Raw genomic sequence first — 55,741 nt, 5'->3', positions numbered from 1 at the left:
ATATGCCGTCGAAGAAGCCAAGGCGATCCGCGAAGGCGTTGGCCTGATCGACGCATCGGCCTTCACCAAGCACGTCGTCAAAGGCCCCGGTGCGACCCAGTTCCTGGATTGGTTCACCTGCAACAAGCTGCCCAAGGTTGGTCGTATCAACCTGACCTACGCGCTGACATCGCACGGCACCACCCGCACCGAATACACCATCGTCCGCAATGGCGAGAACAACTATTACCTCGTCTCTGCCGGTGCCTGGACCGAGTACGACGCCGATTATCTGCGCAAGGCGGCCGAGGACAAGATGGAGGAGTTCGGATATATCGAGATCCAGGACGTGACCACGCAATGGGGTGTTTTCGCCATCGCCGGACCCAAGTCGCGTGACGTTCTGAAAGAGGTCATCAAAGATGCCGATCCGGAAACCGCACTGTCCAACAAGCGCTTCCCTTGGCTTTCGGCGCGCCAGATCGAACTGGGCATGTGCCCGGTCAACGCGATCCGCGTGGCCTATACCGGTGAGCTGGGCTGGGAACTGCACCACCCGATCGAGATGCAGAACTACCTGTTCGACCTGCTTGAAAAAGCCGGCGAGAAGCATGGCATGAAGCTGGTCGGTGCGCGAGCCCAGAACTGGCTGCGTCAGGAGAAATCCTATCGCGCATTCGGCACCGAACTGGGCCGCGACGCGACACCGCTGGAAGCCGACCTGCCGCGTTTTGTCGACCTGTCCAAGGACTTCTACGGTAAGGCCAAGCTGGAAGAGACCGGCGTGCGCGTCAAATGCTGCACCCTGCTGATCGACGGACCGGACGATGCCGATCCGTGGGGCCGCGAGGCGCTGTACACACCGGAAGGTGAGCGCGTGGGTCGATTGACCTCGGGCGGCTACTCGGTGGCGTTCGAGAAATCCATTGGCATGGGTTACGTGAAGCCCGAAATGGCGGTCGAAGGCACCAAGCTGCAGGTCAAAATTCAGGACAAGCTGTGGGATGCGGTCGTCACCTGCGACAGCCCCTACGATCCGAAAAACGAAACCATCCGCAAGGACGGTTGATCGAAGAAAGGCCCCGGAAACCTTCGGGGCCTTTTCTTTTTGTCATCCAGACAGTTCGTCGAAGCATTCCAGCGCCTTGGCCGCGTACATCATGGCTGGGCCGCCGCCCATCTGGATCGCCATGGCCAACACGTCGGACACTTCTTCCCGTGTCGCACCGGCCTTGATCAAAGCTTCGGTGTGCAGGGTGATGCAGGGTTCGCATCGCAGGGTGACTGACATGCCCAACGCAATGAATTCCTTGGTCTTGTAGTCGAGCGTCCCGCCCTCTTTGACGGCTTTGCCAAGCGCTCCGAATGCGCGTGACGTATCGGGAATGGATCCGTTCAGGTTTCGCAAACTCTTTCGTGTTGCCGAGAGTTTTTCTTGCCATGCCATTGCTGAGTGCCCTTCTTCATATCTAGCAACTGGAATATGAATTGGGTTGCGGCTGTTTGACTTTGATCTCGATCAGACGTCAGGGCGTTCGGCAATGAACGCTAGATTGTTGGCAGGCATTTCGACCGGTGCCAACGCGAGCAGGCCGACGTTTTCGAACAAATTCAGAATGTCCACGTCGTTTTTATAGCCGATTTCCGGGTCTTGCTGAATCAAAGCCTTATGAAAGCGGACATCCCCGTCACTGGTGAGTTGGCCCGAGCGTTTGAACGGGCCGTACAAGATAAACCGCCCCTTTGGTGACAGGGATTGTGCGACTTCTGAAATGATGGTTCTGGTTTCCTGCCAACTGATCAAGTGAATCAAGTTTATCAAAACGATCAGATCCTGGCCGAAAAACCGCCTGTGCCAGCCTGATGTCGCTGCATCCAGTTCTGCGACCCGCGCGACATTGGGCAGGTTGCGGGTATAGGCATCGATGCTCACGCGCCGCTCAGGGTCAACTTCCGAAGGCTGCCAGGTCAGCCAGGTCAGCACTTCGGCGAAGGCCCTGACATGCTGACCAGTCCCGCTTGCGATTTCCAATGCGTGGCCCTGGGGCGGGCCCCATTCTTGCAACACAGCACACAGGGCGTCCGTGTTCCGGGATGCTGCCGGGGCCACCAGCTTGCCATCTTCAGACGCATTGGCGACGCTTGCAGACGAGGGGAGGCTGCGTTTGATCATCGTTCCAGCCTGTCAGGGGTCAACATGCCTATTATGTCAGGTTCTAGCTCGGGTGTGTTTCCGACAACAAGATCGCACAGCAGTTGCGAGGCCGCCGGTGAGGTTTGAAAACCATACCCGCCCTGGCCGCCACACCAGACAAACGAAGGGTCCAGCGGGTCGCGCCCAAGCACCAAGGTCCCGTCTGGGGCAAAACTGCGCAATCCTGCCCAATTCGTTTCAACTCTTGTGACAGGCTCGGTCATCAGTTCCTCATACCGTGCCAGACCTTCTGCCAGCACCATATCATCGGCATAAGCATCCTGTGGCGGAACTGGATCGGCTTCGGATGGTGAAACCAGCAACTTGCCCGCATCCGGTTTGGCGTACCATGTTTCGCCGGCGCCCAGCATCATCGGCCAGATGGAAACGTCATGCCCTCCGGGGGCGGGAAGACGCGCCATCGACCGACGGCGAGGTGTGAGGCCGATACCGGGCAGCCCCGCAAGCTGTGCAACCTCATCCACCCAGGCCCCTGCTGCGTTGATCAGAGTGCGGGCTTCAAAGATCTCACCGGCCTCAACCACCCAGTGCTTTTCTTTTCGAATGCCGGTGACTCTGCTTTTCGTCGAAACCGTTCCATCGTTTTGCCGGATGGTCCGGGCGAAATCCTGCAACAGGCGATCCGTATCGATGTCAAAGGCCGCTTCGCTGATGGCTGCAAACCCGACCTTGTCCGGATCCAGAATCGGAACGCGCGATATCGCCTGATCCATCGGTATTTTCACCATGTTCAGATCGGCGCAATCGGCTTCGAACATGTCGGGCTGGTCAATTGCCCCGACCAGCATCAATCCGCGCGGGGTCAGGTAACCGCCATTCTGCGTATGAAGAAAGGCAGCCCCCGCTTTGTTCAATGCGACGACCGAAGGCGGTCCATAGCTTTCTTCGAACAACGCCGCTGACCGGCCCGAGGCGTGATAGCCCAGGGCATCTTCCGCTTCCAGAACCATCACGGTTCCGTGCTGCGACAGGCGCGCACCGGCGCTCAGCCCGGCGATGCCGCCTCCGATTATCAGGAAATCAATCATGACTTGCGATCCATCCTGTACAGAGACGCTACAGGTTCCTTGAGTTTCATGCTGACGCCAAAGCTCCTCATTCGCCACGCGTTTGGTTTTCCGGACTATAAGCAGCCTTGAAATTGTGCTTCAACCCGGTCAAAGAAGTATCAAAATAAACAGGAGGGTAAGGTGACCGCAGCAGACGTTCATCCAATGGCCACAGGGCATATTCCAGGATATGTTGTCGCAGCTGACGGAAGCGATTACCTTTTCTCCGCCATGGTCGTTTTTTTCGTCGTTCTCGTGGTGCTGATCGGTGTCGGATACCTGACGCTGCATTCGGTTCCTGAAAAAATGGCCCACGAAAACAATCACCCGCAATTTCAGTTGGTGGGTATTCTGGCGCTGCTGGCGCTATTTACCCATAATGGGCTTTTCTGGGTTGCTGCAATATTGGTCGCAGGGTTTCAGTTTCCGGATTTTGCCACCCCGCTTCGAAACATTGCCGATGCCATTCGTTCTCTGGGTCGGTCACCTGTTCTGGAACCAGTGCCTGAAACAACGGTGCCGGCATCGTCAGAATCCGAACCCAGCGACGCGCAGGAGCAAGCCACATGATCGAGACCATGCTCTGCGCCCTGATAACGGTGCTGCCCGACTATCTGTTCCGCCGTTTTGTACAGGGCAAGCGGATCGGTCACGAGATTACCTTGTTCACCATGTGGTACGAACTGCGCTGGGGTTTGACCACCTGTGCCATTCTGGCGCTGACCGTCATTACCACACTGTTTTATTTTCATCCGGCCAGCAAAACCGCGGCATCCTATTTCCGAACGGTGACCATTCTGCCGCAATTGGGCGGTCGTGTTTCCGAGGTTTTCGTCAAGAACAACGAACTGGTTACCGCAGGACAACCGATTTTCCGGATCGAGGATTTCAGCCAGACTGCTCAGGTTCAGGCGGCAAATGCGCAGATTGCACAGGTGCAGGCCTCGCTTAAGGTTGCGGAAACCGATTTGGCCGAGGCGGAAGCTGGAATTGCAGGTGCCAAGGCAGCGCTTGCGCAGTCTCTGGAGGATCTTGAGCGCAACACAACCTTGCGAGATGAGGGTTCAAGCGCCGTAAGACTGGCCGAGATTGAGAGGCTGGAAAACCTTGTCGCCGAGCGAGAGGCCCAGGTTCTTGCAGCGGAATCCAAACGTGCTGCGGTTGAGCAGCAGATCGAAGAACTGATCCCCGCGCAGCTGGCCAGTGCCATTGCGCAACTGGATGCTGCGCAGACCGAGTTGGACAAGACGGTGATCACCGCGGGCGTCACAGGGCGGGTCGAACAGTTCGGCCTTCAGGTCGGTGACTACGTAAGCCCATTGTTGCGCCCCGCGGGCATTCTTGTGCCATCGCACACAGGGCATGATCGTTTTCAGGCCGCTTTCAACCAGCTCTCTGCCCAGGTTATCAAGCCGGGCATGATTGGTGAATTGGGCTGCATGACAAAGCCATTCACCGTGATCCCCACCGTGGTGGTCGAGGTGCAGGATGTCATCCCGTCCGGCCAGATCCGCCCATCGGACGAACTGCGGGACGTGCAGACCAACAACAATCCGGGCTCGATTCTGGTCTATATGGAGCCGCTATACAAAGGTATGGCCGATGACATTCCGCCGGGCAGCAATTGTCTGGCCAATGTCTACACAGACAACCACGAGCGGCTGGAGCACGAGGATCTGGGCTTTTGGGAGGCGGCCTTTCTGCACGTGGTCGACACGATCGGCGTGGTACATGCCGCGGGTCTGCGCCTGCGTTTGATCCTGATGCCGGTGAACACTCTGGTTTTGACCGGGCATTGATCTGATCTTGGCAATCCGAACGCGAAGGGCCCGGCAAGTTTTGCCGGGCCTTTTGGTTTCTTAAAGCGCTGCTTTGAACAGCTGCGTCAGGTTGTCTTTCGTCAACTCAATCGGGTTGCCGCCGCATGACGGATCGATGATCGCCCCTTCGACAAGCTCTGGGATAGAAGCTTCGGTCACACCCAATTCGGACAATGTGCGGGGGATGCCAAGGCTGTCGTTGAAATTCTGCACGAAGGCGCGGAAACCATCGAAGCCGCCGTCGATGCCCAGATATGCCGCAGCTTGCTGGAACCGGTCTGCAATGGCCGGGGCGTTGAAGTCCAGCACAGCGGGCATGCAGACGGCGTTCGTGGTGCCGTGATGGGTGTTGAATACCGCACCTATTGGGTGGCTCATCGCGTGGATCGCGCCAAGGCCCTTCTGGAAAGCCGTTGCGCCCATGGCAGCGGCGCTCATCATCTGGGCGCGGGCCTCGATATCGGTGCCGTCTGCATAGGCACGGGGCAAATACTCCTTCACCAGTCGCATACCCTCCAGCGCGATGCCCTGGCTCATCGGGTGATAATGCGGGCTCGAGAAGGCTTCGACACAATGCGCGAAGGCGTCCAGGCCAGTTCCTGCCGTGATGAACTTGGGCATCCCGACGGTCAGCTCCGGGTCGCAAATCACCACGGTCGGCAGAACCTTGGGATGAAAGATGATCTTCTTGGCATGGGTCTCGGAATTGGTGATGACGCTCGCGCGGCCCACTTCCGATCCTGTCCCTGCGGTGGTCGGAACGGCAATGATTGGCGCGATCACGTCGGCATCGGCTCGTGTCCACCAGTCGCCGATATCCTCGAAATCCCAAACGGGGCGCGTCTGACCGGCCATGAAGGCGACCATCTTGCCCAGATCCAGACCAGAGCCGCCGCCAAAGGCGATCACCCCGTCATGACCACCTGCGTTATAGGCCGCAACTCCGGCTTCAAGGTTCTTCTCATTCGGGTTGGGGTCCACATCGCTGAACAGGCCGCAGCCCAGTCCCGCGGCTTCCATGATGTCCAGTGTCGCGCTGGTGATGGGCAGATCGGCCAGCCCCTTGTCCGTGACCAGCAATGGTTTCTTCATTCCGGCGGCGGCGCAGGCTTCGGGCAATTCCCTGATGCGCCCGGCTCCGAATTTGATGGCGGTCGGATAGGACCAGTTTCCAACAAGTGTCATGTCAGGTTTCCTTTGCAAAATAAGGCCTGCTTCGGCGAGGGGGTGGGTCCGAAGCAGGCCGTCGTCCTTAGCCCGTTACCTTTTTGAGGTGGTAGGATTTGGGACGTGTCAGGTTGTGATATCCGATGACGGACAAACCGCCGCCGCGCCCGGTATTCTTGCAGCCCGTCCAGCACAGGCCGGGGTCCAGATAATCGGCGCGGTTCATGAACACGGTCCCGGTTTCGATCCGGTCACCTACCCGCGCTGCACGATCCACATCGCGGGTCCACAGGCTGGCAGTCAGGCCAAACTCACTGTCATTCATCAAGGCGATGGCCTCCTCATCCGAGGACACTTTCATGATGCCCACCACGGGCCCAAAGCTTTCGTCCCGCATCACGCGCATGTCATGAGTGACATTGGTCAGGATTTGCGGTGTCAGGTACGCGCCACCATCGTCTTCTGCGAAGGTGTCGATATGCGCGACCGCACCGGCTGCAACCGCCTCGGCGATCTGGGCTCGCACCTCATCGGCAAACCGCACATTGGCCATCGGGCCAATCGTTGTCTCGGCATCCAGCGGATTGCCCAGCTTGTAACCCTTCACAATGTCCACGGCCTTGGCGACGAAGTCATCATAAAGGGTTTCGTGGACGTAAATCCGCTCGATTCCGCAGCAACACTGGCCCGAATTGAACATCGCACCGTCAATCAGCGTGTCGACCGCCGCATCTAGGTCGGCGTCGTCCATGACATAGCCGGGATCCTTGCCGCCCAGTTCCGTGCCGACGCCGGTAAATGTGCCCGCCGCGGCACGTTCCATCGACCGACCGCCGCCGACTGATCCGGTGAAGTTCACGAAATCAAATGCATTGCCCGCGATCAGGTCGTTGGTCACGTCATGGCTCAGGAACACATTCTGGAACACGTCCTCGGGCACACCTGCCGAATGGAATGCCTTCGCCATACGCTCGCCCACCAGCAACGTCTGTGTCGCGTGTTTCAGGACGACCGTATTGCCCGCGATCAGCGCCGGTGCGACCGTGTTGATCGCCGTCATATAGGGATAGTTCCAGGGCGCCACCACAAAGACCACCCCATGAGGAATGCGCTTGATGTAGCGTTTGAACGTTTCGTCTTCGCCGACGGCGATATCTGCCATGGACGTCTCGGCAATCTCCGCCATATGGCTGGCGCGTTCGTTGAATCCACCGAACTCGCCGCCATAACGCACCGGGCGTCCCATCATATGGGCCAGTTCCGGCACGATCTCATCGTTCATGGCGCCAACGGCGGCCACACCCGCCATCACAAGTTCGATCCGCTCCTGAAACGGACGGGCTGCCCATTCCGCCTGAGCAGCCCGAGCACGCGCCGCGGCCCCGAACGCGGCCTCTCGCGACAACACTTCACGTTCGGCAAAAACCGATCCGTCGATCGGCGAGACACATTTCAACATCTGCCCCATTTTCACTCCATTTCCGAAAGAAACAGGATCCCTGCTTCATCTGGCCCAAAATATCCCGGGGGTCTGGGGGCAGAGCCCCCAGCGTGACCCGACCTCACGCCCGCTCGAACCCGCGGGCAATTTCCCAATCCGTGACCACGCGTTCGAACTCCTCGATCTCGACCTCTGCGGCACGGGTATAGTGGTCGACGACGTCATCGCCCATGGCCGCGCGCAACATGACCGATCCGTGCAGCGCATCCCGCGCCGCACGAAGGTTGCCCGGGATCATGGCAGTCTCACCCTGATAAACGTCGCCCTTGGTCGGCGGTTGCAGATCCAGCCCTTCCTCGATGCCCGCGATCCCTGCCGCCAGCATGCCAGCCATCGCCAGATAGGGGTTCATATCTGAGCCCGGAATTCTGCACTCGACGCGTACGGCCTTGGTGCCGTCACCGCACAGGCGGAACCCGGCGGTGCGGTTGTCCACAGACCAGATGATCCGCGTTGGCGCGAAGGTGCCTTTCATGAAGCGTTTGTAACTGTTGATGTAAGGTGCCATGAAATAAGTGTAATCAGGGGCATATTTCAGCAGCCCAGCCATATAGCTTTTCATCAGCGCCGACATGCCCAGATCGTCCCCGGCGTCATAGAAGGCAGGCTGTCCATCCGCCCACAGTGACTGGTGCACGTGGGATGAACTGCCGACTTTCTCGTGGTGCCATTTCGGCAGGAACGTCGCTGCGTGACCATGTTGCCACGCGATCTCTTTCACAGCGTTCTTGGCGATCGAATGATACTCGGCCGTTTCCATCGCGGGCGCGTATTTGATGTTCAGCTCTTCCTGTCCGGTCTCGGCCTCACCTTTGGAGTTCTCAACCGGAATGCCCGCATCCCACAGATGGTTGCGGATCGGACGCATCACATGCTCTTCCTTGGTGGTCTGAAGGATGTGATAGTCTTCGTTATAGCCCGAGATCGGCTCCAGATCCCGAAATCCTTCCTTGCGGATCTGGTCAAAGCTTTTCTCGAACAGGAAAAACTCAAGCTCGGTCGCCGTCATGGCGTCATAACCCATTGCTTTCAAACGGCTGACCTGTTTTTTCAGGATTGAACGCGGCGCGTGCGGCACTTCCTCGTGCGTGTGATGATCCAGCACGTCACACATCACCATCACCGTGCCTTCAAGCCACGGCACCGGGCGCAGGGTGCTGAGGTCCGGTTTCATGACATAATCGCCATAGCCCCGTTCCCAACTGGTCGAGGCGTAGCCATCGGGTGTCGCCATCTCCAGATCGGTGGCCAGAAGGTAGTTGCAGCAATGGGTCTCTTCCCATGCGCCAGCCACGAAATGGCCCGCGTGAAAACGCTTGCCCATCAACCGGCCCTGCATGTCCACCATGCAGACCAAAACCGTATCAACCGAACCTTCGGATACCTGCGTTTTCAGATGTTCGAACGTGAGCATGTGCCACCTTTGTCTTTGCCGAAATCCTTCATCGGCCATTCGTTCTGTCAGACCCGCCCCCATGCAAGGGGCGGGTCGCTTGGCCAATTCTTAGCCGTAGCGGTAGGGCCGTCCAGCCTTGAGCATGTCGGCGTTGTACTGTTTGAAGATTTCAACAACCTTCGCCTTGGTTTCGGATTCGGCTGCGATCTCGTCCCAGAAGGCAACGGCAGCGGCTTCGACGGTTGCCCATTCTTCGTCCGGAATCGACGTCAGCTGCATCTTGTCTCCGTTGACGCGCAGGCTGGCTTCGCCGCCCCAGTACCACCACTGACGATAATAGTGTGACTGATCGGTGCAGACGCGGAACAGGGTCTGCAAATCTTCGGGCAGCTCGTTCCAGCGATCCATGTTGGCAAAGAACGAACCGGCCCAGGCGCCCGAGATGTTGTTGGTCAGGAAGTAGTTGGTCACATCCGCCCAGCCGACTGTGTAGTCTTCGGTGATGCCGGACCACGCGATGCCGTCCAGCTCTCCGGTTTGAACCGCGACTTCGATGTCTTCCCAGGGCAGGGTGACCGGCACAACGCCGAACTGAGACAGGAAGCGGCCCGCGGTCGGGAAGGTAAATACACGTTTGCCCTGAAGGTCTGCCAGGCTGTTGATCGGGTCCTTCGTTGCAAAGTGGCACGGGTCCCAGGCACCGGCCGAGATGTGCTTGACGCCGACTTTCGAGTATTCCTCGTCCCAGATCTCGTTCAGCCCGTACTGGTTGAACAGAACCGGCACGTCCAGCGAGTAGCGCGAGGCAAAGGGGAAATAGCCGCCGAACACGGTGACCTCGGTGGGCGACGCCATCGAGTCATCATCCGACTGCACGGCATCAATCGTGCCGCGCTGCATGGCACGGAACAGCTCGCCCGTCGGAACCAGCTGGTCGGCATAGAACAGCTCGATCTGCATCCGGTCTCCGGCGATCGTGTTGAACATCTTGATGGCCGGGTCGATCACGTGTTCGGCCAGCGCCGGGCCGGCATAGGTCTGCATCCGCCATCTGATGGTCGATTGCGCCAGTGCAGGCGTCGCCAGAGCAGCGGCGGGAGCGGCCGCAGCACCTTTCAGAAATGTACGTCTGTTCGTCATTCTCTCTCTCCGTTGGTCAGTTTCGATTGTGCGGGGATTGCCCGCGAAGCCCCGGTTTGATCCGGGATCATTTGTTGTAGATGTATTCAGGCAGCCACAGCGCGATCTGCGGGAATGTCATGATGATCGCCAGCGCCAGCGTCATCACCATCACGAAGGGCAGGATCGAACCGTAGATGTCGCGCAGCGATATCTCTGGCGGCGCCATCGCGCGCATCAGGAACAGGTTGTAGCCGAAGGGCGGCGTCATATAGGCGATCTGGGTGGTGATCGTGTACAGAACCCCATACCAGATCAGGTCGAACCCCAATGCACCCACGAGCGGCACGTACAAAGGCGCGACGATCACCAGCATGGCCGTATCGTCCAGAAACGTGCCCATCAGAATAAAGCTGAGCTGCATCAAGATCAGGATCACCCACGGGTTGAGGCCCAGCCGTTCGGTAAACAGGTTCTCGATTGCCCGAACGGCGCCCAAACCGTCGAAAACAGCGCCAAAGGCAAGCGCAGCCAGAATGATCCACATGAACATACAGGTGATGCCCAGCGTTGACCGTACAGACGTCTCGAAAACCTCACGTGTCATACGGCCCTTGAGGATGGCCGCGGCGAACGCCGTCAACGCACCGATGGCCGAGCTTTCAACAAGCGAGGTCCAGCCGTTGACGAAGGGCACCATCATTGCGGCAAAAATACCCAGGGGCAGCAGGCCCGCGCGCAACAGGCGCAGTTTCTCTGCCATGGGCACGTCGCGCTCCTCGGCTGACAAGGCGGGCCCTAACGCCGGGTTGATGCGGCAGCGGATCACGATGTAAAGGATGAACATTGCGGCCATCATCAGCCCGGGAAGCAGCCCTGCAAGCCAGAGCTGCCCGACAGGCTGGCGCGCGATCATCGCGTAAAGAACCAGCACGACGGAGGGTGGCACAAGAATACCTAATGACGATCCGGCTTGTATCACCCCGGTCACCATTTTCTTGTCATAGCCGCGTTTCAGAAGTTCCGGCAGCGCAATGGTCGCGCCGATGGCCATGCCTGCGACACTCAACCCGTTCATGGCCGAGATCAGCACCATAAGACCGATCGTGCCAATCGCGAGCCCACCGTTCAGGCCCCCCATCCAGACGTGGAACATCTTGTACAGATCGTCTGCAATTTTGGATTCGGCCAGAACATAGCCCATGAAGATGAACATCGGCAGGGTCAGCAGCGGGTACCATTTCATCAGCTTCATGGCGGCCGAAAAGCCAATGTCATAGCCGCCGCGATCCCCCCACAGAAACAGGGCGGCCATCACGGCGACAAATCCAATCGCGCCAAAAACGCGCTGACCGGTCAGCAGCATCAACATCATGGTCGAAAACATCAGGATGGCGATCAATTCGTAAGACATCAGATCACCTCGCGCGGGATGTCATCGCCCCTGAGGCGCAGAATATCTTTGAACAGTTCCGAGATTGCCTGAAGCAGCATCAGGAACAGACCCACGACCATGATGACCTTGATTGGCCACAGATAGGGACGCCACGCGGTCGGGCTGCGTTCACCATATTGCAGCGAATAGCTCAGCGAGTCGTATCCGCCGTAGATCATCACGCCCAGGTAGATGATCAGGAAAAGGACGGTGATCGCATCCGTCCACGCTCGACGGCGGTCGGACCATTCGCCGTACAGCAGGTCCATGCGGACGTTGGACCCCATCTGGATCGAATAAGGGCCGCCCAGAATGTAGTAGGCGACCATTGCGAACTGGGCCATTTCCAGGGTCCATAGCGATGGCAGAAAGAACGTTTTCGAGATCGAGGACCAGAGCAGGATGCCCATCATGACGAATATTCCGTACATGACAACGCGCCCGATCCAGCGGTTCGTGCGGTCAATGACCGCCACATATCCCCGCATGAAATTCATCTCGATACCTCTGTTTTCATGGTTTCGCCTCTGCGTGCGATATGTCTTTGATGACCGAATGCAGAATTGGCGTCAGCAATCCCGCAATGCGGTTCACGCCGTCTGCTGTGTCGATCAGATCGTTTCGAACTTCGATCATGACATTTGGAAGCCCGCGCCGGACCGCGTGTTCGCGCAGCGTGTGCGTGACGCCATCCGTGGCCGAGTAGGGCTCATTCAGAGCCACGCGTAGTCCTGAGCCTTCCGCGTGGCTCAGCATCAGCTGTGCGGCGCGGTCGTCTGCGTCATGAAGAATTCCCAGCTCTACCGTTCGGGGGGTTCCCTTGTAGACAGGCGTGAAGCTGTGGATCGTGATGACAACCGGAGGTTCGGGCCGTTCGTCCAAAGTGGACGAAACCAGCGTTTTGAAAGGTTCATAGACATCGCGAACTCGCTGGGCGCGCTGAGCATCTGTCAGGTTCATGTTTCCGGGAACGGAAAACACTTCGCTGACCTGCGGCATGGCATCTTCGCGTTCGGGCGGTCGGTTGCAGTCATAAACCAGCCGGCTGACGCGCGAGTGGACCAGCGGCGCATCCAAAGCGCCCATCAGCTCCACCGACAGGTCCAGCGCGCCGATGTCCCAGGCCGCATGAGAGCTGGCCGCCGCCTCATTCAGCCCCAGTCCATCCAGCGCGGCAGGAATAAACCGGCTTGCATGTTCGCATATCAGTACAGCAGGCGCGCGACCGTGCGCATTGAGCACGCGGGCTGCCGGGGCTTCCGCCGGCAAAAGCAATGATGACTCGGTCTCGTGACGCATAGGTAGCATTTGTTACAGCAACTTCTCACCTGTCAAGAAAATTTCTGTAGACAAAATTTCAAACGAACATATTCTGTAACAAATTCAAGAAACGAGGGCGCCGATGGCCACCGTTGCCAAACTTGTCAAACAGCGGATTCAGGATGAACTGGACGATCTGACACGGTCTGAACGTCAGTTGGCCTCGGTCCTGTTGCAGGATTATCCGATGGCCGGTTTGCAATCGATCACCAAGCTGGCCGCCGCGGCGCAGGTTTCGACCCCGACCGTCATTCGCATGGCGCGCAAGCTTGGGTTTGACGGGTTCCCCGACTTGCAGGATGCGCTGCGCGAAGAGGTTGCGGCGCAGATAAAAAAGCCGATCTCGAAACGGGACGCCTGGGTTGTGGATGATGAGGCAGAACATCCGACAACGCGCTTTGCCCAGGCCGTATGGACCAACATGCGCCACACGCTGGAACGTTTGGACAAAGAGATGTTCGATGCCGTCGCGCGTCTTTTGGCCGAGACAGAGCGCCATCTTTATGTCGTTGGTGGCCGCATCACGCGGTCAAATGCGGATTATCTGTTCAATCACATGCAGATCATCCGGCCCAACGTGACGATGCTGGGCAATTCGGCGAATGTCTGGCCGCAATACCTTTTGGATATGGATAAATCATCCGTTCTGGTGATCTTCGACATCCGCCGCTACGAGGCGCATCTGGAGAAGCTGGCACAGGTTGCCTCGGGCCGCGGCGTCACCGTTGTTCTGTTTACGGACCAATGGGGATCGCCGATCGGAAAGACCGCCAATTATTCCTTCCACGCATTGGTCGAGGCGCCTTCCAGTTGGGATTCGACCATTGCCTTGCAGTTGATCTCGGAAACGCTGATTGCCGAAGTGCAGGAGGCGCGTTGGGAAGAAAGCAAGGAGCGGATCGAAGAACTGGAACGGTTCTTTTCCTCGACCCGGATATTTCGCAATCAGGACTGACGGGCCGAGCCGTGTCGGAAAAATTGCGCCACTAAATTTGCCACTTCCGGCTTGACGATCCCGAAAGCATGACTTAACCAGCGCAAACCATTTGCGGGTATAGCTTAATGGTAAAGCCCCTGCCTTCCAAGCAGGCTATGTCGGTTCGATTCCGTCTACCCGCTCCACGCCTTCCCTGAAATTCTGCGTCAAATGGCCCTTTCGACCTGCCGATTGCGGTTGTGATGCTTGACCATACCTGCCGCTACCTCCAAGAAAGCGGTCACTCAGTACGGTTCAGGACACAAGGGCCAGACATGGCAAGACAAGCCGCCAGCAAGCCAACGCATACCGCCGCGCCCGGAGCTTCCGAGGAACGCGCCCGTTCAAAGAAGATTGGGGTTCTGGCCTCGCTTTGGCCGTTCATGAAACCCTACAAATTCCTGATGATCGGCGCGACGCTGGCGTTGATTCTGACGGCCAGCATGACCCTCACGCTGCCATTGGCGGTGCGGCGCGTGGTCGACAATTTCCGAATTCAGGATGGAGAGCTTCTGGATTGGTATTTTCTGGCCGCGCTGGTCATCGCTGCCGTTCTGGCCGTGGGCACCGGTATTCGGTATGCGCTTGTGACCCGTCTGGGCGAACGGGTGGTGGCCGATATCCGCAAGGCGGTGTTTGATCGGGTCATCGGTATGAGCCCGGAATTCTATGAGCGAATCATGACCGGAGAGGTGCTGAGCCGGATCACCACTGACACGACGCTGATCCAATCTGTTCTCGGCTCGTCCGTGTCCATTGCCCTGCGAAACATGCTGATGTTCATTGGCGGACTGGTTTTGATGCTGCTGACATCCGCCAAGCTGACCGGGCTGGTGTTGTTGCTGATCCCAGTGGTCATCGTGCCGATCCTTGTACTTGGTCGCCGTCTGCGCGTGATCAGCCGCGAGAATCAGGACTGGATCGCGGCCTCGTCCGGCAACGCGGGTGAGGCATTGGGCGCGGTACAGACCGTTCAGGCATTTTCTCATGAACTGGCCAGCCGCCAGCAGTTCAGCGAGATGACCGAGACATCTTACGCCGTCTCGCTGCGCCGTATTCAAACCCGCGCGGTGCTGACCGTCATCGTAATTTTTCTGGTCTTTTCCGGCATTGTCGGCGTTCTGTGGATGGGTGCCAATGACGTACGCAATGGCGTGATGACCGAAGGTGTTCTGATCCAGTTCGTCATCTATTCGATCATCATGGCGGGTTCGGTCGCCGCCCTGTCCGAAATCTGGAGCGAACTTCAGCGTGCGGCGGGGGCCACCGAACGTCTGGTCGAGCTACTGCATGCAGAAGATACCGTGACCGACCCTGCCAATCCCAAAGCGCTTCCCAAGAACATTCAGGGCGAAATCCGGTTTGAAGATGTCAGCTTCCGCTATCCCGCGCGGCCCGATACGGTTGCACTGGATCATCTGTCGCTTCTGGTGAAACCTGGCGAGACGGTCGCATTCGTCGGGCCATCCGGGGCGGGAAAAACAACCGTGATCCAACTGATCCAACGGTTCTATGATCCGAACTCGGGCCGCGTGACGCTGGACGGTCTTGATCTGCGCGACATCAACCGGTCTGATTTCCGCCGCCACATGGCTCTGGTGCCTCAGGATCCTGTGATCTTTGCCGCATCCGCGCGGGAAAACATCCGCTTTGGCCGTCTGGACGCCTCGGATGCAGAAGTTGAGGCCGCCGCGCGGGCCGCTGCCGCGCATGATTTTATCGCGGCCTTGCCGCAAGGATATGACAGCTTTGTCGGCGAACGCGGTGTCATGCTGTCTGGGGGGCAGAAGCAGCGTATTGCCATTGCCCGCGCAATCCTGCGCGACGCGCCGGTTCTACTGCTGGACGAGGCGACTTCGGCGCTGGATGCGGAAAGCGAACGCGCAGTGCAGGGCGCGGTGGACAAGATGCGCGCCGGCCGCACGACCCTAATCGTCGCGCACAGATTGGCGACCGTTAAGAAAGCCGACCGCATCGTCGTGCTGGAGGAAGGCCGCATCGTGGCACAAGGCCGCCATGAGGATCTGGTGTCTCAGGACGGGCTGTATGCACGCCTTGCCCGGTTGCAGTTCACCGATGGTGTCGCCGCAGAATAAGAGTGACGCTCCGGCACTTGCGAATTCGCCGTAGCGTCATTCTACATTTTACTCCCCTTGAAGGCTAAGGCCTCGCTTGCGCGAGGTTCGTTTTGCTTCCATCTTGGTTGCGAACAACAAGCCCGCGCAAAACTCGGGAGAATAATACGGGAGGAACCACATGGCCTTTGTGGGTTTGGAAGACAAGAAGCGCATGGAACAGGAAATGCCGTGGGAGGATCGGGATTTGCCTGTCACCTTCCACCAGCTTTTGTCGCGCACCGCAGGGAAGTTCCCCAACCACAATGCCATGAGCTTCCAACTGTTCTCGGGCCCGAAGGACAAGGCCGAGACCCTGACCTGGTCGCAACTTCTGGCTCAGGTCAACCAGGCGGCGAACCTGTTCCGCTCGCTGGGTGTGGGTGAAAAGGACGTGGTCGCCTATGTGCTGCCCAACTGCAACGAGACACTGGTCACGATGATGGGCGGCGCGGTTGCGGGGATCGTGAACCCGATCAACCCCTTGCTTGAACCGGAACAGATTGCCGCGATCCTGCGCGAGACCGGCGCCAAGGTCGTGGTGACGCTGAAATCTTTCCCGAAAACAGATGTCGCGCAGAAGGTCGAAGAGGCGGTGCGCCACGCACCCAAGGTCAATACCATTCTGGAAATCGACCTGAACCGGTATCTGACCCCGCCCAAATCATGGCTGGTGCCGTTTCTGCGCCCCAAGATGGGCGACAAGGAAAAGCTTGCCCATGCGGATTACAAGAACTTCCACACGGAACTGGCCAAGCAACCGACGAAGCTGACCTTTGAAGACAGCAAGGAAGATCGTGTCGCCTGTTATTTCCATACCGGCGGTACCACGGGTATGCCGAAGGTGGCGCAGCACAAGTATTCCGGCCTGATCTACAACGGCTGGTTAGGGAACACGCTTCTGTTTGACGAAAACGACGTCATCATGTGCCCGCTGCCCATGTTCCACGTTTTTGCGGTGCATGTGATTGTGATGGCGGCCGTATCATCCGGTGCCCATGTGGTTTTCCCGACGCCACAGGGATATCGCGGCGACGGGGTGTTCGACAATTTCTGGAAGCTGATCGAGCGTTGGAAGGTGAGCTTCATCATCACCGTGCCAACCGCGATTTCAGCCAAGATGCAGCGCCCGGTCGATGCCGATATCTCAAGCGTAAAAACGGCCTTCTCGGGCTCGGCTCCGCTGCCCGTGGAACTGTTCCGCCGCTTTGAAGAAGCGACCGGCGTCACCATTGTCGAAGGGTACGGTCTGACAGAGGCCACGTGTCTGGTTTCGTGCAACCCGGTGGATGGTGAGAAAAAGATCGGATCGATCGGTATTCCGTTCCCCTATACAGACGTCAAGATCTTGCAGGATGGGCCAGATGGACCGACCGAGTGCGACACTGATCAAATCGGTGAGATCTGCATCTCGAACCCAGGTGTTTATGCGGGCAATACTTACACTGAGGCCGACAAGAACGTTAACCTGTATCACTTCGACAAGTACCTGCGCACGGGCGATCTGGGGCGCTTCGACGAAGATGGATATCTCTGGATCACCGGTCGCGCCAAGGACCTGATCATTCGTGGCGGTCACAACATCGACCCTGCCGAGATCGAAGAGGCTTTGCTGGGTCACGAGGCCGTTGCTTTTGCCGGTGCCATCGGCCAGCCGGATGCGCATTCCGGTGAAGTTCCCTGCGCCTTTGTCGAGCTGGTCGAGGGCGCGTCTGTCACCGAGAAAGAGCTGATGGATTACTGCAAGGTTCACGTGCATGAACGCGCAGCGCAACCCAAGCACATGACCATTCTGGATGAGCTGCCCAAAACGGCCGTTGGCAAGGTGTTCAAGCCTGATCTTCGGAAACAGGCCATCACTCGTATCTACAACGGTGCCCTCGAGGATGCCGGTTTGGCGGCGCGAGTAGTTTCTGTCATTGATGATAAGAAACGCGGCCTCGTCGCGCAGCTTGACGCGAACGGATCTTCGGAAGACGATGTTGCAAAAGTGCTGGGCGTATACACCCGGCCATGGGAGTGGTCTGAATAAGCCGGAGGGACAATGGACTATGAACGCCTGATCGACGAAGAAACCTGGGCGTTCATACGTCGCACGGCCGAAAGCTATCCCGATGACGCTGTCGAGCTGTCGATCGAGGATCAGCGCCGTGTCTATGACACCATGTGTCAGGACTTTCGCCAACCACGCCCGGCTGGCGTGGAAACAGAAGACCGGGCGGCCGATGGTGTTCCGGTTCGAATTTACTCTGCCGGGCAACCAACCCGAACCGTCATCTATTTTCATGGTGGCGGTTTCGTTGTTGGTGGTCTGGAAAGTCACGACGATGTTTGCGCTGAATTATGCGCCCAAACCGGGTATCGGGTCGTCGCCGTCGATTACCGGCTGTGCCCTGAACATGTGCACCCGGCACAGTTTGACGACTGTTGGAGCGCTGCGAACTGGGCCGCAAACGAATTCGGAGACCCTTTGATTTTGGCCGGTGACAGCGCCGGTGGAAATCTGGCTGCTGCTGTATCCCACTACGCGCGCGGGCGTTTGGACGGGATTCTTGGGCAGGTTCTGATCTATCCGGGCCTCGGAGGGGACCGAAGTCAGGGGTCCTACCAGGAACATGCCCGGGCCCCCTTGCTGACGCTGGACGAAATCAGGTTCTATGAAACCATCCGATGCGCGGGCGATCCGCCCCAGGGCGATCCGACCTATGCGCCATTGCAGGACAGTGACTATTCAAACCTGCCACCGACCGTGGTTGTAACGGCTGATTGCGATCCGCTGCGTGACGACGGGCAAGTTTATTGCAGTCGGATCAATGCGGCGGGCGGGCAGGCCCACTGGATCAATGAATTCGGTCTTGTGCACGGATATCTGCGCGCACGAACTGCGGTGAAACGTGCGGCCGACAGTTTTGAGCGTATTTCGGTTGCGATAGAAGCGCTGGGGCAGGGGATCTGGTCCTACGACTGATGCAGTGAATTGAAGGCTCAGGTCCTTTTGGGGCCTGTATGCCGAAAACCGGCTGGCTGTGGTAAGCTCACTCAAAATTTCCAAGGAGATCTTACCTTATGGCCGACCCCTTTCAGAACGTCGATGCCGCAGGGCCGGAATTCATCAAGCTGTTTGCGGATTCGATGGACCAGCGGCAAGCGGACCCGACGATGGAACAGATCGTTGCCGCGTATCTGGGCCACCTGAACGTCACGGATGCATCGACGGTTGTTGAGGTTGGCGCCGGTGCAGGCGCCGTCACACGTCGCATCGCATCACACTGCCACCCGGCGAACGTCATAGGTTTCGAGCCTTCAAAAGGATTTGTCTCGGAAGCCAGCACGCGGGCCAAGGAATATTCGAACCTGACTTTCAAGGTTGCCGACGGTGCCGCGCTTCCGCTGGAGGATGATGCCGTCGATGCGGTCATCATGCACACGGTGCTCACGCATGTAGAAGACCCCAAATCGTTGGTTGTCGAGGCCTTCAGAGTGCTGAAACCCGATGGGATCTTGATCGTCTGTGACGCTGATTTCTCAAAAGCGACCTTCAGTGCTTTTCCGAATGATCCACTGGATATGTGTGCAAAGGAATTTGTACGCGAGTTTGTGACCGATCCTTTTGTCGTCGCAAAACTCAGGTCAATGATTTCCGATGCCGGACTTTCCGTGCAACATTTCGACGTGCAGAGCAGAGTTGTCTCGACACCCGAGCAGATGTTGCCTTGGGTCGACCTGACCACCAAGCAAATGTACGAGCGGGGTGATATCGGAAAAGAACTGGCAGAGGGGCTTGTAGCCGAGCACGAAAGACGTGCTCGAAACGGGTCACTTTATGGATATCAGGTGTTTGCGACAGTGGTGGCTGCGAAGGCCGCATAAGTGACCCCGAAGCTGCGTGCGCATTACCGCAGAAACGGTTCGGCCTTCATTGTCTCAGCAATGGGGGCACCCATTCGGCTCAGGATGGTCGGGGCCAATTGCAACTGGCTTATGACGGTATCTGAGTCTGGCCCTTCGGCGTCGCCGAAATAGTACAGCGCCGTTTCCTGTTGCAGCGGGCCGCGCCCGCCGTGGTGCCCACGCTCGTCCTGGCCGTGATCCGCGGTGACGATCACTTCATATCCCAACTGGCGCCAGCGGGGGATGAAAGGGGCGAGCATTTCGTCGGCGACAAAGCAAGCGTGATCCATTTCTTCACAATCGTGGAAGAAACGGTGGCCCATACTGTCCAGCGTGCAGGTGTGCAGAATGCCATAGCCCAGCCCGAAACGCAGGCACAGATTGGTCAGAGTGGCATACAGGTCGACATCGGATGGCGTCATCTGGTTGGCTTTGCCATAGCCCGTCATGCTGTGAAAACGGCCATGGTTGATCGTCGCGCTTTCGGGTTCGTCATATTCGATGTCGCGGACGTAATCGAAGGGATGACGGTTGAAGAATTGCGACCAATAGCTGTGTGTGACCGCCCCGGTCACACCACCGGCTTCACGCACCTGGCTGAACACGTCCTTATGGTTCAGCCGGAAGACGTTTCCATTTCCGGTGCAGCCATGCTCTTGCGGCGTCACGCCGGTGTGGATCGACGCATAGCAACTGGCCGATGTCGAGGGCAGCACGGTATGCAGTTTCCAGACGCGTGCTTCTCCGCTGTCGACCCAGCCTTCGAGATTGCCGAACAGGCGGCGAAAGTTGCGATAGGGGACACCGTCCAGAATGATAAGGAGTAGCTTGCGGTCCATGTCGAGGCCCTTTGAGAGACATTGCATTCCGGCGACCCTAAGAGATTCGACGTCCTCGGGCTGCCACTTTGCGCCCCCAATAGCAAAATCCCGACACCTGTCTTCACACAAAGTGCCGGGATTTCAAACCTTCATCGAAATGTCACGAACCGGATCAGTTGCCGGCGCTTTCCATCTTGCGATGGGCGACAACCTCTTCCAGCCAGCCCAGGTGCATTTCAGGCACCGAACTGAGCAGCAGGTCGGTATAATCGTCGAAGGGCGGGCTCAGCACCTGGCTCTTCGAGCCATAACGGGCCACGCGACCCTGATACATCACCGCGATGCTGTCGCTGATCGCGCGGACCGTCGCCAGATCATGGGTGATGAACAGATAGGCCACATCTTCGATCTTTTGCAGGTCCAGCAGCAGCTTGAGGATCCCGTCTGCCACCAGCGGATCCAGAGCCGAAGTGACCTCGTCACAGATGATCATCTTGGGCTTGGCTGCCAGTGACCGGGCGATACAGACACGCTGTTTCTGACCTCCGGACAGTTCCGCAGGATAGCGGTCGATGAACTTTTCGCCCAACTCGATCTCATCCAACAGCTCGATGATCCGCTTGCGCTTTTCGGCGCCGCGCATGTTGAAATAGAATTCCAACGGGCGGCCGATGATGGTGCCAACGGTTTGGCGTGGGTTCATTGCCACGTCTGCCATCTGATAGATCATCTGCAACTCGCGCAGATCCTCCCGAGAACGCCCCGCAAGGTCCGGCGACAGCGTGCGACCGGCAAAACGGATCTCGCCATCGCGCGGCGGCAACAGGCCGGTGATCACCCGGGCCAGCGTGGATTTGCCCGAACCGGATTCGCCCACGACCGCCAGCGTTTGCCCCGGATGAAGCTCGACATTGACGTTGTGCAGCACGTCGAAGTTCAGCCCCTTGTAGCGCGCGGTGATCCCGTCAACGGTAAGCAGCGGTTCCGGTGTGGGCTGCTTTTCTTCGTGCTCGATCGAACGCACCGAGACCAAAGCCTGAGTATATTCTTCCTGTGGGTTGTTGATGATCTGATCGGTGCTGCCGTATTCGACTGTGTCACCCATCCGCAAAACCATGATATCGTCGCTGACCTGCGCAACCACGGCCAGGTCATGGGTGATGTACAAAGCGGCAACGCCGGTGTCGCGTATGGCATCCTTGATCGCCATAAGAACATCGATCTGGGTGGTAACATCCAGCGCCGTGGTCGGTTCGTCGAACACCACCAGATCGGGTTCAGGACACAGTGCCAATGCGGTCATACAACGCTGCAACTGACCGCCCGAAACCTGATGCGGATAACGGTTGCCGATGTTGTCAGGGTCAGGCAAACCCAGCTTTGCGAACAGCTCGCGCGCGCGGGCCTCGGCCTCTTTGCGCGAAAACTTCTTGTGCTCGACAGCCGCTTCGACAACCTGATCCATGATCTTCTTGGCCGGGTTGAACGACGCGGCGGCAGATTGCGAGACATAGGCAACCTCGCCCCCGCGCAGATTCCGAATATCGCCATGCGTTGATTTCAGGATGTCGCGCCCGTTGACCCAGACTTCGCCGCCGGTGATTTCAACGCCACCCCGGCCATAGGCCATCGAGGCAAGACCGATGGTGGATTTCCCAGCGCCGGATTCACCGATCAGACCCAATACCTTGCCGCGCTCGAGGTCAAAGCTGACCCCGTGCACGATTTCGATGTCATGGGGTTTCTCACCCGGTGGGTAAACGGTTGCACCGATCTTGAGGTCACGGACCTTGAGAAGGGAATCACTCATCCCCGACCTCCTTTCAGCGATGTAGTACGGTTCAGGATCCAGTCAGCCACAAGGTTGACCGAGATCGCGAGCGTCGCGATGGCCACCGCGGGGTACAGGGCCGCGCCAATGCCATACACGATGCCGTCCTTGTTTTCCTTCACGATGCCACCCCAGTCGGCCAGCGGCGGTTGAACGCCAAGACCCAGGAAAGACAGGGTAGAGATGAACAGCACCATGAAGATGAACCGCAGGCCGAACTCGGCCACCAACGGTGACAATGCGTTCGGCAGGATTTCCCGGAAGATGATCCATGTCCGCCCCTCACCACGCAGTTTCGCGGCTTCGACATAATCCATCACGTTGATGTCCACGGCGACGGAGCGCGAAAGGCGATAAGGGCGTGTCGCATCCAGAAGGCCCATGACGAGGATCAGGATCGGGACAGTTACCGGAACGATGGCCAGAATGACCAGCGCAAGGATCAGGGTTGGGATCGACATGATCAGATCGACCGTCCGGCTTAGCGCCTGATCCGCCCAACCGCCCAGAACGGCGGCCAGAAGACCAAGCGATGTACCGGTCAAGAAGCTGAGCAATGTCGCGGCGGCGGCAATGAAGATCGTCGTGCGCCCGCCATAGATCATGCGGGTCAGCAGGTCGCGGCCGATATTGTCGGTGCCCAGCAGGTGTTCGGCGCTGGCCGGCTCCCATACATCGCCGACCACTTCTGCCATCCCGTAAGGCGCGATCAACGGGGCAGCAATGGCCACGAAGAAATAGGCGCCGGTGAATATGAGGCCAATCAGAGCCGAAAGAGGGATGTTTTTCATTTCGGATGCCTCAGTCTTGGGTTGGCGAGGATCGAGACAATGTCCGCGACCATGTTCAGGCCGATGTAAACAGCCGCGAATACCACGCCGCAGGCCAGAACAACCGGCACGTCACGCTTGGTCACGGCGTCCACAAGGTACTGCCCCATGCCGGGATAGACGAACACCACTTCAACCACGACGACGCCAACAACGAGGTAGGCGAGGTTCAGCATGACAACGTTCACGATGGGTGAGATTGCGTTGGGAAAGGCATGCCGCGCGATGACCTGAAATGTGCTCAGGCCCTTGAGTTCGGCCGTTTCGATATAGGCTGATTGCATGAGGTTCAGAATTGCTGCGCGGGTCATCCGCATCATCTGCGCAAGGACCACCAGTGTCAGAACGAAGGCCGGCAGCGCAATCGCGTTCAGCTTTTGCCAGAACGACATCGAGTCGTTGATCATCGCAAGCGAGGAAAACCATCCCAGCTTGACCGAGATGTAGTAGATCACGACGTATCCGATCAGGAACTCGGGGATGGAAACCGTTGTCAGCGTGACGGCGGAAATCAGTTTGTCGGGCCAGCGATTGCGGAACCGGACAGCCAGCAGACCCAGAAAGATCGCAAGCGGGACGGATACGATTGCCGCGACACAAGCCAGGAACAACGTGTTCCCGAGGCGTTTTCCGATGCTCTCGGCAATATCAAGCTTGTTGGTCAGCGATTGGCCAAGGTCGCCCTGAACGATGCCGCCCAGCCATTCAAAATAACGGGTCAGGGCCGGGCGGTTCAGGCCCATTTCTTCTCGAAGGTTGGCCAAGGCCTCGGGGGTTGCGGACTGCCCCAGGACGGCTTGCGCGGCGTCTCCGGGAAGAGCTTCGGTCAGGCCAAAAATCAAGGCCGAAGCGCCGAACAGCAATAGAATTCCCAGCGCGAGGCGCTGGGAAACCAGTTTTATGATAGGATGCATTATCCGATGCCCGTATCAGACGAACCACATTTTGCGGGACATGTTGCCGTTCATCATTTCCTGTGTCGGGTCGCTTTCCCAACCATCCAGTTGGTTGCTGACACCTTCAACAAAATCGTTGAACATCGGGCAAATCAGACCGCCTTCATCACGGACCATGCGGCCCATCTGGCTATAGATGCCCTTGCGTTTCTCGACATCCAGTTCTGCACGAGCCGCGAACAGCAGGTCGTCAAATGCCTGAACTTTGAAACGTGTATCGTTCCAGTCAGCCGTCGACAGATACGCGGTCGAGTACATCTGGTCCTGCACCGGACGACCGCCCCAGTAAGAGGCGCAGAAGGGCTGCACATTCCAAACCTCGGACCAGTAGCCATCATTCGGCTCGCGCTTGATTTCCAGCGGAATTCCAGCCTGGGCGGCTGTCTGTTGGAACAGGGCTGCGGCATCCACCGCGCCCGGGAAGGCGCCGTCTGCAACACGAAGGACAATCGGCGAGCCGTCATGACCGGACTTCTTGTAGTGCTCGGCTGCTTTTTCCACGCTGAACTCGCGCTGTTCGATTGTCTCATCAAACAGTGGATAGGCTGCGTTAATCGGCATGTCGTTACCGATCGAGCCATAACCGCGCAGTACTTTGTCCACCAGATCCGCACGGTTGATGGCATACTTCAGGGCCGTGCGCAGTTCGTTGTTGTCGAACGGTGCGGTATCGCAGTGCATGATAAAGACATAGTGGCCGCGGCCAGCGGTCGAGTGCACGGTCAGATTGGGTGCGCGCCCCAGCAGGTCCGCGACCTTTGGTTCAACACGGTTGATGGCGTGGACCTGACCCGATTGCAATGCAGCGGTACGCGCAGTTGCGTCATTGATAACCACGACTTCAACACTGTCGAAGTTACCAAAATCAGAGTTCCAGTGATTCTCGTATTTTGTGAACAAGTGGCGCACACCGGGTTCGTCCACTTCCACCTTGTACGGTCCGGTTCCGATACCTGCTCCGGGATTGTCCATGCCGCCATCGGGCTGAATGATCAGGTGGTAGTCGGCCATCAGATACGGAAGGTCAGCGTTTGGCTCGGACAGAGTGACCTGGAAATTGTCGCCATCGGCTTTCATTGACTCGATGCCCTTCATGATGCCGAGGGCACCAGACTTGGAGTCTTCGTTCGAGTGGCGCTGCATTGTCTTCAGCACGTCCTCGCTGGTCATGGTTTTGCCGTTGTGGAATTCGACACCCTGACGCAGTTTGAAGGTCCAGACCTTGGCATCCGCGCTGCCTTCGACGCTTTCCGCCAGGCGCGGTTCGATGGACCCATCGGGTGCAACTTCTACAAGCTGGTCGCCAAACTGCTTGCCGTTCTGGAACGGAACCGAGCTGGCATAGGTCGCCGGATCCAGCGAGTTGGTCGACTCACCGCCTTGCAGACCGAACTTCAGATCACCACCCTTTTTCGGGCCTGCTGCGCGTGCTGCGTCCGCGAACATCGTGCTGGCCACGGCAGCCGAAACGCCCAGGGCCGCGGCTTTCCCCATGAATTCGCGGCGAGTCATCTTCCCGGCTGTGACCTGACCGGCCATATGCGTTATTTGTTCATTCATTGAGTGTTCTCCCTATTGAGTGGTTCCAGCCCCTTTGGGGGGCTTTTTGTTGACGCATGAGTCAACGTTGGCTTATTTCCGCGAACCGGGCAAGGTTATTTCTCTTAAATACCGAAGGCCAAAGCCATCGCTTTGTTGTCCAGTGTGCGGCAATTGCTGAGTGGGTGTTCAGGTACATTCTGCATTTTCGGGTAGTTTCCGGTCGATTGCGGGCCAAAGCGGCATGATAAGCGTCAAATCATCCACGTATCGCGACAACCAGGTCCATGACATTGGTGCCGGTTGGTCCGGTTGTCAGCAGGCCGTGCGCTTTTTCCAGGAATGATCCGCTGTCGGCTTTGTGAAGAGCGCGTTCGGCGCCATCACTCCAAGTCTTTCCTGTTATGATTCCACCCGCCGCATTTGTCGGGCCATCCGTGCCGTCGGTGCCGCCCACGATCACCGCGAGATCCGTCTGCCCCGCGATCTCTTTTGCCAAAGCAAGCGCAAGGGCTTGATTTCTGCCGCCACGTCCCGGGTGATCAGGCAAGACCACGGTCGGTTCTCCGCCAAAGATCATCACGCCCTTTTCCATTCCACGCAGCAAGGGCCCAAGACGCGCCGCGACCTGCAAATAGTCGTCGTGCAGAGCCTCATCATTGATCAAGACCCTCAGCCCCATTGTTTCCGCTGCTTTGGCAGCGGCACTGCGGGCATGCGCGTTCGAAGCAACGATCCGGGTGCTGGCGGCAAAGGAATGATTGTCGGGCAATGCTCCGATTCCCGAACCGATGACGTTCAGATCGTCTCCGGGCACATCCGATATCGCCAGAACAGTGGCGCGGTCTCCGGCGAAATGGGACAGCAGGCCGCCGCCCTTGATGCGCGACAGCTTGCGCCGCTCGGCATTCATTGCGCGGATATCCAGCCCTTTGGACAGCAGTTCGCGGTTCAACGCCTCGAGATCCGCCAGCGATGTTCCGGGAAGCAGGTCTTCGGCCAGGGATGACGCGCCGCCCGAGACCAGCAGCAGAACATGTGATCCGGGCCCCATCTGATCCATGGCCAGGCGCAGCGCCCGCCCGCCCGCCACGCTGCGGTCGTCCGGAACGGGGTGTGATGCTTCGATCACCTCGACCCCAGGCGGCAGGTCGTGGCCATGCCCGTCTTTGGTGACCACAAGCGTGGGGATGGCGCCGAAATGTTCCAGCGCAGCCCGCGCCATGGCTGCGGCGGGTTTGCCCACGGCCAGAATACGGTCTGGTTTCGGGACATCAGGCAAGGCGGCCAGGGTGGCCTTATACCCGCCGACGGCATCAACACCGGCCTGCCACAACCTGACAGCTTGCTTTTCAATATCCATCAATTCTCCACCCAGATCGTGACCGGCCCGTCATTTACAAGCTCAACCGCCATGTCCGCGCCGAACTGTCCGGTTTCCACCGCGATCCCCTGCGCGGCAAGGTGCTCTGCGAAGACCTTGTACAATTGCTCTCCCAACTCGGGCGGGGCCGCGTTTGAAAATCCGGGACGATTGCCGCTGGAGGTGTCCGCCGCCAGTGTGAACTGGCTTACCACCAAAGCAGAGCCTTCAACATCCAGAAGCGAGCGGTTCATCTTGCCGGCGTCATCCTTGAAAATCCGCAGTTTTGCGGCTTTCTCGGCCAATTTTTCTGCCTGTGCCTTGCTATCGCCCTGCATGGCGCAGACAAGAATCATGAGCCCGGGACCAGTTTTGCCGATGACGGTGCCTTCGACCGACACTTTGGCCTGTGTCACCCTTTGCAGCAATGCGCGCACTTGGTTCCTCCCCCGAAACGTTGAGCCTGCCTGAGCGACGGTTTAGCCGCGCCAGTCCACAAAGTCACCCAATGCCGCGCGTTCCGTACGGAAGCTGTTTGCAGGATGATCCATATCCGAATAGCCAAAGGAAATTGCGCACAGGATCAACCGGTCATCGGGGATCTGAAAATACTGATGCAAAAACGGGCTGTACGCCGCCAATGCCGCTTGCGGGATGGTCGCCACGCCCAAAGCCTGAGCGGCGAGCGCAAAAGCCGTGACAAAGCCGCCGCAATCCATTGCACCATAAGGTCCCAGCTCTGCCGGGCTTGAGATGATGGCACAATGTGGTGCGCCAAAAAGGGCGAAGTTCTGCATCATTTGCTGCGCCGATCCTTTACGGTCCCCCCGTTCTACGCCAACCGCGCGGTAAAGCGCCCAGCCGCACGTCCGGCGGCGGTCTTGATACACGCCGGAGTAGGAAACGGGAAAAGGAAGATCGGGGGCCGGCGTGCCGTTCCTGGCTTCGTTTGACATCGCGTCGCGGAACCTGTCGGTTTCGTCTCCGCTGGTGATGACCAATTGCCAAGGTTGCGCATTGCACCAGCTCGGCACCCGGGACGCGCTGGTCACGATCTGTTCGATGTCACCACGTGGCACCGGGTCAGGCCGAAAGGCGCGGCAGGAATGGCGCGCAGTCAGAAGCGTGTTCAGATCGGCCAGGGTCACGTCGTCTTCTCCTCCGGGGCAGCCGGCGGCAGGATGGGTGAGAAGCCGGGGATGTTCAAGGGGTTCCGCCGCACAGATTTTGGCTGCGGCCCCCGAAGGTCATTGCTGTCCGGTCGCCATGAGGTATCCGATGCCTGCCGCAACCAGCAGGCCAAGCACAACGGCGATCGTGACCTTGATTGCCGACCAGGGGCGTTCTCCCTGAACCCGGCCGGTCCGGCCGTTCACCACGAAACGATAGGTCTGACCGCGATACTTGTACGCCGCCAACCAGACCGGCAGCAGGATATGCTTGAACGTGACATCGCGCACATCGGTGTCCACTGCATGGATGCGTTGCCTGTCGCCCCCAATATCAAACCGCACGTCCCGCTCGATCACGCGGGCCATATAAGCGCGTGCCTCGGCATATCCATCTTTCAGCTCGACCGTATAGGCCTCGGCCCGAAAACCGGCGAGGTACTCTGGCTGGTAGGGTTCCAGAGCCGGGAGATCCCAAGGCTCCAGAGCATCCGTGTAAGCCTTGGGCAGGGACCTTGAGGCCAACACCAACACGTCGTCAAAAAACCGCGCCACCCGGCCGGACTTGGGCGTCCAGCGGACCTTGGGCACCTGTTGGTGCACCCGTTTGCCATCCCGCATGACGGTGCGGGTTTCATAGTAGACTATTCCGCGCTCTCCGCGATAGGCCGACTTCGTATCGGCGTCGAAGGTCCAGTACGGCACATAGATGCCCTGCATCCTGCGGCCCTTGCGGGCATAATCCTTCAACCCGTTCGGCGCGAACCACAGCCGCCCCAGCCAGTCGCTCATGGCTTTGTGGGCGGCGCGTTCGTCCAGCGCAAAAGGCAGAACGCCCTTCGGTTTGATATGCCGGTTCATCCCGGTGTCCGTCACGACCGGGGTGGCGCAGAACGGGCATTCCGAAGCATGGGTGTTGGGATCGAATTCAACCTGCGCTGCACAGTTCGGGCAGGACAGAACCCGCGTCTCTTCGATTTCGCTGTCGGGCAGGCGGTCGGCGATGGCAGCGTCGAAATCCAGCTCGCGCAGGCTGGCGCCGCCCCAGGGGCCGGCACCGATCGGTTCGGAATGGCCACAGTGATCGCAGATCAGCGTGCCGGATTTTGGATCGAACCGATAATCGGCGCCGCACTGGTCACACGGGAAACGATGTTCCGCGAAATCAGGCGATGGGGCAGGGGCATCCGTCATGCTACGCTCAGTCCTTGAGAGGGAAGTAGAGATAGTCCGCGCGGTCTTCCGCAGGCAGGACATGCGGCAGCATCGCGGCCTCGCAGGCCCCGATCGTCTTGAAGTTTTTACGCCCCTCAGCCAATGTCAGGCCGTGATTGGCCGCCGAAGGCTCGCGCAGGTTCGTGTCATATTGGATGTCCTCGTCCTCCCAGAAACAGATCGGGCAGATCAGGTACTTTCCACGTTCCGAAAGGGTGACATAGTCGCAGCAGGGGCAGACGAAATGCGGTTCGGGCCGCGTTCTGCGCCTGCCCTTTTTCGAACGCTTTCCAAGGCCGGCCATGCGGTGCCCTCATGCGCCGGGCGGGGGCGGAGGCAGAATGGTGAACAGCTGCGCCAGTTCCTGCACCTCACCCGCCTTCTTCCAGCCGTCCTGACCGGGCGTCCACACGTAGGTGTCGCGCGTGATCTCGCCCTCACTGGCCATGCGGCCCATCTTGGCCTTCGAGAACGGGCCGCTGGTCTGTCCGTCCACCGCAATGTGCCAGACATGCTCGACCGGCGGCGGAGGCGGCGGGGCCACATGTGCGGCCGGTTGCGGGGCAGCGGGCGCGGGCGCGCCCCACGGGCCTGACGACTGACCCGCTGCCATGTTCGACATCTGGTTCGCCATCGCCATGCCCATTCCCATACCAAGGCCAGCGCCCATGCCGCCGCCTCCGCCCGGGGAACTGGCTGCCGCCGTCATCGCCTCGGCCGCGGAATACTGGGTGAACTTGCCCAGATCCCCCGCCAGACCCATCGAGGTGCGCTTGTCCAGCGCCGCCTCGACCGCCGGCGGCAACGAGATGTTCTCGATGTAGAATTCCGGCATCTCCAGCCCATAGCCGTCCAGTACGGGCGAGACCTCGGCCGCGATCAGCTTGCCCAGATCGGCGGTGTTTGCAGCCATGTCCAGAACCGGGATGCCCGAGCCCGCGATCACTCGGCTGAATTCCTGCACGATGATGTTGCGGATCTGAAAGCTAATCTCGTCCATGGTGAACTCACCGTCGGTGCCCACGATCTCGACCAGGAAACGGGCCGGGTCCTTCACCCGGATCGTGTAGGTGCCATAGGCGCGGATCCGGGTGGGGCCGAATTCGGGATCGCGCAGCATGATCGGGTTCTTGGTGCCCCATTTCAGGTCGTTGAACCGGGTCGTGTTGACGAAATAGATCTCGGACTTGAACGGCGACTGGAACCCGTGATCCCAATGTTGCAGCGTCGTCATGATCGGCATGTTGTTGGTTTCAAGCATGTAGAGGCCCGGCGTGAACACGTCGGCCAGCTGGCCTTCATGCACGAATACGGCCGCCTGGCCCTCGCGCACGGTCAGCTTGGCGCCATACTTGATCTCGTGGCCCTCACGTTCGAACCGCCAGACCATCGTGTCACGGGTGTCGTCCACCCAATGAATGACATCAATGAATTCTCCGGTCAGAAAATCGAAAATTCCCATCTGGGTTCTCCTGTCATCGGGGTCAGAGCGGCTGCCCCATCAATTCATGTGCGATTATTCGTACAATGGGTCGCGCTTCATCAACGTCTATGCCGGGCTGCAACCGTGGGTCATACAACATCGTCAGCAGCTTTTCGTCGTGACTGGTCAGCAGGGCAAATTCGTCATCATCATTGAAAATCGAAGGCCGCGCTGCCGGGCTGTCATTGGACAGGCCAAGACCCTGAGCTATTTCTTCGTGAATGCAGCTTTGGCGGCCCAGATCCGTCAATTCGGCCCGGATAAGGGAAACGGCACGCACGTATCTGTGTGGTGAAGACGTCGTTGCCGATGCAATCACCAGGCAATCGAAATTGGCGCGTGGATTGGCCACCAGATTCAGCGAGTCCTGACTGATATTTGGGATCAGCTGTTTCAGGCGGGATACGATATAGGCGCTGTCGTCCTTGCCTGCAATAAAGACATGGAAATTGGCGTTGCGAGAGACGACGGAAACCGGATGATCGGTCAATCTGGCCAGTCGGGTGGCAAAGGACCGAACCTGATCCGCATCTTGCTGCCGTGCAGAAGGAAGCACGGAGGGCCCGAACTCGGTCTGTATGCGGACAGAGCCGAGCCACCGGCTGAGTTGCCCGTCGGTCTGACGCGAGCCAGCCGCGACGCTTTGCGTCGGATATTCGCTGTAGAACGCAATCGCTTCGAAATTCCGCGCCAGATCATCGGCATCATAGGGGGTGTCCGGACCGCCCCCATCGGTGCGTAAAAGCCCTCTCACCAGCAAATCCCGTTCAACCCGCTGATAAAAACGCGCCAGATCCTGACTTGCGGCTGACGGTGGCACATAGGCATTGGCTGCCACGGGTGCGGGTGTCGGGCGAGGTTGCGGAACAACAGATGACGTCAGGGTTTCATCGCAATTGGCCAGAGCCAAGAGCGACACCATCCCCAAGGTTCCTTTCAAGTAACCGAAGGCCCGCACGCCGATCCCGCCCTCAGCCGGGAACCGCCGTACCGGCATTGTCGCCGGTTCCGTCGCGGCGCGCTTTGGCGGCCGCCAAAGTGTCGCGCAGTTCCTTTTCCATCTTCTGCAACTCAGCCTCGGCTGCGGCGCGTTTGGCTTTGCCTTCGTCCGCAATGGCAAGGCTTTCGTTGATGGTGCCAATCAGGTCGGCATTGGCCTGCTTGACCGCTTCGATGTCGAACACGCCGCGCTCCATCTCTTGGCGGATCATCTTGTTCGATTCGCGCAGGTTGGCCGCATTCGAAGTCAAAAGCTCGTTCGTCAGGTCGTTGGCATCCCGCACCGCGGCGGCGGCTTCGGCGCTGCGTTGTATCGTAACCGCCTGGGCCAGCTGCGTTTCCCACAGCGGTACCGTGTTTACCAGCGTCGAGTTGATCTTGGTGACCAGCGATTTGTCGTTTTCCTGAACCAAACGGATCGACGGCAGCGACTGCATCGTGACCTGTCGTGTCAGTTTCAGGTCATGAACCCGGCGTTCTAGGTCGTCACGCGCCGCACGGATGTCACGCAGTTCCTGTGCCTTCATCACTTGCTGGTCTTCCGGAGCGGCCTGAACTTCGGCTTCCTTTTCAGGGATGTCGTGGCTGTCCAGCTCGGTCAGCTTCTCTTCGCCCGCAGCGATGTACAGCGCCAGTTCGTCATAAAAGCCCAAGGTCTTCTCATACAGCAGATCCAGAGATTTGATATCCTTGAGCAGCGTATGCTCATGCCCCAGAAGATCGTCGGTAATGCGATCGATCTGGCCCTGAACCTCTTCGTACTGCGCGGTAAATTTAGCAAAAGGCGCAGCCCTGCCCAACAGTTTCTCCCACCAGCTGCGCTCGCGCCGCACGTCGAGTTCACTGACCGAGAAACCGCGGATCGTGGTCACGATATTGCGCAGGCTATCACCGGCCGGGCCAACATCCTTGTTGCGCACATCCGCAAGCATGGCCTGGCTGATCTCCTGCAACTCGGCCTGCGCGGACGAGCCGAACGCGACAATCGAATTGGTGTTGCCCATGTCGATTTCATCCATCCGCTTGCGGATTTCGGCGCTGACGGGTTCGTCGGCTTCCTCCAACGACACGACCTCGGCCTGCGGTTCGGGCAGGGCAACTGCGGTGACTTCCTGTACCAGTGTTTCGGCCTGAACTGCCTTGTTCTTGATCTCATCGGACATGGGTATGTTCCTCGCTCAAATAATGGCCGGTCAGTCCAGCCGGACGCCTTCGCGCTGCAGTCTTTCACGCAACACGTCAATTTCGACCGTCAGATCACTGCGGTCATCCAAAAGCATTTTCCGCGTTCGCGCGGCGAAATTCTGTTCCAGATCGTCCAGCAAAGCAGAGTAATCCGCAAGCGCCTGCGCATCGCGGGTTCGGGCGTAGACATCAGCAAACTTAACGGTCGCGTCGCGTGCGCCCTGCAAGTACACGGTCAGGTACTTTCTAGCACCGGCCAGATCTCGCGGGTCTTCCTCGACCGTGCGAAACAAATCCCGCGCGGTGTTCTGAAACCGTTCGACGCGGGCTTCGACCCTGCGGTCACCAGCGCGTTTTATGGCATTCGTCATTTCCGACAAGTGTTTCTCGGCATCATCGACCACGCGGGCCACGCGGTCCTGCTGAAAAGTGTCGACCCCTTCCATGCCCTTGTTCTTCATCGGATCAAGCCCGAATGAGACAGAATGCAGAACGGTCGCTGCAACACCAAACAGCACGGGGGCCAACAAACTGACCTGCGCTGCCGCTTCAGCGTCCAGAAACTCGGACCTGTAAGACGCAAGGCCAGCGCCAAGGCCGGTGAGAACACTGGCAAATATCTTCCGCGGAAAAGCAGGACGTCGGGCGGTTTTGCGGGCATTGTACGCGGCCTCAGCTCTCAGACCTTCTCGCAGCAAAAATGCGGCCGCCGTCAGAAAACCAGCGGCGACCAGCCCCAGTGTCATGCCAATCGCGCCGTCGTTTAGGGACAGAAACACCAATGGAATGGCGGGTAGAAACAGAATATTCGCACGTGCGCCAGCGGGCTCGACCCGTGCGCCGTCAAACTGACCCCTCGGCAGTGGGGTGTTTTCCGATTCATCCCCCTGTGGGCTGTATTTGCCGCCGAACCGCTTTGCCATGGCTTACAGACCTCCGAGCAAACCAGTGCAGACGCCAAACAACAGCACCAACAGCACAGCGTAGGCCAGTTTTTGCACTCCGCTTCCGGACATCACGCCCCCCAAATAGCAGCTTTCACTGAAAATTTAGGGTATGCGCGGGCTTAGCGCTAGGGGGAAGGTTGCCGAACCCACATCACTTACGGGGATTCTTGCCGATCAGAGGCCGTTTTCTTTTGGGCCGTGACGGGCGTTTGGGCGCGTTGCCGGGTTTGTCTTCGGCGTCCAGACCCAGCTGGTCCCGCATGACCCGGCGACGGACTTCTTCGACCTCGCCCTGTTTCAACGTCCCAAGCTGGAAGGGGCCGTAGGACACGCGCAACAGACGATTCACGGTAAAGCCGATATCTTCCATCGCGCGGCGGATTTCGCGGTTCTTGCCTTCGCGCAAGCCGATCGTCAGCCATGCATTTGCGCCCTGCTGGCGATCCAGTGTGACGGTCATTGGCTGGAACCGTTCTCCCTCGATCACCAGCCCCTTGCGCAGCGGTTCGAAATCCTCGTCCTTCGGGCGACCGTTCACCCGCACGCGGTACTTCCGCAACCACCCGGTCGAGGGCAGTTCCAGCTTGCGCTTGATGCCGCCATCGTTGGTCAACAGCAGCAATCCTTCGGAATTCAGGTCCAACCGACCAACGCTCATCACTCGTGGCATGTCGTCAGGCAGCTTGTCGAATATTGTATCTCGTCCTTTTTCGTCGCGGGTCGTCGTCACCAACCCGGCGGGCTTGTGATACAGCCACAGACGCGACGGTTCCGGTTCCGAGACCGGCTTGCCGTCGACTGCGATCTTGTCTTTCGCGGTCACGTTCAGGGCGGGGCTGTCGATGGTCTTGCCATTCACTGCCACGCGGCCTGCTTCTATCATGCGTTCAGCCTCGCGCCGGGATGCTACGCCAGCGCGGGCCAGGACTTTGGCGATCCGATCGCCGGGGGGTGGGGTCTTGTTCATGTCAGGGCCATACCGCATCCCGGGCGCTTGCGAAAGGCGGGTTTCTGCGGCAGTCAGGGGGCATGGTGTTCAAATCGCATATGCAACAGGCCCTGGCCGAGGCGCGCGCAGCCGCTGACCGCGGCGAGGTGCCCGTGGGGGCCGTTGTCGTCGGACCGGACGGAACGGTCGTGGCCGCGGCCGGGAACCGGACGCGCGAGTTGAATGACCCCACGGCCCATGCGGAAATCTTGGCCTTGCGTGCCGCCTGTGCGCAGGCGGGCTCTGAACGGCTGCCGGATCATGATCTCTACGTCACGTTGGAGCCTTGCGCGATGTGCGCCGCGGCCTTGGCGGCCGCGCGCATCCGGCGGATCTATTACGGTGCGGCAGACCCCAAATCCGGGGGCGTGGCGCATGGCGCGCGCGTGTTTTCGCATGCACAGGCGCATCACGTGCCCGAAGTCTATGACGGAATTGCAGGCGAAGAGGCCGCCGCGCTTTTGAAGGCCTTCTTCGAAGCGCGCCGCCAGGACAAGCCGGGCTGACGCGCTGCGCTGTCGTCAGACGGTGATGGCTTTCATGATGTCAGGTTCGATCACGTCGACCCCGGGCAACCCGTCGATCAATGCCTGTGCGGATTGTTCCAGAATAGGGAACGTCTTGTAGTGACATGGGATGACCGTCTTGAAGTCAAAGTACCGTTTCGCGGCATAAGCGGTGGCTTTCATATCCATGGTGAAATGCCCGCCAGCCGAAAGGATGCCGATATCGGGTTTGTAGTAATCCCCCATCCATTCCATGTCGGCCATGATGTCGGTATCGCCCGAGACGTAGAGCATACGCCCCTCGGCCGCGATCATGAAGCCGACCTCACTGCCACCAGTGCGCAGACCGTCCGGTGTTGAAAAAGTCGAGCTGTGAGAGGCCGGTACCATTGTCACCATGACGCCGTTCAGGTCGACGGTGCCGCCTTTGTTGAAACCGATGGTCTCAATGCCTTCCGCTTCGCTCCAGTATCCCATCAGGTCATACTGTCCGACAACGGGGATTTTCAGGTGCTTTGCCAGAGGAAGTACATCGGCCACGTGGTCAAAATGCGTATGGGTCAAAAGAATGTGGGTCGCCCCTTCCAGCACGGCATCATGCCGATCTTCGGGCAAGACCGGGTTGCCGGTCAGCCACGGGTCGATCAACAGAACCTGCCCCTGAGTTTCTATGCGAAAACTGCCATGGCCCAGCCAGATAATGTTCATTCCGGAATTCCTCTCAAGTCTTGTCTTGGCAGCAGCCTAGCATCGGCTATGTAAATTTCCATGGACTGGATTCGAGAAATTGATGGCTATTGCGAACGCGTGTCGCCGGAGTATTGGGCCGAGCCGATCAACGCGATCACAAATGCGGCTTTTCTGATTTCCGCATGGGTCATGTGGCAGCGCGTGCGCGATCAGGACATGCCGCTGGCCAATGGTCTGGTCGTGATTTTGGCCATGATCGGGGTTGGAAGCTATCTGTTTCACACCCATGCCCGGGTTTGGGCGGCTTTGGCGGATGTGGCGCCGATCCTGCTGTTCATATTGGTCTATATATTTGCGGTGAACCGCGACATCTGTCGCATGTCGTCCGGAATGGCGATCTGCGGTACGCTTCTGTTTCTTCCCTTTGCGGCACTTGTTGCGCCTTTGTTCCAGCTTGTGCCGGGGTTTGGCGGGTCGGCGGTTTACGCGCCGGTTCCTTTGTTGATCCTGATCTATGCGTTCCTGCTGCGGGGCCAAGACATGATCCTGGCCAAAGGGATGACAATCGGGGCCTTGATCCTGATTCTGTCGATCACGTTCCGGGCGCTGGATTTGCCATTTTGCGGGCAATGGCCGGTGGGGACGCATTTCATGTGGCATATCCTGAATGCCATCATGCTGGGATGGATGATCGAGGTGTATCGCGCAGCTCTTGTCAGGGGCCGTTTTAGCAAAGGCCCGGCGCCTTGAGGCGCGGAAGGATCGCGTGTGTCTTCCGAGCCTCATGGCAAGAAGCCAACGAAACCGCCCCGGTCCGATTCTAGTTCTGAAAGGCTGCGGCCAGATGGTCGGGCAGATCAAATTCGCTCAACACCCGAGCGCGGCCTTCGGGCGACATCTTGCGGGCCGTTTTTTCAACGATGCTCTGGATTTTCTCGGCCGAGTGTTTTGCGGCAAAGGGCTGGAAATACCATTTCAGAAACACAAAGCAGATCACGTCTTCCAACGCCTGCACTTCCGCGTCGCGCTTGATGCCTTGTTTGCGCAACATGCGCCCTGCGGCCTCGATCTGTTCTGAATCGTAACCTTCGCGGGCCATCAACCCCATGACCACGTCGGAATGGTGTTCGCCCTGCGCCTTGCGCCATGACAGATATCCAACCCGGCCTTCGGGGTATTCACTGCGGGCAAGTTTCCAACGTTCCACATGCTGCCCGCGCGCGGCGATTTGAAGGGCGTCGGAAGCATCCGGAAACAGGCGGCCCAGCTCGGCACTCATGCGTTCGCCATACAACAGTGCCGCGGGGCGGCCCTCGTCTTGGTTGGGGTCATTTGCATTGGCTGCGTCGATTGCGTCCAGAACCGCTTGTTTTTGCGCGCTCATCATCTGCTCCACTGGCTTGCCTGAACTACGAAACCTCGGCGCAGTTCTGTTCTGTATTCGACGTCATGCTAGCGGCTTGCTCAGGGATGTGCATCCTCGAAAATGCAAAACAGCCGGGTCAGAGAGGGGATATCTGACCCGGCTTGGACCTGCGCGTTACTTGGCAGGTTTAACCTGATCCTGCGTGACCGGTTCCGCGATAGGGGACGGGAAGGTCAACGTGCGTGTCAGGTTGCTTGTGTCGATACCCAAAGCCATGGCCGGTGCGGCCAAAATCGTGGCGGACAAGACTGCGGCTGTTATCAGGGGTTTCATGTTTTTCTCCGGTTTGCGTTATGTCGCATAAATAAAATGAACAGTACAGTACAGTTTTCAAGATCGATAATGAACTATTCGGTTTACTTTATTGCATACCAGTCATTCAGTTTTGAATAGCCTCATAAGAGGGGGGGGATTCCAAACTCGGACCTGCCCAAGGCACCCCGGTCTTGCGACTGCCGCTGCAGACGGGTAAACGCCCCCTAACGTAGATGAGGGAAGCCGATGTCGATTGACCAAAGCACCGCCGCCAAAGTGGCCAAACTGGCCCGGATCAAGGTCGAGGATGACGCGCTGCCGGCGCTGGCATCCGAGTTCAACACCATCCTTGGGTTCATCGAACAGCTGAACGAAGTGGATGTGGAAGGTGTCGAGCCGATGGTTTCGGTCACACCCATGCGCCTCAAGCGTCGTCAGGACGAAGTCACCGATGGCAATCAGCAGGACAAGATTCTGGCCAACGCCCCCGACGCCCGCGAAGGGTTCTTCGCAGTCCCCAAAGTGGTGGAGTAAGACATGAGCGATCTGAACAAATTGGGCCTGGCCGAGGCCCGCGACGCGTTGCGAGCCGGCGACGTCACCTCTGTTGAGCTGACAGAAGCCTGCTTGAAAGCCATTGATGAAGCAGATGCGCTGAACGCATTCGTCCACAAGACGCCCGAGATCGCGATGGAGCGCGCCAAGGCTGCGGATGAACGGATCAAGGGCGGGGACGCTCCGTCAATGTGTGGCCTGCCGATCGGCATCAAGGACCTGTTCTGCACCAAGGGCGTGCCGTCACAAGCCGCGTCGGGCATTCTTGAAGGCTTCAAGCCGGAATACGAATCCACCGTGTCACAGCAACTGGCCGACGCAGGCGCAGTCATGCTGGGCAAGCTGAACATGGACGAATTCGCCATGGGCTCGTCCAACGAAACATCGGTCTATGGCAACGCGGTCAGCCCGTGGCGTCGTGGCAACGATGATGCGCAGCTGACACCGGGCGGTTCGTCGGGCGGGTCCGCGGCCGCTGTGGCCGCCGACCTGTGCCTTGCGGCAACGGGCACTGATACCGGCGGTTCCATCCGCCAGCCCGCGGCTTTTGTCGGGATCACCGGCATCAAGCCGACCTATGGCCGATGCTCGCGCTGGGGCATTGTGGCGTTTGCGTCCTCGCTGGATCAGGCCGGTCCGATGACCAAGAACGTCCGCGACGCCGCGATCATGCTGGAAACCATGTGCGGCCATGACGCCAAGGATTCGACCAGTGCGGACCTGGCCGTCCCGAATTTCGAAGCGATGTTGACTGGCGACATCAAGGGCAAGAAGATCGGTATCCCCAAGGAATACCGCATGGACGGAATGCCCACCGAGATCGAAAAGCTCTGGGCCGATGGTGCCGCGATGCTGAAGGATGCGGGGGCCGAGATTGTCGATATCTCGCTGCCGCACACCAAGTATGCGCTGCCTGCCTACTATGTGATCGCCCCGGCCGAGGCGTCTTCGAACCTCGCCCGCTATGACGGTGTCCGCTATGGGCATCGTGCACAGATGGCGCAGGGTGATGGCATCACCGAGATGTACGAAAAAACCCGCGCCGAGGGCTTTGGCCACGAAGTGCAGCGCCGGGTCATGGTTGGCACCTATGTTCTGTCGGCTGGTTTCTATGACGCCTATTACAACCGTGCCCGCAAGGTGCGCACGCTGATCAAGAAAGACTTCGAAGACGTGTTCGCGGCCGGTGTCGACGCCATCCTGACCCCGGCAACCCCATCGGCGGCCTTCGGTTTGGGCGAAATGACCGAAGCAGATCCTGTTCAAATGTATTTGAACGATGTCTTCACCGTGACCGTGAACCTGGCCGGACTGCCCGGTGTCTCGGTCCCCGCAGGGCTGGACACACAAGGTCTTCCGCTGGGATTGCAGCTGATCGGACGTCCCTGGGAAGAAGGCGACCTGCTCAATACCGCCTATGCGCTGGAAAACGCGGCCGGTTTTGTGGCCAAGCCCGGGAAATGGTGGTAAGCCTCGGGCAACTGAAGCACTAGACACGGAGCCAAACTATGCGCGTTTTGCTTTTGGTCCCCGCTCTTGCACTGGCAGCGGCGTGCACGGATGTCGCACCGCTGACCAGCACGGGTTTCAACACGCCTGAATACCAGGCGCAGCGCGAGGCTCAATTGGCAGGTCAGGGTGCGGCCGGCAACCCTCTGCTGGCCCCGGTCGAAGTTTCACAACAACCGCTGGGCGCCCCTGGTACGGCGCCTGTTGCCACGGGTGAAAACGCGGATATCGCCAACCAGACCGCGGCGGCATTGGCCAGCACATCTGGCCAAAACCCAGCCGCGGTTACGGCGGTTCCCGTGGCGAACACTGGCGCGATTTCCGATGAACAGGACTTTGCCGCCGTGTCCGAACGCCGCAGCATCGAATCCGACGCCGCCCGGATCGAGCTGAACCGCCAGACGTATGAACTCGTGGCCCCGACGGCAGTGCCCGAGCGCACGGCGAGCGGCCAGACAAACATTGTGCAATATGCGCTGAGCACGTCCAATCCGGTAGGTGTGCAACTCTACAGCCGCTCGGGCTTCAACCTTCAGGCCAAGGCTCAGAGGAACTGCGCGCAATTCCCATCCCCTGATCAGGCTCAGATCGAGTTTCTGTCCAATGGCGGCCCCCAGCGCGACCGCAAAGGTCTGGACCCGGATGGGGATGGTTATGCGTGTGGCTGGGACCCGAGCCCGTTCCGCAGTGCCGTCAGCAACTGACCCCCTGAACCCGATCTGGCATCCGTCACCCAATTTTGGTGAACGCCGAGATGGTCTGACACCATCCTTGATCGTGATCCATTACACGGCGATGGACAGCGCGCAGGCGGCTCTGGATCGTCTGTGCGACCCAAAGGCCGAGGTCTCGGCCCATTACCTGATCGGCAATGATGGCACGCTGTGGCAGATGGTACGCGAAGAAGACCGGGCCTGGCACGCGGGTGCCGGAGAATGGCACGGTCAGGCCGACATCAACTCTCGTTCCATAGGCATCGAGCTGGACAACGCCGGCAAGCATCCGTTCCCTGAACCCCAGATGCACCAGCTGGAACAGCTGTTGCGCCAGATAATGCACCGTTGGGCCATCTTGCCAAACGGTGTTATCGGCCATTCGGACATGGCGCCCGGGCGCAAATTTGACCCCGGTCCGCGATTTGACTGGTTGCGGCTCGAGCGCAACCTGCTGGCCGCGCCCCGCGGATATGCCGCTGGTCCGCTAACTGCATCAAAGGGCCAGTTCCGAAGCCTGGCTCGGGCCGCCGGTTTCAGCGCTGATGCAGACGATGATACGCTGTTGCATGCCGTCCGCCTTCGATACCGCCCATGGGGCAGGGGGCCTTTGCAGCAAGCCGACCTCGCTCTGTTGATCCCGCACTCCTGATCCGCCCTTCATCTGGCTGAAAATATCCCGGGGTTGAATTGGTCGCAGGCCAAAAAGGGGCTGGCCCCTTCTCTGAACCATCAACCCTTGACGCCGCCGACCGCAGAGCCTACCCAACCCACGCGCGGAGGGCCGGATGGCCGCTGGGGTCGCAAGGCCCGAGAGGAAAGTCCGGACTCCACAAGACAACGGTGCCGGGTAACGCCCGGGCGGGGCAACCCGACGGAAAGCGCCACAGAAATCAGACCGCCCGGAACCTAGGTTCAGGGTAAGGGTGAAACGGTGGGGTAAGAGCCCACCGCGCCTCTGGCAACAGGGGCGGCACGGCAAGCCCCACCGGGAGCAATGCCAAATAGGGTCCCCGCGCGGGCCGGTCGGCGCAAGCCGATACCGCCGCTAAGCGCGTCTTGGCCGAGAGGGACCGGGTTGGCAGCTTGAGCCGCGCAGCAATGCACGGCCTAGAGGAATGGTCATCGAAGGGGGCAACCCCGGAACAAGATCCGGCTTACAGGCCCTCCGCGCGTATTCCATTACCCACCGGGCGGTGTGTACGCCCCTGTGAGCTTCGCGGCCTTCTCTGCGACCGAAACGAACTCATCTGCTGTCCAGGCACGTACCGTTTCTATGTTGGTCACTGCACCCGACGCGGCGACAGCCATGCCAACGGCCACGGCGTCTGTCCCATCTGGGGCTTCGCTGATCACAACCACGTCGTTGCTGCCGGTTGTCATGTAGAAGGACAGCAGCCTGCCACCTACTTTTTCCAGCAAGGCTTTTACTGGGCCGGTGCGGTTCTCGGGTTTCTGCAACATGCCTTTGACACCGGCTTGCGAGTAAGATGCGTAAGTAATGAAAATGGGCATTGATACCTCCTGTTACATCAAATCGTTTTTGGGTCTTCAAGTCAGCCGACCCCGGGGCCGTTCAAAATCAGGTGCCAGAAAACAACAGTGCCGTGATGAACCAAAGGCCAGCGCCGATCAGCGCAAAACCTGTCACCGGCACAAGCCACCGGGCCCCGGGCAGAAGCTTTTCCAGCGCGACGTACGCGGCAATTCCGACAATCCAGTAGAGGTTCATGATCCCTCCGACGAAAAGCAGCAGCATCAGTGCCCAGCAGCATCCCAGACAATACGTGCCGTGCAGGATACCGGTGCGGAATGCACCGAATGTTCCGGGCCGGTTGTGATCGGCCAGAAAACGTGCGGGGCTCTGACAGTGGCGCAGGCATGCGTTTTTCAAAGCTGAAAACTGATAGGCGCCAGCCGCCAGCAGGATGCTTCCTGCGAAGACACCCGAACTAATCGTCATCATCGGCCCGTCGGACAACCCGATTTGTTCCAACCCCCATTGCAATGCGGTTGCAATCAGGCTGAACGCCCCCCAGGCCACCAGATAGCCGGATAAAAACCACAGGCTGAACGCAACCGTCCGGTGCTTTTCAGGCCCTGTCCGCTTGACCGCGATGAACAGAAGAACGGCAGGCGCAGCGCTTGGGGTCATCATGGCGATCATCATGACCCACCACATCAGAAAAATCAGCAAGGCATAGCTTGCGCTCCACGCTGCTGCCGGGCCCATTTGCATCGGGTCTCCGACAGGGCCGGCCATCCGGGTCATCTCGACCGCGGACATGTTCATCCCGACGCCAGCTATCGTGTACCAGGTTGCACCGAGGATGATCAAAAGAACGCTTCCCAGAACAATCGCGCTGTCCTGTCTCAGCAACCACTCAACCGTCCCGCCCCGGGGCGATGCGTTCTGTTTGGTCATGGGTATTCTCTGATTATGCGCCCAAGACGCCATGGCCCGAGATGTTCAGATGCGCCAGATGAGCATGGGTTGCGTCAAAGGTCAGCCGGATCTGACCACCCGTTGTAGTCGCACTGCCCGATGCCGCCTCGGCATGGCGGTATTCAAAGCCATTCGGCAACTGTATCGACGCGCGGTGAGGTGCGCCCGATACGATATGAGGGATCGGATTGACCTCAACATCGAAAACTCCGGTAACTTTGGCGTATCCGCTGCGCTCTTCGCGGTTCCAGTTCAGTTCAATCGGAACAAACAGAGTTTCATGTTTCAAAGGCGCCATGGCGCTGAAGACATACCAGAACGTGGCCATTTCATCAGTATCCTGACCGGTCATGATTGCTTGCAACGCAGCCCGCTGTTCAGCTGTCGCGCTGTCATCAATGATCAGCTGCATCTGACCGTTGCCCTCATGAATTGGTCCCGGCCAATGATAGACCCCTGCCGCCCGAAGACCGCCCAGATCAGTTTCACCGTAGTGACCGCTTTGAATGTCAAAGACCACAACCGCTTCGCAATTGCCGTGTGACGGCAGTACGCTGAACTGACACGGGCAACCAAAGTTGCAATTGCAATTGGCCAGTTCTTCGGCCTGAATAGCCCATTCTGTCATGATAGCCCCCCAAGAAAAGTCGCCTAAAACAACTCTGCTCGTTGCAGGTTTAACGCATTCACGCTGCCTCGGCCTTCGAGCCTGAATTTGGCTTCTTGGATGGGCGAACCTATCACGAATCCGTGATATGTACAAACAAGATCGCAAATTACATGCCTTCTTTGGGCTTTATCATGTGCCGGGCTATGGGCCGGTCGCGTTCAGGTTGAGCACGGTATTCGGGATTGCATTCGGCTGTTAGACTTTCGGAACCAATTTGAAGATATGGGAGGTTGATTATGAGCTTTATGAAAACGCTGGCGTCCGTGGCCATTGGATTTGCTGCGGCCAAGGGCATGGAAAAATATCAGAAGATGGGCGGCATGGCCGGACTGCAAGACATGATGCAAGGTGCCGGCGGTGGTTTGGGCATGGATCAGTTGGGCAAAATGGCAGAACAATTTGGTCTGCCCGGTGGCGCGTCAGGCTTGCAGGACATGATGAGCAAGATGGGGGTTGGCGGCAGCACAGCCGGAGCCGCTGGTTTGGGTGGGTTGTTGAACGCCATGCAAGGGGCTGCCAAAACTGCCAATCAACACACAGGTGACATGATGGAAACCGTGTTCGGCGGCACGCCCGCGGGTGCAGCGATGGAAGAGCAGGCAAAACTCATGCTGCGCGCAATGATTCAGGCTGCCAAGGCAGATGGTGAACTTGACGAACAGGAAAAGGAAATCATCCTGGGTGAATTGGGCGACGATGTCAGCGAGGAAGAGCGCGCATTCGTGCAAGAGCAGCTGAACGCACCGATTGACGTCATGGGATTGGCGGCTGATTCTGGTGCGCCGCTCAAGACGCAGATCTATGCAACTTCCCTGGCTGCGATCCGTCTGGACAATGCGCGCGAGGCGTCTTACCTGCGGCAATTGTCCACCGCTCTGGGTCTTTCCGACGCGGAAAGGGACCAGATTCACACGTATATGGGCGCGCCAACCTTGCCTAGTTGAACCTGCATCAGATTCCTGTGCCTGTATCATCCGATTGGCCTTGACATAGGCGGTGCAGCGCGTAAAAGCGCACGCTCATAGGAATTCAACCGAAAGGCCCCTGCCTTTTCGGACGCAGGAGATAACCATGGCGAAGCCGACGACAATCAAGATCCGTCTGAACTCGACCGCGGGCACGGGCCACTTCTATGTGACCAAGAAGAACGCGCGCACCATGACTGAGAAAATGACCATTCGTAAATACGACCCGGTCGTTCGCAAGCATGTCGAGTATAAGGAAGGCAAGATCAAGTAATCTGCCATTCCATTTGGAAATTCCGAAAAAGGGCTCTGTTGCACAGAGCCCTTTTTCAGTTCCGGTTTCCTGATTTCGGCGGATGGCAGGCTGCGACGGTCCGTTGCAGTGGCGCATCAGCGTTTGGGACAATCGCATCCCCTGCGGCTTGCTTTTTATGGCAACCTGCAAGTACGCTTCAGCAAACCGCCACAAAATGTTGACCGCCATGAAAAAAATCTTGTTATCCACAATTGCCGTTCTGACCCTAGCGGCCTGTGAAGACCCGTTTAACCGCGAAGGTGTCGGGTTTACTGGAATCGATGGCGAACCGCGCACGATTTCGGACGTACCCGGGGCCGTCGCCTTTCTGCCAGACGCGACCAACGTTCCGGCAGAGCTGGCGGAACTGCGGACAGTCACGCTTTTGAGTGATGAGGTTGACCCGTCCAAGGTGGCTTCGGTTGCAATAGACAATGGCGGGCAGACGCCAAACACTGCTGTTCAACTGCAAGGAAGCGACACAAACCTGTTCCTCAGCACTGTCAGCGTCAACGGCACCTTATTTGGTGTGCTGCGTACGCGCTCTAACAGTGTGAAGGTCGACAATTCGGTCGGTGTAGGCTTTGCGGAAGAAGCAGAGCGTTTTACCGGCTGTCTGCCGGCTGGTCAGGTCTACCGCAAAGGCACCTCGGAAAAGAGCTCGGGCTTTGCCGTTCCGCTGAATTGCAGCTAACAGATTTCTCTCTCAAGTCCAAAACCCTCGCCGAATTCGGCGGGGGTTTTTGTTTGGTTTACGGCAAACAAAAAGGCGGACCCGTAAGGCCCGCCCTTAGAAGTCGGCTATTCCGGTCGCTTATTCTCGATTGCCAAACAGTTGCAGCAGGAACATGAACATGTTGATAAAGTCCAGATACAAGCTCAGCGCGCCCATGATCGCGGCTTTGCCCAACCATTCTTGATCGCCCGAATGGGCCATTTGCAGATAGGTGTTTTTGATGTTCTGCGTGTCATAGGCTGTCAGGCCGGCAAAGATCAGTACGCCCAGAACCGAGATCGCAAAAGCCATCGCCGACGAGGCGATGAAGATATTCACGATCGAGGCGACAATCAGGCCGATCACACCCATGATCAGGAATGTGCCCATTGCCGACAGGTCTTTCTTGGTCGTGTAGCCATAAAGCGACAGACCGGCAAAGGCGATTGCAGTGATCAGGAACACCTGAATGATCGATTCACCGGTGAACACAAGGAAAATCCAGCTGATCGAGACACCCATGACCGCAGCAAAGGTGTAGAACACCAGCTGAGCAGCCGCGGCCGACATACGATTGATCCCGGCGCTAAAGCCAAAGACAAACAGCAGCGGGGCAAACATGATGACCCATCTCAGAGGCGACGCAAACAGCGAGTAACCAAACGACGTCAGGTACTTGCTTTCGCTCAGTTGAGCGGCGGCTGCCGACGGATCGGTTGTGGTTGCCAGACCGGCAATTGCCCAGGCCGCTGCAAAGGTGATCAGCATGCCGACGGACATCGTGCCGTAGACTTTATTCATGTGGGCGCGCAGGCCCTGATCAATCTCGGCGGCGCGCGCGCCGGATGCCGTCCGGATCGTGTCGAATTGTGCCATCAAAGGGTCTCCCTAGTCGTCAAGTTAGAGCGCCCCGGCAGAGCGGGGCGGTTTTCCCTCTAAATATCGGCAACAAGGGGCTGTGTTTCAAGAGATTCCGGGCGAAAACCGACTAAAACACGCAACAAAAATGCCAACAGGCGACTCGCGGTCGCCCATCGCCATGAAAATATGAGAGTCACAGTTACCTTTTCCAGAATTGAGGTGCATCCCAGAAAAAGCGTTTTGCTTCTGCGGATGCTTCCTCGCGGGTGACACCGATGTCGTCCAGCACGGCAGCATCCAGCGTTGCCAGCTTTCGCCGCTGTCTGGACAGTTCGAACGCTTGTGAGATCAGGGACACCAAAGAACGTTTGGCTGGTTTGCAGGGATTATGGATTGCGAGTTGAGTCATAACGTGTCCTTTCCGAATTTTTGATGGTTTCGATGGGTGTCATCAATTTCCTTGATTGATATGGGTGAGTATGACATATTTTTAAAACGAATATTATTGATGGAACGCATAAGGAATCGTGAAGATGCGAAATCTGGACATTACAACCCTGCGATCTTTTGTGGCGGTGGCGGATCAGGGCGGTGTAACCCGCGCCGCCGGATTTCTGCACCTGACGCAGTCTGCGGTGTCCATGCAGCTGAAGCGGCTGGAGGAGCTGCTGGGCCTGGAGTTGCTGGACCGAAGCGGCAGGACAATTGCATTGACCGCATCCGGTGAGCAGCTGCTGGCCTACGCGCGCCGCATGATTGCCCTGAATGACGAGGTAATCTCAAAACTCACCGATCAGGCCTTTGAGGGCGAAGTGGTTCTGGGCGTTCCCCATGACATCGTCTACCCCGCGATTCCCCGGGTCCTGCAACGGTTCAATGCCGACTTTCCCCGCGTCAGGGTGCAGTTGGTGTCGTCCTATTCACTGCAATTGAAAGACATGTTCAAGCGGGGCGAATGTGATGTGATCCTGACGACCGAACCGTCTTCGGCCGATGGCGCAGAGACCATCGCAGAGCTGCCGTTGCGCTGGATCGGCGCGCCGGGCGGGTCCGCATGGCGCAAGCGCCCGTTGCCTCTGGCGCTGGGGCGGCGCTGCTTGTTCAGACCGCAGGTCATATCGGCACTGGATGCGGCCGGAATACCGTGGGAGCTGTCCGTGGAAACCGAAAACGACCGTACCATAGAAGCCACGGTCAGTGCCGATCTTGCGGTTCACGCAATGCTGGACGGAACCGAGGCCGCACATCTTGAACAGATCGACTCGGGTGGGGCCCTGCCGGATCTACCTGCACACATGATCAACCTCTACGGTGGCGAGCAGGGCCGGGATGCGGTTGTCGAAGCTCTGGCACAGTTGGTGCGACAGAACTTCAGATTGTTGGGCGGTACCCAGTTACGGGCCGTGGTTGGATGATCGCGATCAGGGCGTGATCACGATCTTGCCCGTCGACTTGCGCTCTTTCAGCAACTGCATTGCATGTGCGACATCTTCAAGGGGCAGAACATGACTGATATGCGGTTTTATCCTGCCCTCAGAATGCCACTTGAACAGGGTGTCAAAACTGTTGCGCACAGCTTCGGGGCGGAACTTCAGATAGCCGCCGATATACACCCCGATCACGGTCAGGTTTTTGACCAGCAGATGATTGGCCGGAATCTGCGGGATATCGCCCCCGGCGAATCCGATGGGCAGCAAACGCCCTTCGGGATTGGTGGCCCTGAATGCGGCCTTGAAAACATCCCCGCCGATGACGTCATAGACGACATCTGCGCCACCCAGCGATTTGACCCGCTCGCGCAGGTCTTCGGAAGCATCGATCAGATGATCGGCACCAGCGGCAAGGGCAACGGCAAGCTTGTTCTCGCCGCGCGCCTGCGCGATGACCGTGGCGCCCATGAGCTTGCCGATTTCGACGGCAGTCAGGCCGACGCCTCCCGCTGCGCCGGTGACCAGAAGGGTTTCACCCGGTTGCAGGCGTGCCCTGTGATCCAGGGCCATGTGACTGGTGGCATATGCGATCTGGATGGCGGCGGCGTCTTCGAATCCGGTGTCGTCCGGCAGCACGATCGCACGATCCGCGTCGAATACACCGTACTCGGCCAACCCACCCTGACCGGAATAGACTGCGATCCGGTCGCCTGGGCTGAGCGTTGAAACGCCAGGCCCGACTGTCTCCACGATACCGGCGATCTCCATGCCCAGGGTGAATGGGGCAGGTGGCGTGTCCTGATACGCGCCCGTCTGCATCAGCAGATCGGCGAAATTCAGGCCGCAAGCTTTTATCGCGACCCGCACCTGGCCTTCGCCCGGCTCGGGTATTTTCACGTCACAAAGCTGGGCAGACGCCCCGTCGGATGGAATGCAATAGGCCCGCATATTGTTCCTCAAGAGTTTCCGACATAGGCGCGTGTGCCGTCAGAAAAGTCAATCCGTTTGCTGCGCGGGTGCAAAAGGCCCCCGATTTTGAAGGAGGATTCAGTTGCAGGAATACGGTTCTGTAAAGGCTGTGGGTAATACAACCACAAATCCCTGTCAGGGGCGTTCGATTCAACCAGCTTGAAAAAAATCTCAAAACCGGCATTATAGATAATCAGTGCTGTAAACGGGGGGCGGTACAGTCCGTATTAGGGAGCGGTTAAGGGGAGCTCTCTAAAACTGCGATATCGGACGTCGCAAAATCCCGTGCAGATGTTTGTGTAGTATAGGAGAATACCAATGACTCATCACGTCGATGTCCATGTGGGCAAGCGCGTTCGGCATCGCCGCTGGCTGATTGGGATGACCCAGCAGCAGTTGGCGCAGCAAGTTGGTATCAAGTTTCAGCAAATCCAGAAATATGAGACCGGTGCCAACCGAATCAGCGCATCCCGCCTGTGGGACATCGCCGAGGCGCTGGATGTTCCGGTCAGCTTTTTCTTCGAAGGTCTGGAAGAAGCCCAGAAAGGCGATGCGGACAAGAAATCCGTCCCTGCCGACTTGATGGGTGACAAAGAGGCTTTGGATCTGGTGCGCTCTTACTATGCGATTCCGGAAAATCAGCGTCGCCGCCTGTTCGAGCTGGCGCGGGTTCTCAGCGACGTTGCCTGACTGACTTGACTTTGTCGCGGATTGCTCGCACCTCAGGGTCATGCAACCGACGACACAGAGCGATATCGAAATTGCCGAAGAAATGGCCGAAGCTGCGCGTGAGGCCATACTCCCCTTTTTTCGTCAAACAAATCTGGAAACTACGAACAAGCTGGCCGATGGGTTCGACCCGGTCACAGTGGCTGATCGTGCGGCTGAACAGGCGATGCGGGACGTTCTGGCGCGGCGGCGCCCGGATGACGGTGTGCTGGGCGAGGAGTTCGGCGCGCATACGGGCACCAGTGGCCGCACCTGGGTACTGGACCCCATCGATGGGACCCGCGGGTTTATCAGCGGCACGCCAACCTGGGGTGTTCTGATTGCGCTGAGTGATCAGGACGGGCCTTTTATGGGTGTAATCGATCAGCCGTATATCGGAGAGCGCTTTGTCGGATCGTCTTCCGGTGCTCACATGACCGGTCCGCAGGGCACCAGAAGAATGCAAACGCGCGATACCAGGGCGCTGGATCAGGCGACTTTGTTTACCACGTTCCCTGAGGTTGGAACCCCGAAGGACCGCGCAGGGTTTCAGGCGGTGTCCGAGCAGGTACAGCTGACGCGCTATGGAATGGATTGCTATGCTTATGCGCTTCTGGCTGCCGGGCAGGCGGATTTGGTGATCGAGGCGGGCTTGAATTCCTATGATATCCAAGCGCCGATTGCCGTTATTCAGGCGGCCGGCGGTATTGTGACCGATTGGCAGGGCGGCCCCGCACATCAAGGCGGCCGGGCCCTGGCCGCAGCAAACGCTGACCTTCACGCCGCAGCGCTTGAGATACTCCGCCAATTCTGAATTCTGTTGCCCGGCGCATCAAAGGCAACTACACCGGTCATGGCCGGTTCTTGCGCCTGTTTTCCACCGGCCGACGCACTTCTTGCATGAGACGGGCAGATGCAGGAGCGCGAAATGACGGAAACCCTACTCAAGAATGCTGATCTGATCCTGACAATGGACGAGTCCCGGCAGGAATTGTCCAAGGCCGATATTCTGGTCCGCGATGGGCAGATTGCCCGGATCGGGCTGCGACTGGAAACACAGGGTGAGGTGCATGATGTTTCAGGTTGTCTGGTGACGCCTGGCCTGGTGAATACCCACCACCATCTTTACCAAACCCTGACACGGGCGGTGCCGGGCGGGCAGGATGCGCTGCTGTTTGGGTGGCTGCAAACGCTCTATCCGATCTGGTCGCGTTTCGGGCCGGAGGAAATGTTCACCTCGGCTCAGATCGGTTTGGCCGAACTGGCGCTGTCGGGGTGCACGCTCAGTTCCGATCACCTTTACCTCTATCCCAACGGCGCGCGGCTTGAGGATACGATCGCGGCCGCGTCCGAGTTGGGGATGCGGTTTCATCCGACACGCGGCGCGATGAGCATCGGCGAGACCGACGGGGGCTTGCCGCCGGATCACCTGGTGGAAAACGAAGCCGCTATTCTGGACGACATGGTACGTGTCGTGGACGCGTTTCACGACCCGTCGGACGGGTCCATGTGCCGCGTTGGCCTTGCCCCGTGTTCACCATTTTCCGTCAGCCGCGACCTGATGCGCGATGCGGCGTTGCTGGCGCGGGACAAGGGCGTGATGTTGCATACCCATCTGGCCGAGAATGATGAGGATATCGCCTATTCGCAGGCGCAATTCGGCTGCCGCCCGGGGCAATATGCCGAGGAACTGGGCTGGACCGGCCCGGATGTCTGGCACGCCCATTGCGTCAAGCTGGACGGGGCCGAGATTGATCTGTTCTCGCGCTCGGAAACAGGCGTGGCCCATTGCCCCTGTTCAAATTGCCGCCTCGGATCGGGTATCGCACCGGTGCGGGCGATGCGCGATGCGGGTGTCAAGGTCGGCCTCGGCGCAGATGGATCGGCCAGCAATGACAATGGCAACCTCATGCTTGAGGCGCGCCAGGCCATGTTGCTGCAACGGGTCGCCAATGGTGCAGATGCCATGTCGGCCCGCGAAGCGCTCGAGATCGCGACGCGCGGCGGCGCGGATGTGTTGGGACGTCCCGATTGTGGACGGCTGATGCCCGGAAAACGAGCCGATATTGCGGTGTGGGATACCCGCGGCATCGAAAGCGCGGGCAGTTGGGATCCGGCGGCGCTGCTTCTGGCGGGGCCGATGTCTGTGAAACATCTGTTCGTCGAAGGCCGCCAGATCGTGCGTGACGGGCACATAACGACCATCGATCTGCCCCGCGTGATCGAACGCCAGAACACGCTTGCCCGGGCGTTGCAGGCCTAAGCCGCCTGTTGTCCGCCGATCCAGACCTCAGCCACGGCGCGATCATCGCCCATCATGATGGTTGGGAAGATCGCTTCCCAAACATCTTCTGCATGGGCCTCGCGCTGGGCGATGGCGGGGGTCGAGGCGAGGTCGATTACCACCAGATCCGCCTCCATCCCCTGAGCGATGTTGCCGATGCAGTCGTCCATACGCAGGCTTCGGGCGGATCCGACCGTGCCCAACCACAGCAATTGCGCCGGATGCAGGGGACGGCCGCGCAATTGGCCGATCTCATAAGCGGCGGCCATGGTGCGCAGCATCGAAAAGCTGGACCCGCCGCCGGTATCCGTGGCCAGACCGATCCGGTGGCCATCATGGATCAGCCCGTTCATGTCAAACAATCCCGATCCGATGAAGGTGTTCGACGTGGGGCAATGGATCAAAGAGGCATCGACCTCGCGCAGCCGATCCCGTTCCCGGTCTTCCAGATGGATGACGTGGCCATACAGGCCGTTCTGGCCCAACAGGCCGAATTTCTCGTAGGTATCCAGATAATCCCTTGCTTCAGGGAACAGGGATCGAACCCATTCGATTTCATCTGTTTGCTCGCTCAGGTGGGTTTGCATGAGACAATGGGGATGCTCGGCCCAAAGCGCGCCCATGGCCTCGAGCTGTTCCGGGGTCGAGGTCGGTGAAAAGCGCGGCGTGATCGCATAGGACAAGCGGTCGACGCGATGCCATTTTTCCAGCAGGGCGGCGGATTGGTCATAAGCCGTCTGCGCGGTGTCGCGCAGACCTTCGGGCGCGTTACGGTCCATGCAGGTCTTGCCGGCGACCACACGCTGCCCACGCTGTTGCGCCGCGGTGAAAAAGGCATCCACGCTTTCAGGGTGAATCGTGCAAAAACTGCACATGGTCGTGGTGCCGTGGGCGGTCGTCAGGTCCAGATACCGGTTGGCGATCTCGGTCGCATAGTCGAAATCGCCGAACTTCATCTCTTCCGGGAAGGTGTAGGTGTTCAGCCAGTCGATCAGCCGCTTGCCCCAGCTGGCGATCATCGCTGTCTGTGGATAATGCACATGTGGATCGACGAACCCAGCCATGATCAGGCGCGTTCCGTGATCCTTCGTGACTGCGTCAGGATGGGCTTTATTCAGCGCATCGGCGGTGCCGACCTCTGCAATTCGCCCGTGTTTGATCACGACCGCTTCGTCCAGCCGGGTCGCCTCGGTCGGCTCTCCGTCGAAGGGTGATCCTGTGAAACTCAGAACACGCCCTTTCAAAAGCGTCTTTTGCGCCATTTTCCCTGTTCTCCACCTGTTTGGAACCGCACACCAGCATAGGCGGACGAAAGAAGTGGGTAAATCGGCGCATTGTCATTGTTTTCCGGTAGCTGCTTCTTCTATTTAAGGGCAAATCGTAAAAAAGGGGCAGAGCATGACGACAGGCAGAGACGAAGCCGGACACGATCAGCCCCGGGATGAAGACGCCTATGCGTTGGACCCCAAGGCAGTAGCGGCAATTCTGTACGCGGTGGACATAGACGACCGCGACAAGCTGGTTGAGTTGATGGAGCCGCTGCACTCGGCCGACATTGCCGACCTTCTTGAACAGATCAATCCGTTTGACCGGGCGCGCCTGATCCGCCTGTATGACAAAGAGTTCGACGGCGACATCCTGTCTGAACTGGATGAATCGGTTCGTGAAGAGGTGATCTCTGTTCTGAACCCGGATGTTCTGGCCGAAGCCGTGCGCGAGATGGAAAGCGACGATGTCGTTGACCTGCTGGAAGACCTTGAGGAACCGCAGCAGGAAGCCATTCTGGACGCATTGGAGGTTTCCGAAAGGATCGCAGCCGAGCAGGCACTGTCCTACCCCGAGAACTCGGCCGGTCGTCTCATGCAGCGGGAAGTCGTCATGGCGCCGGAACATTGGAGCGTCGGGCAAGCTATCGACTTCATGCGCGCCAATGACGATTTGCCCGAGCAGTTCTATCATGTCGTTCTGGTCGATCCGCGCCTGAAACCGGTTGCTCAGGTGACGTTGGGCAAGCTTATGGCGGCGCGTCGTGAAGTGCCGCTGATTGATCTGGCAGAAGAAGAGTTTCACATCATCCCCGTCGATCAGGATGAGGAAGACGTGGCTTATGCCTTCAACCAGTATCACCTGATCTCGGCCCCGGTGGTGGATGCGGATGGTCGTTTGGTCGGTGTCATCACCATTGACGACGCGATGGTCGTTCTGGATGAAGAGCACGAAGAGGACATTCTGCGTCTTGCCGGCGTTGGCGACGAAAGCTCGTTGTCTGACAGTGTGGCGGCAACCAGCCGGCGAAGGTTGCCCTGGTTGGCGGTGAATCTGTGCACGGCGATTTGTGCCTCTTTGGTGATTTCGCAATTCGAGGCGGCAATTGATCAATTGGTCGCGCTGGCCATCCTGATGCCGATCGTTGCGTCAATGGGCGGCAATGCAGGAACACAATCGCTCACCGTGGCGGTGCGTGCGCTGGCGACGCGCGACCTGACAAATTCGAACGTGATGCGCGTTATCAGGCGGGAACTGCTGGTGGGGATGCTGAATGGGCTCTGCTTTGCCATCGTGTTGGGGACCGTGGGGATGCTGTGGTTCGATTCCCCGCTGCTGGGTGTCGTGATCGGGTCGGCCTTGGTCGTGAATATGATCATCGCCGGGTTCGCAGGTACGGTAGTACCGGTGGTGCTGGATCGTCTGGGAATTGACCCGGCTCTGGCTTCAGGAACCTTTGTGACAACCACGACGGATGTCATGGGTTTCTTCATATTTCTTGGGCTTGCCAGCGTGGTGCTACTGTGACCGATCTGACCGATATCAAAGCCGCAGCGCGCAAAGCGGCATTTGCCCGCCGCAAGGCCGCGTTTGATGCCCGCTTGCCGGGCGCAGCCGGGCGCTTGTCCGAGGTTCTGGCAGGCTATCGCGGCGTGCCCCTGTCAGGTTACATGCCGATCCGGACCGAGATCGACCCGGTGCCTGCGATGGCCGAAGCATCGGCTTATGGCCCGGTGGGGGTACCTGTCATTCAGGCAGCCGGTCAGCCGCTGAAATTCTCTCGCTGGACGCCGGACGGTGTGCTTAAGGACGGCCCGTTCGGTGCAAAAGTGCCCCAGGTGGATGACTATTTCGACCCCGAAATTCTGATCGTTCCACTGGTCGCCTTCGACGCAAATGGTGGCCGCCTGGGGTATGGCGGCGGGTTTTATGACCGAACGCTGGAAGGTCTGCGCGCCAAACGCCCGACGCTTGCCATCGGTTTTGCTTTTGATGCGCAAGAGGCTGCGGACCTGCCGCTCGAGCCAACCGACCAACCGCTAGATATGGTTGTCACGGAAAGCCGCGTGCTGACCTTCTAGCTGCTATTGCTCGAAATGGCTGCGCAAGTAATCCCAAGCATCCACCTCGGTGCCGTCCTTCAGGATGCAGACGCCATAGACACTGCCGT

Annotated in this window: 59 protein-coding genes, 1 tRNA gene and 1 other RNA gene (2 of these 61 only partly in view); 25 read left to right on the top strand and 36 right to left on the bottom strand. The window is 58.7% G+C overall.

The features are described from left to right. Positions 1–1,048, top strand: partial view of an FAD-dependent oxidoreductase gene (locus tag I9185_RS07365; protein WP_171630755.1) — the final stretch only. Its footprint begins 1,460 nt before the window's first position; only the last 1,048 of its 2,508 coding nucleotides appear in the window; its start codon lies off the left edge, out of view; it ends in the stop codon at positions 1,046–1,048. Between the two features lie 42 nt (positions 1,049–1,090). Here I9185_RS07365 and I9185_RS07360 read toward each other — a convergent pair whose 3' ends face one another. The 3 genes from I9185_RS07360 to I9185_RS07350 all read right to left on the bottom strand — a co-directional run bounded on the left by I9185_RS07360 (position 1,091) and on the right by I9185_RS07350 (position 3,222). Beyond that, entirely contained in the window at positions 1,091–1,426 is a 336-nt protein-coding gene (locus I9185_RS07360; protein ID WP_210092677.1) for a carboxymuconolactone decarboxylase family protein, read from the bottom strand. A gap of 72 nt (positions 1,427–1,498) precedes the next feature. Further along, positions 1,499–2,152, bottom strand: a complete 654-nt coding sequence (locus I9185_RS07355) for a DUF938 domain-containing protein (RefSeq protein ID WP_210092676.1) — start codon at positions 2,150–2,152, stop codon at positions 1,499–1,501. Then, positions 2,149–3,222, bottom strand: coding sequence for an FAD-binding oxidoreductase (locus tag I9185_RS07350; RefSeq protein WP_209832397.1), 1,074 nt, complete (start codon positions 3,220–3,222; stop codon positions 2,149–2,151). Before I9185_RS07350 ends, I9185_RS07355 begins: the two co-directional genes overlap by 4 nt. Before the next feature lie 162 nt (positions 3,223–3,384). Here I9185_RS07350 and I9185_RS07345 point away from each other — a divergent pair, with 162 nt between their 5' ends. Then, positions 3,385–3,813 (top strand): hypothetical protein, encoded by a 429-nt coding sequence (locus I9185_RS07345; protein WP_348539719.1) that lies wholly within the window; start codon positions 3,385–3,387, stop codon positions 3,811–3,813. After that, positions 3,810–5,042 (top strand): biotin/lipoyl-binding protein, encoded by a 1,233-nt coding sequence (locus I9185_RS07340; protein ID WP_171630763.1) that lies wholly within the window; start codon positions 3,810–3,812, stop codon positions 5,040–5,042. The genes I9185_RS07345 and I9185_RS07340 overlap by 4 nt, the downstream gene beginning before the upstream one ends. Positions 5,043–5,102: 60 nt before the next feature. On the opposite strand, the gene I9185_RS07335 is transcribed toward I9185_RS07340, so the two are convergent. From I9185_RS07335 to I9185_RS07305, 7 genes are all read right to left on the bottom strand, one after another. Next, positions 5,103–6,248 (bottom strand): iron-containing alcohol dehydrogenase, encoded by a 1,146-nt coding sequence (locus tag I9185_RS07335; RefSeq protein ID WP_171630765.1) that lies wholly within the window; start codon positions 6,246–6,248, stop codon positions 5,103–5,105. A 67-nt stretch (positions 6,249–6,315) separates the two neighbouring features. Continuing rightward, positions 6,316–7,698 (bottom strand): aldehyde dehydrogenase family protein, encoded by a 1,383-nt coding sequence (locus I9185_RS07330; RefSeq protein ID WP_210092675.1) that lies wholly within the window; start codon positions 7,696–7,698, stop codon positions 6,316–6,318. Between the two features lie 94 nt (positions 7,699–7,792). Further along, positions 7,793–9,145 carry a glutamine synthetase family protein gene (locus I9185_RS07325; protein WP_171205338.1) on the bottom strand — a complete coding sequence of 451 codons (1,353 nt, stop codon included), beginning with the start codon at positions 9,143–9,145 and terminating at the stop codon, positions 7,793–7,795. A gap of 90 nt (positions 9,146–9,235) precedes the next feature. Then, positions 9,236–10,267, bottom strand: a complete 1,032-nt coding sequence (locus I9185_RS07320; RefSeq protein WP_170343589.1) for a TRAP transporter substrate-binding protein — start codon at positions 10,265–10,267, stop codon at positions 9,236–9,238. Between the two features lie 67 nt (positions 10,268–10,334). Beyond that, positions 10,335–11,660, bottom strand: a complete 1,326-nt coding sequence (locus I9185_RS07315) for a TRAP transporter large permease subunit (RefSeq protein ID WP_171205339.1) — start codon at positions 11,658–11,660, stop codon at positions 10,335–10,337. After that, on the bottom strand, positions 11,660–12,178 hold the full coding sequence (locus I9185_RS07310) for a TRAP transporter small permease subunit (protein ID WP_170343591.1): 519 nt from the start codon (positions 12,176–12,178) through the stop codon (positions 11,660–11,662). The genes I9185_RS07315 and I9185_RS07310 overlap by 1 nt, the downstream gene beginning before the upstream one ends. Before the next feature lie 16 nt (positions 12,179–12,194). Beyond that, entirely contained in the window at positions 12,195–12,980 is a 786-nt protein-coding gene (locus I9185_RS07305; RefSeq protein ID WP_245223425.1) for an N-formylglutamate amidohydrolase, read from the bottom strand. 103 nt (positions 12,981–13,083) lie between these two features. Here I9185_RS07305 and I9185_RS07300 point away from each other — a divergent pair, with 103 nt between their 5' ends. From I9185_RS07300 to I9185_RS07275, 6 genes are all read left to right on the top strand, one after another. Beyond that, a complete protein-coding gene (locus I9185_RS07300) occupies positions 13,084–13,956 on the top strand; it encodes a MurR/RpiR family transcriptional regulator (protein ID WP_171630773.1) in 873 nt (290 codons plus the stop codon). A gap of 93 nt (positions 13,957–14,049) precedes the next feature. After that, positions 14,050–14,123 (top strand) — tRNA-Gly (locus I9185_RS07295). 129 nt (positions 14,124–14,252) lie between these two features. Further along, complete coding sequence (locus tag I9185_RS07290; RefSeq protein WP_209832411.1) at positions 14,253–16,073, top strand: ABC transporter transmembrane domain-containing protein; 1,821 nt, start codon at positions 14,253–14,255, stop codon at positions 16,071–16,073. 160 nt (positions 16,074–16,233) lie between these two features. Beyond that, positions 16,234–18,123: an acyl-CoA synthetase gene (locus I9185_RS07285; RefSeq protein ID WP_171630777.1), complete on the top strand. Its 1,890-nt coding sequence runs from the start codon at positions 16,234–16,236 to the stop codon at positions 18,121–18,123. Positions 18,124–18,135: 12 nt separating this feature from the next. Further along, positions 18,136–19,059 carry an alpha/beta hydrolase gene (locus I9185_RS07280; protein WP_210092673.1) on the top strand — a complete coding sequence of 308 codons (924 nt, stop codon included), beginning with the start codon at positions 18,136–18,138 and terminating at the stop codon, positions 19,057–19,059. A 98-nt stretch (positions 19,060–19,157) separates the two neighbouring features. After that, positions 19,158–19,961: a methyltransferase domain-containing protein gene (locus I9185_RS07275; protein ID WP_210092672.1), complete on the top strand. Its 804-nt coding sequence runs from the start codon at positions 19,158–19,160 to the stop codon at positions 19,959–19,961. Positions 19,962–19,984: 23 nt separating this feature from the next. On the opposite strand, the gene I9185_RS07270 is transcribed toward I9185_RS07275, so the two are convergent. The 15 genes from I9185_RS07270 to I9185_RS07200 form a co-directional block, all read right to left on the bottom strand. Continuing rightward, positions 19,985–20,821: an alkaline phosphatase family protein gene (locus I9185_RS07270; RefSeq protein ID WP_210092671.1), complete on the bottom strand. Its 837-nt coding sequence runs from the start codon at positions 20,819–20,821 to the stop codon at positions 19,985–19,987. A 154-nt stretch (positions 20,822–20,975) separates the two neighbouring features. Further along, a complete protein-coding gene (locus I9185_RS07265) occupies positions 20,976–22,613 on the bottom strand; it encodes an ABC transporter ATP-binding protein (protein ID WP_209832418.1) in 1,638 nt (545 codons plus the stop codon). After that, on the bottom strand, positions 22,610–23,425 hold the full coding sequence (locus I9185_RS07260; RefSeq protein WP_171630787.1) for an ABC transporter permease: 816 nt from the start codon (positions 23,423–23,425) through the stop codon (positions 22,610–22,612). The genes I9185_RS07265 and I9185_RS07260 overlap by 4 nt, the downstream gene beginning before the upstream one ends. Continuing rightward, a complete protein-coding gene (locus tag I9185_RS07255; protein ID WP_152458791.1) occupies positions 23,422–24,378 on the bottom strand; it encodes an ABC transporter permease in 957 nt (318 codons plus the stop codon). Before I9185_RS07255 ends, I9185_RS07260 begins: the two co-directional genes overlap by 4 nt. A gap of 15 nt (positions 24,379–24,393) precedes the next feature. Then, positions 24,394–25,980 (bottom strand): ABC transporter substrate-binding protein, encoded by a 1,587-nt coding sequence (locus I9185_RS07250; protein WP_171167064.1) that lies wholly within the window; start codon positions 25,978–25,980, stop codon positions 24,394–24,396. Between the two features lie 238 nt (positions 25,981–26,218). Then, positions 26,219–27,322, bottom strand: a complete 1,104-nt coding sequence (locus tag I9185_RS07245; protein ID WP_210092670.1) for a DUF4147 domain-containing protein — start codon at positions 27,320–27,322, stop codon at positions 26,219–26,221. Further along, complete coding sequence (dtd, locus tag I9185_RS07240) at positions 27,322–27,759, bottom strand: D-aminoacyl-tRNA deacylase (RefSeq protein ID WP_209832422.1); 438 nt, start codon at positions 27,757–27,759, stop codon at positions 27,322–27,324. The genes I9185_RS07245 and dtd overlap by 1 nt, the downstream gene beginning before the upstream one ends. 42 nt (positions 27,760–27,801) lie before the next feature. Then, positions 27,802–28,470, bottom strand: coding sequence for a nitroreductase (locus I9185_RS07235; protein WP_171630793.1), 669 nt, complete (start codon positions 28,468–28,470; stop codon positions 27,802–27,804). Between the two features lie 99 nt (positions 28,471–28,569). Further along, positions 28,570–29,685, bottom strand: a complete 1,116-nt coding sequence (locus I9185_RS07230) for a TFIIB-type zinc finger domain-containing protein (RefSeq protein ID WP_210092669.1) — start codon at positions 29,683–29,685, stop codon at positions 28,570–28,572. A 7-nt stretch (positions 29,686–29,692) separates the two neighbouring features. Next, a complete protein-coding gene (locus I9185_RS07225) occupies positions 29,693–30,010 on the bottom strand; it encodes a CPCC family cysteine-rich protein (RefSeq protein WP_210092668.1) in 318 nt (105 codons plus the stop codon). Positions 30,011–30,019: 9 nt separating this feature from the next. Further along, complete coding sequence (locus I9185_RS07220) at positions 30,020–31,168, bottom strand: SPFH domain-containing protein (protein WP_171630798.1); 1,149 nt, start codon at positions 31,166–31,168, stop codon at positions 30,020–30,022. A gap of 22 nt (positions 31,169–31,190) precedes the next feature. Then, the gene (locus tag I9185_RS07215) at positions 31,191–32,111 is read right to left on the bottom strand and encodes a DUF2927 domain-containing protein (protein ID WP_171630800.1); all 921 of its coding nucleotides are present in this window, start codon (positions 32,109–32,111) and stop codon (positions 31,191–31,193) included. Positions 32,112–32,160: 49 nt separating this feature from the next. Continuing rightward, complete coding sequence (locus tag I9185_RS07210) at positions 32,161–33,351, bottom strand: toxic anion resistance protein (RefSeq protein WP_171630802.1); 1,191 nt, start codon at positions 33,349–33,351, stop codon at positions 32,161–32,163. Positions 33,352–33,381: 30 nt separating this feature from the next. After that, on the bottom strand, positions 33,382–34,296 hold the full coding sequence (locus I9185_RS07205) for a 5-bromo-4-chloroindolyl phosphate hydrolysis family protein (RefSeq protein ID WP_171630804.1): 915 nt from the start codon (positions 34,294–34,296) through the stop codon (positions 33,382–33,384). 175 nt (positions 34,297–34,471) lie between these two features. After that, positions 34,472–35,287 (bottom strand): pseudouridine synthase, encoded by an 816-nt coding sequence (locus I9185_RS07200; RefSeq protein ID WP_171630806.1) that lies wholly within the window; start codon positions 35,285–35,287, stop codon positions 34,472–34,474. A 62-nt stretch (positions 35,288–35,349) separates the two neighbouring features. On the opposite strand from I9185_RS07200, the gene I9185_RS07195 reads away from it, so the two are divergent. Next, on the top strand, positions 35,350–35,814 hold the full coding sequence (locus tag I9185_RS07195; protein WP_171630808.1) for a nucleoside deaminase: 465 nt from the start codon (positions 35,350–35,352) through the stop codon (positions 35,812–35,814). Between the two features lie 15 nt (positions 35,815–35,829). Here the strand turns inward: I9185_RS07195 and I9185_RS07190 are convergent, their stop codons facing one another. After that, positions 35,830–36,522 (bottom strand): metal-dependent hydrolase, encoded by a 693-nt coding sequence (locus I9185_RS07190; protein WP_210092667.1) that lies wholly within the window; start codon positions 36,520–36,522, stop codon positions 35,830–35,832. Between the two features lie 60 nt (positions 36,523–36,582). Here I9185_RS07190 and I9185_RS07185 point away from each other — a divergent pair, with 60 nt between their 5' ends. Then, positions 36,583–37,254, top strand: coding sequence for a ceramidase domain-containing protein (locus tag I9185_RS07185; protein WP_210092666.1), 672 nt, complete (start codon positions 36,583–36,585; stop codon positions 37,252–37,254). 70 nt (positions 37,255–37,324) lie between these two features. On the opposite strand, the gene I9185_RS07180 is transcribed toward I9185_RS07185, so the two are convergent. Further along, positions 37,325–37,888, bottom strand: coding sequence for a DUF4202 domain-containing protein (locus I9185_RS07180; protein ID WP_171630815.1), 564 nt, complete (start codon positions 37,886–37,888; stop codon positions 37,325–37,327). 156 nt (positions 37,889–38,044) lie between these two features. Further along, positions 38,045–38,203, bottom strand: a complete 159-nt coding sequence (locus I9185_RS07175) for a hypothetical protein (RefSeq protein WP_170343617.1) — start codon at positions 38,201–38,203, stop codon at positions 38,045–38,047. A 228-nt stretch (positions 38,204–38,431) separates the two neighbouring features. Here I9185_RS07175 and gatC point away from each other — a divergent pair, with 228 nt between their 5' ends. The 5 genes from gatC (at position 38,432) to rnpB (ending at position 42,138) form a co-directional block, all read left to right on the top strand. Then, on the top strand, positions 38,432–38,719 hold the full coding sequence (gatC, locus tag I9185_RS07170; protein WP_117868236.1) for an Asp-tRNA(Asn)/Glu-tRNA(Gln) amidotransferase subunit GatC: 288 nt from the start codon (positions 38,432–38,434) through the stop codon (positions 38,717–38,719). A gap of 3 nt (positions 38,720–38,722) precedes the next feature. Beyond that, positions 38,723–40,210 carry an Asp-tRNA(Asn)/Glu-tRNA(Gln) amidotransferase subunit GatA gene (gene gatA, locus I9185_RS07165; RefSeq protein ID WP_171630817.1) on the top strand — a complete coding sequence of 496 codons (1,488 nt, stop codon included), beginning with the start codon at positions 38,723–38,725 and terminating at the stop codon, positions 40,208–40,210. Positions 40,211–40,248: 38 nt separating this feature from the next. Beyond that, on the top strand, positions 40,249–40,953 hold the full coding sequence (locus I9185_RS07160) for a hypothetical protein (protein WP_210092665.1): 705 nt from the start codon (positions 40,249–40,251) through the stop codon (positions 40,951–40,953). Further along, complete coding sequence (locus tag I9185_RS07155; protein ID WP_245223424.1) at positions 40,904–41,614, top strand: N-acetylmuramoyl-L-alanine amidase; 711 nt, start codon at positions 40,904–40,906, stop codon at positions 41,612–41,614. Before I9185_RS07160 ends, I9185_RS07155 begins: the two co-directional genes overlap by 50 nt. Before the next feature lie 124 nt (positions 41,615–41,738). After that, positions 41,739–42,138: RNase P RNA component class A (rnpB, locus tag I9185_RS07150), an RNA gene on the top strand. A 6-nt stretch (positions 42,139–42,144) separates the two neighbouring features. Here the strand turns inward: rnpB and I9185_RS07145 are convergent. The 3 genes from I9185_RS07145 to I9185_RS07135 form a co-directional block, all read right to left on the bottom strand. Continuing rightward, positions 42,145–42,477, bottom strand: coding sequence for a GYD domain-containing protein (locus I9185_RS07145; RefSeq protein WP_171722862.1), 333 nt, complete (start codon positions 42,475–42,477; stop codon positions 42,145–42,147). 67 nt (positions 42,478–42,544) lie between these two features. Further along, on the bottom strand, positions 42,545–43,387 hold the full coding sequence (locus I9185_RS07140; protein ID WP_210092664.1) for a DUF2182 domain-containing protein: 843 nt from the start codon (positions 43,385–43,387) through the stop codon (positions 42,545–42,547). Between the two features lie 13 nt (positions 43,388–43,400). Then, the gene (locus I9185_RS07135; protein ID WP_210092663.1) at positions 43,401–44,036 is read right to left on the bottom strand and encodes a DUF1326 domain-containing protein; all 636 of its coding nucleotides are present in this window, start codon (positions 44,034–44,036) and stop codon (positions 43,401–43,403) included. Positions 44,037–44,314: 278 nt separating this feature from the next. On the opposite strand from I9185_RS07135, the gene I9185_RS07130 reads away from it, so the two are divergent. From I9185_RS07130 to I9185_RS07120, 3 genes are all read left to right on the top strand, one after another. After that, entirely contained in the window at positions 44,315–45,022 is a 708-nt protein-coding gene (locus tag I9185_RS07130) for a DUF533 domain-containing protein (protein WP_171630826.1), read from the top strand. A gap of 127 nt (positions 45,023–45,149) precedes the next feature. Then, positions 45,150–45,317, top strand: coding sequence for a 50S ribosomal protein L33 (gene rpmG, locus I9185_RS07125; RefSeq protein WP_037309480.1), 168 nt, complete (start codon positions 45,150–45,152; stop codon positions 45,315–45,317). A 208-nt stretch (positions 45,318–45,525) separates the two neighbouring features. Then, positions 45,526–46,032 carry a hypothetical protein gene (locus I9185_RS07120; RefSeq protein ID WP_171630828.1) on the top strand — a complete coding sequence of 169 codons (507 nt, stop codon included), beginning with the start codon at positions 45,526–45,528 and terminating at the stop codon, positions 46,030–46,032. A 120-nt stretch (positions 46,033–46,152) separates the two neighbouring features. On the opposite strand, the gene I9185_RS07115 is transcribed toward I9185_RS07120, so the two are convergent. Together I9185_RS07115 and I9185_RS07110 are read right to left on the bottom strand one after the other, a co-directional pair. Continuing rightward, positions 46,153–46,929 (bottom strand): Bax inhibitor-1/YccA family protein, encoded by a 777-nt coding sequence (locus I9185_RS07115; RefSeq protein ID WP_171630830.1) that lies wholly within the window; start codon positions 46,927–46,929, stop codon positions 46,153–46,155. Between the two features lie 184 nt (positions 46,930–47,113). After that, complete coding sequence (locus I9185_RS07110; protein ID WP_210092662.1) at positions 47,114–47,323, bottom strand: DUF1127 domain-containing protein; 210 nt, start codon at positions 47,321–47,323, stop codon at positions 47,114–47,116. A 124-nt stretch (positions 47,324–47,447) separates the two neighbouring features. Between I9185_RS07110 and I9185_RS07105 the strand changes: the two genes are divergently transcribed. Then, on the top strand, positions 47,448–48,329 hold the full coding sequence (locus I9185_RS07105; protein ID WP_171630835.1) for a LysR family transcriptional regulator: 882 nt from the start codon (positions 47,448–47,450) through the stop codon (positions 48,327–48,329). A gap of 6 nt (positions 48,330–48,335) precedes the next feature. On the opposite strand, the gene I9185_RS07100 is transcribed toward I9185_RS07105, so the two are convergent. Continuing rightward, positions 48,336–49,292, bottom strand: coding sequence for an NADPH:quinone oxidoreductase family protein (locus tag I9185_RS07100; protein ID WP_210092661.1), 957 nt, complete (start codon positions 49,290–49,292; stop codon positions 48,336–48,338). A 339-nt stretch (positions 49,293–49,631) separates the two neighbouring features. Between I9185_RS07100 and I9185_RS07095 the strand changes: the two genes are divergently transcribed. From I9185_RS07095 to I9185_RS07085, 3 genes are all read left to right on the top strand, one after another. Next, complete coding sequence (locus tag I9185_RS07095; protein ID WP_152458749.1) at positions 49,632–50,003, top strand: helix-turn-helix transcriptional regulator; 372 nt, start codon at positions 49,632–49,634, stop codon at positions 50,001–50,003. A 40-nt stretch (positions 50,004–50,043) separates the two neighbouring features. Further along, on the top strand, positions 50,044–50,835 hold the full coding sequence (gene hisN, locus I9185_RS07090) for a histidinol-phosphatase (RefSeq protein WP_171205361.1): 792 nt from the start codon (positions 50,044–50,046) through the stop codon (positions 50,833–50,835). A 114-nt stretch (positions 50,836–50,949) separates the two neighbouring features. Then, positions 50,950–52,284 (top strand): 8-oxoguanine deaminase, encoded by a 1,335-nt coding sequence (locus I9185_RS07085; protein WP_209832447.1) that lies wholly within the window; start codon positions 50,950–50,952, stop codon positions 52,282–52,284. Here I9185_RS07085 and guaD read toward each other — a convergent pair. After that, complete coding sequence (guaD, locus tag I9185_RS07080) at positions 52,281–53,567, bottom strand: guanine deaminase (protein ID WP_210092660.1); 1,287 nt, start codon at positions 53,565–53,567, stop codon at positions 52,281–52,283. The genes I9185_RS07085 and guaD overlap by 4 nt on opposite strands. 136 nt (positions 53,568–53,703) lie before the next feature. Between guaD and mgtE the strand changes: the two genes are divergently transcribed. Next, on the top strand, positions 53,704–55,098 hold the full coding sequence (mgtE, locus tag I9185_RS07075) for a magnesium transporter (RefSeq protein ID WP_171630845.1): 1,395 nt from the start codon (positions 53,704–53,706) through the stop codon (positions 55,096–55,098). After that, positions 55,095–55,652 (top strand): 5-formyltetrahydrofolate cyclo-ligase, encoded by a 558-nt coding sequence (locus I9185_RS07070; RefSeq protein WP_171630847.1) that lies wholly within the window; start codon positions 55,095–55,097, stop codon positions 55,650–55,652. The genes mgtE and I9185_RS07070 overlap by 4 nt, the downstream gene beginning before the upstream one ends. Before the next feature lie 3 nt (positions 55,653–55,655). On the opposite strand, the gene I9185_RS07065 is transcribed toward I9185_RS07070, so the two are convergent. Next, positions 55,656–55,741, bottom strand: the end of a protein-coding gene (locus I9185_RS07065; protein ID WP_224853568.1) for a DUF333 domain-containing protein. It continues 142 nt past the right edge of the window; only the last 86 of its 228 coding nucleotides appear in the window; the start codon falls outside the window, past its right edge — the gene reads right to left on this strand; its stop codon occupies positions 55,656–55,658.

Origin of the sequence: Ruegeria sp. HKCCSP346 (assembly GCF_017872595.1) — a bacterium.
Classification (GTDB): domain Bacteria; phylum Pseudomonadota; class Alphaproteobacteria; order Rhodobacterales; family Rhodobacteraceae; genus Ruegeria.
Note: the sequence above shows the minus strand (reverse complement) of the source record. Positions and strands in the feature narration are given on the sequence as shown.

Bases quoted from the DNA above. Each gene is read 5' to 3' on its own strand.
- I9185_RS07160 (WP_210092665.1), top strand. From the start codon at position 40,249: ATGCGCGTTTTGCTTTTGGTCCCCGCTCTTGCACTGGCAGCGGCGTGC.
- I9185_RS07140 (WP_210092664.1), bottom strand. From the start codon at position 43,387: ATGACCAAACAGAACGCATCGCCCCGGGGCGGGACGGTTGAGTGGTTG.
- I9185_RS07195 (WP_171630808.1), top strand. From the start codon at position 35,350: ATGGTGTTCAAATCGCATATGCAACAGGCCCTGGCCGAGGCGCGCGCA.
- I9185_RS07175 (WP_170343617.1), bottom strand. From the start codon at position 38,203: ATGAAACCCCTGATAACAGCCGCAGTCTTGTCCGCCACGATTTTGGCC.
- hisN (WP_171205361.1), top strand. From the start codon at position 50,044: ATGCAACCGACGACACAGAGCGATATCGAAATTGCCGAAGAAATGGCC.
- I9185_RS07300 (WP_171630773.1), top strand. From the start codon at position 13,084: ATGGCCACCGTTGCCAAACTTGTCAAACAGCGGATTCAGGATGAACTG.
- I9185_RS07305 (WP_245223425.1), bottom strand. From the start codon at position 12,980: ATGCGTCACGAGACCGAGTCATCATTGCTTTTGCCGGCGGAAGCCCCG.
- I9185_RS07210 (WP_171630802.1), bottom strand. From the start codon at position 33,351: ATGTCCGATGAGATCAAGAACAAGGCAGTTCAGGCCGAAACACTGGTA.
- I9185_RS07180 (WP_171630815.1), bottom strand. From the start codon at position 37,888: ATGAGCGCGCAAAAACAAGCGGTTCTGGACGCAATCGACGCAGCCAAT.
- I9185_RS07360 (WP_210092677.1), bottom strand. From the start codon at position 1,426: ATGGCATGGCAAGAAAAACTCTCGGCAACACGAAAGAGTTTGCGAAAC.
- I9185_RS07135 (WP_210092663.1), bottom strand. From the start codon at position 44,036: ATGACAGAATGGGCTATTCAGGCCGAAGAACTGGCCAATTGCAATTGC.
- I9185_RS07290 (WP_209832411.1), top strand. From the start codon at position 14,253: ATGGCAAGACAAGCCGCCAGCAAGCCAACGCATACCGCCGCGCCCGGA.
- I9185_RS07205 (WP_171630804.1), bottom strand. From the start codon at position 34,296: ATGGCAAAGCGGTTCGGCGGCAAATACAGCCCACAGGGGGATGAATCG.
- I9185_RS07325 (WP_171205338.1), bottom strand. From the start codon at position 9,145: ATGCTCACGTTCGAACATCTGAAAACGCAGGTATCCGAAGGTTCGGTT.
- I9185_RS07340 (WP_171630763.1), top strand. From the start codon at position 3,810: ATGATCGAGACCATGCTCTGCGCCCTGATAACGGTGCTGCCCGACTAT.
- I9185_RS07225 (WP_210092668.1), bottom strand. From the start codon at position 30,010: ATGGCCGGCCTTGGAAAGCGTTCGAAAAAGGGCAGGCGCAGAACGCGG.
- I9185_RS07320 (WP_170343589.1), bottom strand. From the start codon at position 10,267: ATGACGAACAGACGTACATTTCTGAAAGGTGCTGCGGCCGCTCCCGCC.
- rpmG (WP_037309480.1), top strand. From the start codon at position 45,150: ATGGCGAAGCCGACGACAATCAAGATCCGTCTGAACTCGACCGCGGGC.
- I9185_RS07250 (WP_171167064.1), bottom strand. From the start codon at position 25,980: ATGAATGAACAAATAACGCATATGGCCGGTCAGGTCACAGCCGGGAAG.
- I9185_RS07310 (WP_170343591.1), bottom strand. From the start codon at position 12,178: ATGAATTTCATGCGGGGATATGTGGCGGTCATTGACCGCACGAACCGC.
- I9185_RS07110 (WP_210092662.1), bottom strand. From the start codon at position 47,323: ATGACTCAACTCGCAATCCATAATCCCTGCAAACCAGCCAAACGTTCT.
- I9185_RS07095 (WP_152458749.1), top strand. From the start codon at position 49,632: ATGACTCATCACGTCGATGTCCATGTGGGCAAGCGCGTTCGGCATCGC.
- I9185_RS07265 (WP_209832418.1), bottom strand. From the start codon at position 22,613: ATGAGTGATTCCCTTCTCAAGGTCCGTGACCTCAAGATCGGTGCAACC.
- I9185_RS07120 (WP_171630828.1), top strand. From the start codon at position 45,526: ATGAAAAAAATCTTGTTATCCACAATTGCCGTTCTGACCCTAGCGGCC.
- I9185_RS07145 (WP_171722862.1), bottom strand. From the start codon at position 42,477: ATGCCCATTTTCATTACTTACGCATCTTACTCGCAAGCCGGTGTCAAA.
- I9185_RS07115 (WP_171630830.1), bottom strand. From the start codon at position 46,929: ATGGCACAATTCGACACGATCCGGACGGCATCCGGCGCGCGCGCCGCC.
- I9185_RS07330 (WP_210092675.1), bottom strand. From the start codon at position 7,698: ATGGGGCAGATGTTGAAATGTGTCTCGCCGATCGACGGATCGGTTTTT.
- I9185_RS07230 (WP_210092669.1), bottom strand. From the start codon at position 29,685: ATGACGGATGCCCCTGCCCCATCGCCTGATTTCGCGGAACATCGTTTC.
- I9185_RS07255 (WP_152458791.1), bottom strand. From the start codon at position 24,378: ATGCATCCTATCATAAAACTGGTTTCCCAGCGCCTCGCGCTGGGAATT.
- I9185_RS07220 (WP_171630798.1), bottom strand. From the start codon at position 31,168: ATGGGAATTTTCGATTTTCTGACCGGAGAATTCATTGATGTCATTCAT.
- I9185_RS07335 (WP_171630765.1), bottom strand. From the start codon at position 6,248: ATGACACTTGTTGGAAACTGGTCCTATCCGACCGCCATCAAATTCGGA.
- I9185_RS07215 (WP_171630800.1), bottom strand. From the start codon at position 32,111: ATGGTGTCGCTCTTGGCTCTGGCCAATTGCGATGAAACCCTGACGTCA.
- I9185_RS07315 (WP_171205339.1), bottom strand. From the start codon at position 11,660: ATGTCTTACGAATTGATCGCCATCCTGATGTTTTCGACCATGATGTTG.
- I9185_RS07285 (WP_171630777.1), top strand. From the start codon at position 16,234: ATGGCCTTTGTGGGTTTGGAAGACAAGAAGCGCATGGAACAGGAAATG.
- I9185_RS07275 (WP_210092672.1), top strand. From the start codon at position 19,158: ATGGCCGACCCCTTTCAGAACGTCGATGCCGCAGGGCCGGAATTCATC.
- I9185_RS07200 (WP_171630806.1), bottom strand. From the start codon at position 35,287: ATGAACAAGACCCCACCCCCCGGCGATCGGATCGCCAAAGTCCTGGCC.
- I9185_RS07355 (WP_210092676.1), bottom strand. From the start codon at position 2,152: ATGATCAAACGCAGCCTCCCCTCGTCTGCAAGCGTCGCCAATGCGTCT.
- gatA (WP_171630817.1), top strand. From the start codon at position 38,723: ATGAGCGATCTGAACAAATTGGGCCTGGCCGAGGCCCGCGACGCGTTG.
- I9185_RS07190 (WP_210092667.1), bottom strand. From the start codon at position 36,522: ATGAACATTATCTGGCTGGGCCATGGCAGTTTTCGCATAGAAACTCAG.
- I9185_RS07100 (WP_210092661.1), bottom strand. From the start codon at position 49,292: ATGCGGGCCTATTGCATTCCATCCGACGGGGCGTCTGCCCAGCTTTGT.
- I9185_RS07085 (WP_209832447.1), top strand. From the start codon at position 50,950: ATGACGGAAACCCTACTCAAGAATGCTGATCTGATCCTGACAATGGAC.
- I9185_RS07245 (WP_210092670.1), bottom strand. From the start codon at position 27,322: ATGGATATTGAAAAGCAAGCTGTCAGGTTGTGGCAGGCCGGTGTTGAT.
- guaD (WP_210092660.1), bottom strand. From the start codon at position 53,567: ATGGCGCAAAAGACGCTTTTGAAAGGGCGTGTTCTGAGTTTCACAGGA.
- I9185_RS07350 (WP_209832397.1), bottom strand. From the start codon at position 3,222: ATGATTGATTTCCTGATAATCGGAGGCGGCATCGCCGGGCTGAGCGCC.
- I9185_RS07130 (WP_171630826.1), top strand. From the start codon at position 44,315: ATGAGCTTTATGAAAACGCTGGCGTCCGTGGCCATTGGATTTGCTGCG.
- I9185_RS07105 (WP_171630835.1), top strand. From the start codon at position 47,448: ATGCGAAATCTGGACATTACAACCCTGCGATCTTTTGTGGCGGTGGCG.
- I9185_RS07280 (WP_210092673.1), top strand. From the start codon at position 18,136: ATGGACTATGAACGCCTGATCGACGAAGAAACCTGGGCGTTCATACGT.
- I9185_RS07260 (WP_171630787.1), bottom strand. From the start codon at position 23,425: ATGAAAAACATCCCTCTTTCGGCTCTGATTGGCCTCATATTCACCGGC.
- I9185_RS07185 (WP_210092666.1), top strand. From the start codon at position 36,583: ATGGACTGGATTCGAGAAATTGATGGCTATTGCGAACGCGTGTCGCCG.
- I9185_RS07155 (WP_245223424.1), top strand. From the start codon at position 40,904: ATGCGTGTGGCTGGGACCCGAGCCCGTTCCGCAGTGCCGTCAGCAACT.
- mgtE (WP_171630845.1), top strand. From the start codon at position 53,704: ATGACGACAGGCAGAGACGAAGCCGGACACGATCAGCCCCGGGATGAA.
- gatC (WP_117868236.1), top strand. From the start codon at position 38,432: ATGTCGATTGACCAAAGCACCGCCGCCAAAGTGGCCAAACTGGCCCGG.
- I9185_RS07270 (WP_210092671.1), bottom strand. From the start codon at position 20,821: ATGGACCGCAAGCTACTCCTTATCATTCTGGACGGTGTCCCCTATCGC.